The organism is Bacillus cereus group sp. BfR-BA-01316 (assembly GCF_022664195.1).
Classification (GTDB): Bacteria; Bacillota; Bacilli; order Bacillales; family Bacillaceae_G; genus Bacillus_A.
Genome location: NZ_JAKUGX010000002.1, coordinates 229,808 through 271,604 on the forward strand (window position 1 = coordinate 229,808; position 41,797 = coordinate 271,604).

Here is a 41,797-nt window from a genome sequence, read left to right on the forward strand (position 1 = left end):
TTAATAAACCTACTTGATCGTTCATTAATTCGTATGCAGACTTACCAGTTACCGCCTCAATACGACGAGTTCCTGCACCGATACCAGACTCAGCAACGATTTTGAAAATACCGATAGAAGCTGTGTTATCAACGTGACAACCACCGCAAAGCTCTAAGCTGTAATCGCCTACTTGTACAACGCGTACAACATCACCGTATTTTTCACCGAATAATGCCATTGCGCCCATTTCTTTCGCTTCTTCGATTGCTTTTTGAGAAATCGCAACATCAATACTTTCCCAAATTTTTTCGTTTACGATACGCTCAATTTTTTCTAATTCGTCAGCTTGTACTTGACCGAAGTGAGAGAAGTCAAAACGTAAACGTTCAGATGTTACAAGAGAACCCGCTTGGTTAACATGCGTTCCAAGTACATCTTTTAATGCTTGGTGCAGTAAGTGAGTTGCTGTATGGTTTTTCACAACACTACTACGGTTTTTCGTATCGATAAGAGCTTTTACAGCCGCTTCTTTCGTTAACGTACCTTCTTCAACAACAACTTTGTGTAAGTTTTGACCATTTGGTGCTTTTTGTACGTCTTTTACAACAACTTTCACGCCGTCAGCAAGAACATAACCACGGTCTGCAATTTGCCCACCGCTCTCAGCGTAGAATGGCGTTACATCAAGCATTAATTGTCCTTCTTCACCTGCTTGTAAGCTATCTGTGTACTCACCATTTTTTACAAGTGCAACAACGTTACTTTCTGTTGCAACTGTACCGTAACCAACGAATTCGCTCGCTACTTTAACTTCACCAAGTACACCGCCTTGAACTTGCATAGAATCAACGTCTTGACGAGCAGCACGTGCACGCTCACGTTGTTTCTCCATTTCATTCTCAAAGCCCGCTTGATCAACTGTCATACCAGCTTCTTCCGCATATTCTTCTGTTAATTCAATTGGGAAACCGTACGTGTCGTATAGACGGAACGCATCTACGCCAGAAATAACAGTTGTTTTTTCTTCTTTCGCTTTTGCAATTACTTCAGCTAAAATTGATTCACCATCATGAAGTGTTTCATGGAAACGCTCTTCTTCATTCTTCACAACTTTTGCGATGAAATCTTTCTTTTCAAGTACTTCTGGATAGAAGTCTTTCATTACTTCTCCAACAACCGGTACTAATTCAAACATGAATGGACGGTTGATGTTTAATTTCTTAGAATAACGAACAGCACGGCGTAATAAACGACGTAACACATAACCACGGCCTTCGTTAGAAGGAAGTGCTCCATCACCAACCGCAAATGTTACTGTACGAATGTGGTCAGCAATTACTTTAAATGCCATATCTTTTTCTAAGTCACCGTTACGATACTTTTCACCAGAAATTGATTCTGTCGCGCCAATCATCGGCATGAATAGGTCTGTGTCAAAGTTCGTAGGTACATCTTGAACGATAGATGTCATACGCTCTAGACCCATCCCTGTATCGATGTTTTTCTTAGGAAGCGGCGTATATGAACCGTCTGGATTATGGTTAAATTGAGAGAATACAAGGTTCCATACTTCTAAGTAACGCTCGTTTTCTCCGCCCGGATATAATTCTGGGTCACTAAAGTCATTACCGTAAGCTTCACCGCGGTCATAGAAAATTTCTGTATTCGGTCCACTTGGTCCTTCACCGATATCCCAGAAGTTTTCTTCTAAACGGATGATGCGTTCTTTTGGAACACCCATTTTCTCATTCCAAATTGTGAATGCTTCTTCATCTTCCGGATGAATTGTAACAGACAGTAATTCTTTATCGAATCCGATCCATTTGTCGCTCGTTAGAAATTCCCAAGCCCAAGTAATTGCTTCTTCTTTGAAGTAATCACCGATTGAGAAGTTCCCTAACATTTCAAAGAATGTATGGTGACGAGCCGTTTTCCCAACGTTTTCAATATCGTTTGTACGAATTGATTTTTGTGCATTTGTAATACGTGGATTTTGTGGGATTACACGACCATCAAAATATTTCTTTAATGTCGCTACACCACTATTAATCCATAGAAGAGATGGATCCTCATGAGGAACTAGTGATGCACTTGGTTCTACTGCATGTCCTTTTTCTTGGAAAAAGTCTAAAAACATTTGACGAATTTGTGCGCCTGTTAGTTGTTTCATTGTATTTTCCTCCTTAAATATAAAAAACTCCCGCCCCTAATAAAAGGGACGAGAGTTAACTCGCGATACCACCCTAATTATGAATTGATTATTATAACAATCAATTCATCACCTCATGGTGCCGTAACGTGGCAAGACGGCAGTGATTAGCTGCTCTCAGGATTAGCTTTCTGTTACCCTTCATTTAAAGCTTCTTTCAGCCAGGTGGAAGCTTCTCTCTATAAATGGACTGTAACATACTTGTTCCGTCATTGATTTAATGTATTATATGACTAAATATAATAGAATTCTCTTAAGTTTGTCAATGTAGATAATCATTTATATTGTATCAATTACTTATTAATCATAGTTATTCTACTATTCATTCTTAACAGCCTTTCAATATATTATGCGTTTATTACTAAATAGGAATCTCCTCATAAAAAACACTTTATAAAAATTTCTGAATATTACATTTTTTATCATAATTAAATTATTAATAATAAAGGAGCGATTACAATGACAACCTTATTAAATAAAACTAAAAACATATTAACGGCTGACGAAACTATATTGTTTTACGCAGCATTTTCATTAGATATATTTATATATCCCGCATTAACGAGCAGTAAGACTCCCACCTCAAAATCCAGTCAATACGAGGAAGTTAGGTGGGAGATCAACTGCTCGTAAAAGCCCGATTGGTTCAACTAATAATCAGTGGGGGATGGCCCTCCCCACTGATTAAAGTTTCACTTTATCATCCCGTCTCAAGACCAGAACTGTTAATCTTAACAAACAAAAGGCTCTTCTTTTATGGACCAGATGTTAGCAAGAATCTAATATTTGAAGAGTACTCTTTCGCAAAAATTTCTAATCTAAAAGAACAGAAGCGTCTTTTCAGTAATCAAATTGTATTTATGTATGATACTGAATGGAAAAGAATAAAACATATTCAAACAAATGATGTGAGCGGGATTGTTCAGCAAATAAAAGAACAACTCTCTAAATAACCATATTATTAGCCCTCTATCTCTATAGATAGAGGGCTTTCACATTAAATATCTTCTCTTTTCCAAAGAGGCCTCACATGAACGACCACTGTACGAATAACTGCTAAAATTGGAACCGATATTAGCAATCCTACAATCCCGGCTATCTCTCCTCCAACTAGTAATGCAAGCATAATAATAACGGGATGCATACGAAGCGACTTACCAACGATGTAAGGCGATAAAATGTTACTTTCCAAAAATTGTAAAATAACAATCGTAATCCCCGCCTTAATGAGTAAACTCGTTGATACCGTTGCCGCAATCATCAACGTCGGAATCGCCCCTAAAATAGGACCAAAGTACGGGATTATATCCGTTACCCCAATAATAATGCCGAGTAATAACGGATATTTCATACCGATAAACCAAAAAGAAAGAACAGATACCCCCCCTAATACTAAGCAAACAAATAACTGTCCTCGAATATAACTTCCGAGTGACTTATCAATTTCTTTCGCAAGCATTTGACCCGTACTACGCCACTTACTCGGAACTAGTTTCCAAAAAACATGATAAAACTCACCGTAATCTTTTAATATGTAAAATACAATGAACGGAATTAAGAAAATAATGAGCAATGAATCCAGTACACCACGGGCTGTGCTCATAACTTTATTTAAAAGCGTTTGTATCTTCATTTCTACACCAACGAAAATTTGCTTTACCTTTTCATGAATAAATGATGGGAAATTCGCTGTTTGTTCTGTAACTCCATCCATCCAAGAATCGTACATTTTTGTAAACTGCGGAAATTGTTCATTAATTTCTTGTAACTGTTTAATAACAACTGGCGTTCCTTTATAAATTCCATAGCCAATTCCGCCAAAGAAAAGAATATAAATGAGCAAAATAGCAAGTGTGCGTGGCATTCCTTCCTTATGAATTTTTTCAATTAAAGGGTGCAATAAATAAGCAATAAAACAAGCAATAAGAAACGGTGTGATCGCCACTTTAAATACAAAAATAATCGGTGCCCATAGTGGCTTAATTTTTAAAAAGACAAGCAAACAAAGAAAAACGAGTAACAATAACCCTAAACGATATATCCAAATGATTTTAAGATTCTTCACACGAAAAACCTCCTCCACCTTTATTTTGAAAATAAATAGGTTAGGTTATGTGCAAAAGTTTTAAAATCTTTTTATACAGACCATACTGTTTTTTAAAGACGTACATATATTTAACATAATAAGGACAACCACCCCTGAAAATACAAAATGTCAAAATATAATCTGGAGGGCTCATAATGGTCTTATTTATGCTTGCATTATCCGCACTTTTTATGCTTCTTGAATGGCTTTGTATCGGGTTTGGTATTTGGAAAGGCTTCTTTATTCGTTCCTCACGAAAAGAAAGAGCGAAGCACTTATGGCATTATGGAATGCTTGGCGTTGGATGTTACGGTTTATCTTATCTCTTCTCTGAAATCGGACTTTTATATTTGCATACAAGCGCATAAAAAAACTCCCTTACCATGAAGGGAGTTTTTTCCGCCTTATAAATAAGACTTAATCATCTTACGTGCTTTTTTCACATTGCGTTTTGAGAATACATCTTGTTTGCGAGCATATTGATATGCTGCAGCTCCAACACCTAATGCGATTAATGAATTGCGTAGATTCAAAGTAAATCCCCCTTTTCGTTATCCGATCGTTCTTTCATTATCATCAAATAAATCATCAAGAGAGCTTAATGAACCATCTTCCTCTACTTGATGTGTATGGATTTTCCCCTTTGAAACCGATAATTCGATATAACAATTCCAGCAATAAAATTGGTTGACACCTATTTTTCCGATGTCTTTCCCTTTGCAATTTGGACAACTGAACATATGGCTTTCATCTCCTTACAGTCTCCCAGATTCTATTCGCCATTATGTCCAAACTGCATTCATTTATACATCGCTAGAGCCTTTCAACGTTATACGTTTGAAAGTTTCACTATATAATTTCACCTTGTTACATGAAATCATACGGTGAAATGTTTTCCACGTCCATTTCTTCACCATTAACCGTCACCATCTGCACTTCTCCTTGTGATTCTTGCAATCGACCAGCTAAAGTCGTTTGACGCATTGCATCATCAAGGCGATTTACACCGGATTGAAAAGCTGCTTCCTCCCCGCAAATAATAAGGAATTTCTTACTCCTTGTAATACCCGTGTAAATTAAATTACGACGTAACATACGGTAGTAGCTCTTTACAATCGGCATAATAACAATCGGAAATTCACTACCTTGTGATTTATGAATCGAACAGCAATATGCATGTGTAATTTGATTTAAATCTGGCTTTGTATACGTTACTTCAATCCCATCAAATGAAACGATAATCATATCTTGTTGCTCAACGTTTTCTTTCGCATAAAACACCGAAACGATTTCTCCGATATCACCATTAAACACTTGGCTCTCTGGCTGATTAACGAGTTGCAGTACTTTATCACCTCTGCGGTATACAACATCACCGTAAGCAATTTCTTTACTCTTTTCTTTTTTCGGATTAAACACTTCTTGCAATGCTTCATTCAGCACATTAATACCGGCAGGCCCACGGTACATCGGCGCTAATACTTGTACATCTCTTGCACTAAATCCTTTTGTCTTGGCATTTTCACATACTTTTTTTACAACTTCAACAATTTGAGCTCCTGTACAAGAAATAAAGGAACGATCCTTTTTATTTTCGGCTAAATCTGGCGGAAGCGCACCATCTTTTATCGCATGGGCAAGTTGAATAACAGATGACCCTTCCGCTTGACGATAAATTTCTGTAAGCTTGACCGTTGGAACCGCGCCTGCATTCAATAAGTCTTTTAACACTTGTCCAGGTCCTACAGATGGCAACTGATCTTCATCACCTACAACGATAACTTGAATATTTGTCGGAAGTGACTTGAATAGCTGATTTGCAAGCCAAATGTCAACCATTGAAAACTCATCAATAATGAGTAACTTTCCTTGTACTGGATCGGTTTCATTACGCTGAAAAGACCCTTCTGGCGTCCAACCGAGCAGACGATGAATTGTGCACGCCGGAAGCCCCGTCGATTCACTCATTCGCTTCGCTGCTCTTCCAGTTGGAGCCGTTAATAAAATCGGAAATGGATTATCATCACTATATTCATTTGGATTTAATGATACTCCGTGAAGTGATGCATACATTTCAACAATCCCTTTAATAACTGTTGTTTTCCCCGTTCCTGGTCCACCTGTTAATAACATCATCGGCTTATGAAGTGCAGTTCGAACTGCTTCTTGCTGAAGCGGCGCATACTGCACTTTCAACTGTTCTTCAATTTCCCCTAATGTCTTTAACACTTCCGCTTCAGGGAATGAAGGAGTTTCTTCTTGATTCATAAGACGACGAATTGACTTTACAACGCCTTTCTCAGAATAGAATAAAGAAGCTAAATACACTCGCTCTTCTTCTATAATGACTTTCCCTTCACCTTGCATCATTTCAACGCAGCCTACAATATCTTCCTCAGTCACTCTGCCTTCTTGATTATTTAAAAGTGACATTGTTTCTCTCACAAGTTGTCCTTTTTCCATATACACGTGACCCAATTGTAATGAAACGTTCTCTAATGTATAAAAACATCCCGCACGTACACGGTCGTCGTGATTGCCCGTTATTCCTATTGCACGCCCTATATCATCTGCTCTTCCAAATCCAATTCCGTCCACTTCTTCAATAAGCTTATATGGATTATTACGAATCACTTCTAATGTCATCTCTTTATATTGCTGATAAATTTTAATAGAAAGTTTTGTTCCAAAACCGTAGCCATTTAAAAAACTCATCACTTTCTCTAGCCCTTGATGCTCAATAATCGTCTCATATATTTCCTGCGCTTTTTGCTTGTTTACAACACCATTTAACGTATCGGGATCATCCATAATTTTAGAAATCGCATGCTCACCGAGATGATCAACGATTTTTTCGGCTGTACGCTTTCCAATCCCTTTAAATAAATCGCTCGCTAAATATTGCACCATACCTGCTTTTGTTTGTGGTAATTCTTTTTTAAACGTTTCCACTAAATATTGTTTCCCATACTTTGGGTGGTCTTTAAAATGACCTGTTAATGTAAACACTTCATCTTCATGCATACGGGGAAAATGGCCGTTTATCATTACTTTTTTTTCGTCGTATGTTTCATTCGTTTCAATGACTTTCATACTGACAACGGAATAGAGGTTTTCTTCGTTGTGGAAAATGGTATGAAGAACTTGCGCTTTTATAAATTTTTTTTCTTCCTCAAACAAATCCATTGCATGTTGATTTCCCATATTTCCTCTCCTTTCCGAGTTCTTTTCACTTTAATGAGCAGTACATCCCCCACCTCTTTCATACTCTTTAGATGAGGGGTAACTGCGCATTAAACTATAATTTCACTTTATTCAGCTTCTTGCTCTAATAAACGAACACCATTACCAGCTAAAAAGTGGTCTGGACTTATTTCAGTCGCTTTCTTAAATAAAGTAAGAGCTTTCTCGTTATTTTCCTCGAATACGTACGCAACACCTAAATTATAATACGCATCTGCATGCTCTTCATCCATTTCTAATACCTTTTCAAAATAAGGTTTTGCCTCTTGAATATGTTCTAGTCGTGCGAAGCAAAGTCCGCATTGGAAAACAGCTTCTACATCGTCTTCATCTAATTCCGTCGCTCTTTGTAAAAATGGAAGTGCAAGACGATCATTTCCAAGTTGCACATGTGTGATACCTAACATAAATGTTACGTCAGCTGATTGTAATCCCGCTTGCATCGCTTGTTCAAATACAGCCTTCGCCTCTGCAAATTGCTCTTGACCGTAATATACGTTTCCTAAACCATAATAAGCAGCCGCAGATTTATCATCTAATTCTACTGCACGTTTATAAAATAAAATTGCTCGCTCACTATCACCTAATACATCTAATAAATTCGCAAAGTTAATGTATCCAAGCGCTTCTTTCGGATTTTCTTCGATTGCTTCTGTGAAATTTTTAGCTGCTTCTTCCCAGTTTCCTTCTTGCATATATTTAATACCTGTTTCAAGTTTGTTTGACATATCCTTCACCTCTACAACAAATTATAACAAAGAATGTATTTTCCAAGCGAACGAAAATTTTCTTTATGTAAAAGAAACCTCTAACCGCTAATCGGCAGAGGCTTCTCGTGTTATCCTAAATAATCTAATTTCTTACCACTATGATATACTTCATCAATTGTAGCGCCGCCTAAGCACTCATCTCCATCATAGAAAACAACTGCTTGGCCTGGCGTAATCGCACGAATTGGCTCATCACAAAGAATACGAACTGTATTTCCATCAACGATTTGAACCGTTACTTTATTGTCTGCTTGACGATAACGGAATTTCGCTGTACACGTAAATTCTTTTTCCTTCGCTTTATTACTTACCCAGCCTACATTCGTAGCAATAACTTCATCACCATATAGAAGTTCGTTATGGAATCCTTGGTCAACATATAAAATGTTTTCTTTCAAGTTTTTTCCAACAGCAAACCATGGATCACCATTACCACCAATACCAAGACCATGACGTTGTCCAATTGTATAGTACATTAAACCATCATGTTTCCCTTTCACTTCACCAGATAATGTTTGCATCACACCTGGTTGCGCTGGTAAATAGTTACTTAAGAAATCTTTAAAGTTACGCTCACCGATGAAGCAAATACCAGTACTATCTTTCTTCGCCGCTGTCGCTAAACCAGCTTCTGTCGCCATCTCGCGAATTTGTGGTTTCTTTAATTCACCTAATGGGAACATTGTTTTTGATAATTGCTCTTGGCTTAATTGATTTAAGAAATATGTTTGATCTTTATTGTCATCAACGCCGCGAAGCATTTTATATTCGCCGTCCATATAAGCAACGCGTGCATAATGACCTGTTGCTACATAATCAGCACCAAGTGCAATTGCATGCTCTAAAAATGCTTTAAATTTAATTTCTTTGTTACACATTACATCTGGGTTTGGTGTACGACCAGCTCGGTACTCATCTAAAAAGTACGTAAATACTTTATCCCAGTATTGTTTTTCAAAGTTTACTGCATAATACGGAATGCCGATTTGGTTACACACTTCAATTACATCATTATAATCTTCTGTTGCTGTGCAGACACCATTCTCATCTGTATCATCCCAGTTTTTCATAAAAATTCCGATTACATCATAACCCTGCTCTTTTAATAAAAGAGCTGCTACAGATGAATCGACGCCACCGGACATCCCGATGACAACGCGTGTTTCGTGAGGTAGTTTGTTCATCATGTCACCTCCCATGCTAATTTTGTGTTAATCGCTTCACGATTTTCACTGTTTCGTACGCCGCTTTTTCAATTTGCTCTTTCGTATTTCCAAGTCCAAAACTAAAGCGTACGGATGAACGTATTTGATCGGAGTCTTTTCCGAACATCGCCACTAATACATGTGATGGATCAATCGAACCAGCTGTACAAGCAGAACCACTTGATACTGCAATACCAGCTAAGTCTAAGTTTACAAGAAACGGTTCAATATTCATTCCTGTAAAACTTATATTCAACACATGGGGTAAGCGATATTCCAAGTTTCCGTTTACCTCGAAAGTAATGTCTTCATTTTTGAAGACAGATACCATTATATCTTTAAACTCTTCATATTGGGCATTTTTTTGCTCACGAGTTTGTTCCGCTAGCAAGATTGCTTGCTGAAGTCCGGCAATACTAGGTACATTTTCAGTACCAGCACGACGTTTTCTTTCTTGCTCTCCGCCTATTAATAACGGTTCAAACTTCACATTTGCACCAGCATATAGGAACCCGACACCTTTTGGTCCGTTAATCTTGTGAGCTGAAATTGATAATAAATCAATTCCAAATTCTTTCACATCAATCGATAATAAACCGTAGGCTTGTACAGCATCTGTGTGGAAATAAGTTTGATGCGCTTTTAGCAAATTTCCTATTTCCGCAATTGGTTGCATTGTCCCTACTTCATTATTCCCGAACATAATAGATACAAGAATCGTCTCTTCCCTTAGTGCCTTTTGTATGTGAGAAACTTGAACACGCCCTGTTTCATCAACAGGTAAATACGTCACTTCAAATCCTTCACGCGCTAACAATTCACACGTATGCAAAATCGCATGATGTTCAATTTGCGTTGTAATAATGTGGTTACCTTTATGACGATTCGCGCGCGCTACACCTATAAGTGCTAAATTATCAGCTTCTGTACCACCGCTCGTGAATATAATTTCATTTGGACTCGCGTGAATGCTACGTGCACACACACGTCTCGCCTCATCTACCGCATGGCGCGTTTGACGCCCATAAAAGTGAATACTAGACGGGTTTCCAAATGTTTCTGTCATATATGGAATCATCTTTTCGACCACTTCTGGGTGAGTCGGAGATGTCGCAGCATGATCTAAGTAAATGCGTTCCATTAAATCTCCTTCTTTCCAAATCGTTTCACAAGGAATTAAATGTAAAACATATAGCCCCCGTGATTTTCTTCCTCATAACGTACTAAATCTTCTAAAGTTGTACTATCTAATACTTCTTGCACCGCATCACGAACACGCATCCATAATTGGCGTTGTGCTGGTTCTTCTTCTTCTATCATTTCTACAACACTAATTGGACCCTCTAGTACACGGATTACATCTCCAGCTGTAATGTTGACTGGCTGATCAGATAATACATATCCGCCATATGCACCACGCGTACTCTTTACAAGACGAGCGTTACGAAGTGGTGAAATTAATTGCTCTAAATAATGCTCAGATAGGTCATGTGCCTGCGCAATTGATTTTAATGAAATTGGGCCTTCACCAAATTTTTTTGCAAGGTCGATCATAATTGTTAAGCCGTAGCGGCCTTTCGTTGAAATCTTCATCTATTTGCACCTCATTTCAAATTTTCACTTCTATTGGTTATATCTTATTTATAAAAGAACACAATTTAAAATCCTATGAAATTATAGCATAATATAGTATTATAAGAAATTTCAACTTGTGTATCAAAATGATAACATAAAATCACATTGAAAAACTCGGAAATTATTACAATTGAAAGAAAAATGAAAATATTCATATTCATTTTTCCCACAAAACAGCATCCTATTTCAAATTTCATCAAAAAAAATGATACGATAGAATGAGATTATACATTAAGGGAGAGGGTCAAATGAAACAACCACTCGCACATCGAATGCGCCCTACAAATATTCAAGAAATTATTGGACAACAGCATTTAGTTGGTGAAGGCAAGATTTTATGGCGAATGGTCCAAGCAAATCATTTTCAATCAATGATTTTGTATGGTCCTCCAGGCACAGGAAAAACATCAATCGCTAGCGCAATTGCAGGAAGTACTGGAACCCCGTTTCGCCTCTTAAACGCTGTTACTCATAATAAAAAAGATATGGAAGTTGTCGTACAAGAAGCGAAGATGCATCGACACCTCGTTTTAATTTTGGATGAAGTTCATAGGCTAGATAAAGCGAAGCAAGACTTTCTATTACCCCATTTAGAAAGCGGACTTCTTACTTTAATTGGTGCAACGACAAGCAATCCATTCCATGCTATTAATTCTGCTATTCGAAGTCGTTGTCAAATCTTCGAATTACACGCATTAACAGAAGATGATATTTTAATTGGCTTAAAACGAGCGCTTGAAGATAAAGAAAAAGGGCTTGGGGAATATGATGTAACTGTTACGGCTGAAGCATTACATCACTTTGCAAATGCATCAGGCGGTGATATGCGCTCAGCTTATAATGCACTTGAACTAGCTGTTTTATCTAGCTTTACAACTGACTACAAAGCCGCGGAAATTACACTTGAAATTGCTGAAGAATGTTTACAGAAAAAGAGTTTCGTTCACGACAAAGGTGGCGATGCTCACTATGACGTTTTATCTGCTTTTCAAAAATCAGTACGTGGAAGTGATGTGAACGCCGCACTTCATTATTTAGCACGTCTTATTGAAGCAGGTGACTTACAAAGCATCGGTAGACGTCTGCTTATTATGGCATATGAAGATATCGGACTTGCTAGCCCACAAGCTGGACAACGTACACTTGCAGCAATTGAATCAGCTGAACGAGTCGGCTTCCCAGAGGCACGCATACCACTTGCAAATGCTGTTATTGAACTTTGTCTATCACCGAAATCAAATTCGGCCTATAAAGCACTCGATGCCGCACTACACGATTTACGTAATGGTCAAACAGGCGATATTCCAAGTCATTTAAAAGATAGTCACTATAAAGGAGCCGAATCGTTAGGAAGAGGCATCGGATACTTATATCCACACGATCATCCAAACGGGTGGGTACAACAACAATACTTACCTGATAAAATTAAAAACAAGCAATATTATAAACCGAAAACGACAGGAAAATTTGAACAAGCACTTTCTACTGTTTATGAAAGATTACAAAGTTCGCATAAAACGAAGAATAAAGGGTAATATAAGCGAAAACGTCACCATTACGGAGGCTTCGCTTATGAAAACACGTCAAGATGCATGGACAAAAGAAGACGATCTCCTTTTAGCAGAAACTGTTTTACGACATATTCGCAGAGGAAGTACACAAATAAAAGCATTCGATGAAGTTGGTGATACATTAAACCGAACTTCAGCAGCTTGTGGCTTTAGATGGAATGCTGAAGTAAGACCATATTATGAAGATGCGGTGCAAATTGCAAAAAAACAGCGTAAAGAATTAAAGCGTTCGGAAGCTAAAATAGAAAAAGAGCAGTTCGCACAAACTCGGCAACTCGTAATCGATGCCGAGTTTTCAGAAGATATTGCCCCAAATAAACAAGATCTTACAATGCAAAATGTCATCTCATTTTTGCAAAACTTGGAGCACAATAACCCTTCACTCGCAAAGTTACAAACTGAAAATGACGTATTACAAGATCAGCTCACTTCCCTGAAAAAAACGAATAATGAACTTGAAGCAAAATTAGCTGTTCTCACAAAAAAACAACAAGCAATCGAAGAAGATTATGCAATGCTTGTTAGAATTATGGATCGTGCTCGAAAACTTGTTTCGGTCGAAGAACAAGAAGAGCAAATTGCTCCGATTTTCAAAACCGATCAAAATGGAAATTTAGATATTATATATTCTGCAGAAAATTAAAAAACAGGGATGTCACTTGTTCGCCTAAGTGACATCCCTGTTTTTTAATTCGGCGAACAATGCATAGATAAATGAAATTATATCGACGATTTTTCGAATATATCTATCGCAATTCGAAATATATCAACGATTCGACAAGAAATATCGCTTTACCGACAAAAATTCACAATAATAACACTCACGTTAATAGGAGGAAACTCCTGAAATGAATTGGATATTTTTTACTTAAATATTACTATAAACATATACGTTTGAAGGGAGACGGTTGCTATTTCATTAATAGTCTTCAAAATAACACTCGGTGTTCTCGTCCTAACGTTAGGTCTTTTCACCATTCACAGTTTAAAAAAGACGTCTGCCTATAAATCAGACAAATACGATCATTACTTACTAGCTTTACTTACGTTCGAACTAGTAGTATTACAAATATCCATATTTCTTTAAAACATACAAAAAGCATATATCCTAAACGATATATGCTTCCCTTTTATTCTTGCCCTACACGCTTCACTTCTACGTTTTTAATACGTTCACGTACAACGTGACTCGCCATAATTAAGCCCGCCACAGATGGTACGAACGCATTTGAAGAAGGTGGTAATTTCGCTTTACGAATTTTTGCATTTTCGTCTGGTACGATTTCTTTACGTACTTCCTCACGAATTACGATTGGGTTTTCGTCAGAGAAGACAACTTTTACACCTTTTTTAATACCATCTTTACGAAGCTTCGTACGAATTACTTTCGCAATTGGATCTGTATGTGTTTTAGAAATGTCCGCAATACGGAAACGAGTTGGGTCCATTTTATTTGCCGCACCCATACATGAGATAATTTTGATTTTACGACGTAAACATTGTTTAATTAAATGAATTTTGAACGTAATCGTATCGGATGCATCCACTACGAAATCTAAACCGTGTTTAAAGAACTCTTCATATGTTTCATCTGTATAAAACATCTCTAGTCCAATTACTTCACACTCTGGATTAATGTCTGCAATACGCTCTTTCATTAATTCTACTTTTGAACGTCCTACAGTAGATACTAACGCGTGAATTTGACGGTTTACGTTTGTAATATCTACAACATCTTTGTCAACTAATACAAGACGTCCTACGCCAGAACGTGCTAACGCTTCTGCCGAAAATGACCCTACTCCGCCAATCCCTAAAATACCGACTGTACTATTTTTTAATATTTCAAGGCCTTCTTTTCCAAAGGCTAATTCATTACGTGAAAATTGATGTAACATTCAGCTCTACACTCCTATTACAAAAATGGTCTACCATGTATTCTAGCGTTTTTCCGACTATTTGTATAGAAAAAGTTATAGAATTCCTAAAAATACATATTCAAAGAGAAAAAATAAAACATAAGACCACTAGCTGAACCAGACTTTTTTAACTTCCTCTTCAATATACGTTTAAAAAGGAGGATTCAGAGGACCGAGCAGATCGAGGCACTTATGCTAGGAGGAGCACAGTGTAGGCGTACTACTCGAGCACCGGACTAGCATACGTAACGATGAAATGCGAAGGTTATCTAAACCGGACTTTTTAAACAACCTTTCAAAAAAAAGTCTAGATGGGGTTAGTATAACCATCTAGACTCTATTCTTACTTCTCTTCTTTCAAGCTCAATTTTAAGCTTAGCTCTTCAAGCTGAGCTTCTGCAACTGGGCTTGGCGCTTCTGTTAATAAGCAGCTTGCGCTTGCTGTTTTCGGGAATGCAATTGTATCACGAAGGTTCGTACGACCTGCAAGTAACATAACAAGACGGTCTAAACCTAATGCGATTCCGCCGTGTGGTGGTGTACCGTATTCGAATGCTTCTAATAAGAATCCGAATTGTTCTTGTGCTTCTTCTTGTGAGAATCCAAGTGCTTTGAACATTTTTTCTTGTACGTCACGCTCGTAAATACGAAGTGATCCACCACCAAGCTCATAACCGTTTAATACAAGGTCATATGCTTGTGCACGTGCTTTTTCTGGTGCTGTTTCTAATAGTTCAACATCTTCACGGAATGGCATTGTGAACGGATGGTGAGCTGCGAAGTAACGATCTGCATCTTCATCGTACTCAAGAAGTGGCCAATCAGTTACCCATAGGAAATTAAATTTACTTTCGTCAATTAGCTCAAGTTCTTTACCTAGACGTAAACGAAGTGCACCTAAGCTATCTGCAACAACGCTCTTCTTATCTGCTACGAATAGTAATAAGTCACCAGCATCCGCTTCTAATGTACTCATTAACACGTTTGCATCTTCTTCCCCGAAGAATTTCGCAATCGGTCCTTTTAAGCCGTCTTCTTCAACTTTAAGCCAAGCTAGACCTTTTGCACCGTATACTTTTGCGAATTCAGTTAATGCGTCGATGTCTTTACGAGAATATTTGCTCGCTGCACCTTTTGCGTTAATCGCTTTTACTTGTCCGCCGTTTTCTACAGCACTTGTAAATACTTTAAATCCACAACCTACTGCAAATTCAGATAGGTCTTTTAGTTCCATTTCAAAGCGTGTATCTGGCTTATCAGAACCAAAGCGAGCCATTGCATCAGCATATTTCATACGAGGGAATGGTACACTAACTTCTACACCTTTTGCATCCTTCATGACTTTCGTCATCATGCGCTCCATCATTTCTAAAATTTCATCTTGTGTTAAGAATGATGCCTCGATATCGATTTGCGTGAATTCCGGTTGACGGTCCGCACGTAAATCTTCGTCACGGAAACAACGTGCTACTTGATAGTAACGCTCAAATCCACCGACCATAAGAAGCTGTTTAAATAGCTGCGGAGATTGAGGTAATGCATAAAATTCACCATCATGCACACGACTTGGTACTAAATAGTCGCGAGCTCCTTCTGGTGTGCTCTTCGTTAAAATTGGTGTTTCAACTTCTAAGAACTCTTCTGTATCTAAGAAGTTACGAATTGTTTTCGTTACGTCATGACGCATTTTGAATGTGTTGAACATTACAGGACGACGTAAGTCTAAGTAACGATATTTTAAACGCACATCTTCTGATGCATCTGTATCATCAGCAATAATGATTGGCGTTGTTTTCGCTGCATTTAATACGTTTACTTTCGTTGCTTGTACTTCAATACGACCAGTTGCCATATTGTCATTAATTGCGCCTTCACCACGTTCAACAACTGTACCTTCTACGTGTAATACATATTCGCTACGAATCATTTCTGCTACTTCTAACGCTTCTTTTGATGTTTCTGGGTTAAATACAACTTGTACGATACCTGTACGGTCACGTAAGTCGATAAAGATTAATCCACCTAAATCACGGCGTTTTTGTACCCAACCTTTTAATTGAACTGTTTGTCCAACCGCTTCTACTGTTACTTTCCCACATGCATGTGTTCTTTCAGCCACTTTAAGTTCCCCCTATATTAATTTCTCTGCTACATATGAAGCAAATACATCTAACGCTACTTCTTCTTGTCCGCCTGTTTCCATATCTTTCAAGTTAATGATGCCTTTATCTAGCTCATCTTCCCCTAATACAGCTACGTATTTCGCATTTAAACGATCTGCTGATTTAAATTGTGCTTTCATTTTGCGATCTAAATAATCTTTTTCAACTGATAATCCAGCTTTACGAAGATCGAACGCAACTTTTGCAGCACGGTCTTTCGCTTTTTCACCAAGTGCTACAACGTAACAATCAATACTATGTTCAATTGGTAACTCAATATTTTCAGCCTTCAGCGCCATAATTAAACGCTCAATACTCATCGCAAAACCAATACCTGGCATTTCCGGTCCACCGATTTCTTGTACAAGTCCGTTATAACGGCCACCGCCACTTAATGTTGTGATAGCACCGAAACCTTCTGCCTCACTCATAATTTCAAAAACAGTGTGTTGGTAGTAGTCTAAACCACGTACTAAATTCGGATCTTTTTCAAATGGAACATCCATCATCGTTAGTAGTTCTTGTACTTTGTCGTAGTATACTGCTGAATCTTCGTTTAAGTATTCTGTAATAGATGGTGCTGTGCTCATTAATTCATGATTACGGTCCTTCTTACAGTCTAAAATACGAAGAGGGTTCTTTTCTAAACGAGATTGGCAATCAGCACAGAACTCTCCGATGCGCGGCTCAAAGTGAGCAATTAACGCATCACGGTGTGCTTGACGACTCGCTGCATCACCTAAGCTATTTAATACAACTTTAATATTTTTTAAGCCCATGCCGCGATAAAACTCTACAGCAAGTGCAATTACTTCTGCATCAATTGCTGGATCGTTACTACCAATTGCTTCAATACCGAATTGTACGAATTGACGATAGCGACCTGCTTGTGGTCTTTCGTAACGGAACATTTGACCGATATAGTATAATTTCGTTGGTTGTGTTGCATCACCGAACATTTTATTTTCAACGTAAGAACGTACAACAGGTGCAGTACCTTCTGGACGTAATGTTAAACTACGCTCTCCACGGTCTTGGAATGAATACATTTCTTTTTGTACGATATCTGTCGTATCACCAACACCACGTAAAAATAGCTCTGTATGTTCAAAAATTGGTGTGCGAATTTCTTTATAATTGTAACGACGGCAAATTTCGCGCGCTTGCCCTTCGATATACTGCCATAACTCTACATTACCTGGAAGAATATCTTGCGTTCCGCGTGGGATTTGAATAGACATATTCAGTTCCTCCTCAAATTGTTTTAATCTTAATAAAAATAAAAAAACTCCCGCCGCTACTGTTTGAACAGTAGGGACGAGAGTATTATACCCGTGGTGCCACCCTAATTGAAGCACGTATGCTTCCACTTTTTTAATAACGCTTAAATTTGCGTTCATCTCTACTAAGCGTATACGCCTTTCAAGTTGAAACCTACAGAGTGTCATTCAATCAGTCATCATGTAGAAATGTTTTCAGCCTAGGACATTTCTTCTCTTTCCATGTGTATCTCATTTACTCTCCTCTATCAACGGTTATATTCATATGTAAATATAAAATTACTATACGTTTGTTGAGTAGGATTGTCAAGTGCTCTAAGAGCGCTCAATTTGCTTCTTTAGTCGCTTTACATCTTGAAGTGAAATCCCAAACTCCGAAGCAAGCTCCATTGAAGTATTGTTTTGTTCTTTTGAAATAAAATCATGTAAATTTACGTTAAACAGTTGATTTGCACCATTTGTAACAGAATGTCCTTTTTCATTCATACGCATACGTATATCCCTCACATTCAATATGGATGTTTTACTTTTTATTGTTCCATATTGATGGGGTAGTTATACATATCCGAAACAGCTATTGATTCCAAATAAACATAAGAATGCTATTAACAATAATAACCATAGCCAATCCACTCGCAAGCATAGGATGCTTCAAATGACACAACGCCCAATCCAAAAACGATAATTTCTAACAATATATGTAAGGTGCCTTGTACTTCCCACTCTGCGTGTGGTCCTTCAAATAATGCCCATATGACAGCAACAATAATCGGAAGAATAATCGCAAGTGTAATTTTTATAGCCGTTATTGTTCCTATCCGAAATCCCCAGTACCCAACAACCCCAAGAACACATAACTCTAACATGAAACGTAAAGCTATATTGAATTCTTGAAGCATACTACACCTTTTATTCCCCTTTACAATCATCCTATGTTAAATGAACAAAACATAAAACAATGTATAAAAAAGAGAGGATCATATAATCCTCTCTTCTTGGGCAACACTATTTACTTTCTACAATTAAGGTCACCGGACCATCATTGATTAAAGAAACGTCCATCATTGCTCCGAACTGTCCTGTCTCCACATGTAGTCCTTGTTTACGAACTTCTTCATTAAAGAAATCATATAAACGCTCTGCGTAATCAGGTTTCGCAGCATCCATAAAGTTTGGACGTCTTCCTTTACGGCAATCTCCGTATAATGTAAATTGCGAAATTGATAGAACTTGTCCTTCTACATCAAGTACTGAATGGTTCATCTTTCCGCTCTCATCTTCAAAAATACGTAGGTTTGCAATTTTTTCTGCAATATACGTTGCATCTTTTTCTGTATCTTCATGCGTAATGCCAACTAGTAATGTTAAACCGAATGGAATTTGTCCTACAATCTCACCATCTACTGTGACAGACGCTTCCTTTGATCGTTGTAAAACAACTCTCATCTTTTCTACACTCCCTATTAATGCATCATGCGTCGTACGGCATAAATTTCTGGAACACGTTTAATGCGCTCTACTACTTTTTTCAAGTGCTGTAAGTTTCGAATAGAGATCGACATATTAATCGTTGCCATCTTATTACGATCACTTCTACCGGAAACGGCTGAGATATACGTCTTCGTTTCTGTAACAGCTTGTAATACTTCATTTAATAAACCACGACGATCATAGCCTGAAATTTCAATATCAACATTGTATTCAATTTCTTTTTCAGGGCTACCTTCCCAATCTACTTCTAGTAAACGCTCTACCGCTTCTTCTGTATGCACATTGACGCAATCGCAACGGTGAATTGATACGCCTCGACCTTTCGTAATATACCCAACAATATCATCGCCTGGAACTGGGTTACAGCATTTTGATAAACGAATTAACAAATTATCTGCACCACTTACCTTTACACCAGAATCCCATTTTCGAATTTTCATCGGTTTACGAACTTCTTTAACTTCAACGATTTCTTCTTCTTCACGTTGTTTACGGAACTTGTCCGTTAGTCGCGTAACAATTTGTGCAGCTGTAATTCCGTTGTATCCAACTGCTGCAAACATATCTTCTTCATTTGCAAAGTTAAACTTCTCAGCAACACGTTTTAAATTATCAAGTGCTAATACTTCTTTCATCTCATACTCTAAGCCACGCACTTCTTTTTCAACAAGTTCACGGCCTTTTTCAATATTTTCATCTCTACGTTGCTTCTTAAAGAATTGACGTATTTTATTTTTCGCATGAGATGTTTGAGCTAGCTTTACCCAATCTTGACTTGGGCCATACGAATGTTTCGATGTTAAAATTTCAATGATGTCACCAGTTTTCAGCTTATAATCAAGTGTCACCATTTTCCCGTTTACTTTTGCACCAATTGTTTTGTTTCCAATTTCCGAATGGACACGATATGCAAAATCAATTGGGACAGAGCCAAGAGGTAATTCCATTACATCGCCTTTCGGTGTAAAGACAAATACCATATCAGAGAACAAATCAATTTTTAATGATTCCATAAACTCTTCTGCATTAGAAGCTTCATTTTGCCATTCTAATATTTGACGGAACCATGTTAGTTTCTTCTCTAATGTACCCGTTGTTTCAGCCGCTTTACCTTCTTTATACGCCCAATGTGCCGCAATCCCGAATTCTGCAATTTCGTGCATTTCTTTCGTGCGAATTTGCACTTCAAGCGGATCACCTTTCGGCCCAATTACAGTCGTATGAAGAGATTGATATAGGTTTGCTTTCGGCATTGCAATATAATCCTTAAAACGACCCGGCATTGGCTTCCAGCACGTATGAATAATTCCAAGTACCGCATAACAATCTTTAATACTATTTACCACGACACGTACAGCTAATAGATCATAAATTTCATTAAATTGTTTATTTTGCAATGCCATTTTACGATAAATACTGTAAATATGCTTTGGTCTTCCAGAAATCTCAGGTTGAATTGCAACTTCTTTTAATTTCTCACGAATACCAGTCATTACTTCATCTAAATATTCTTCACGCTCTGCACGTTTACGCTTCATTAAATTCACAATACGATAATATTGCTGCGGGTTTAAATAGCGAAGTGACGTATCCTCTAACTCCCATTTAATAGTACTAATTCCGAGTCTATGTGCTAAAGGTGCAAAGATTTCTAACGTTTCATTTGCAATGCGACGCTGCTTCTCTTGAGGCAAATGTTTCAATGTACGCATATTATGAAGACGGTCAGCTAGTTTAATTAAAATAACTCGAATATCTTGAGCCATTGCGATAAACATTTTGCGATGGTTTTCGGCTTGTTGCTGCTCGTGAGATTTATATTTAATCTTTCCAAGCTTTGTAACACCGTCAACAAGCATAGCGATTTCTTTATTAAATTCCCGTTCAATATCTTCTAATGTAATTTCTGTATCTTCCACTACATCATGCAAGAAACCTGCCGATACTGTAGATGGATCCATGTGTAAATCAACTAAAATACCTGCAACTTGAATTGGGTGAATAATATATGGTTCACCCGATTTTCTATATTGTTCGCTATGTGCATCACGCGCATATTCATAGGCACGTGCCACTAGCTCAATATCTTCATCCGCTAAATATTGACTTGCTTTCTCGAGTACCTGTTCAGCTGTTAGTACTTGCTCATTTGCCATCGAATCACCTTTTATTGAAAATTGACTTTATCTTTATTAAGTAGAATAAATTATATTCTATCATTATAACCCAATGATTGTGAATTGTGAAAAGGAAAAGATTTTACTGACATTTCACCATGTTTTTTTGTGTAATTATACAAAAGTACCCGCTCCTCTCCAAGAGATTCACGGGTACTTTTTATCACCGTAGTTTTACCTATATAGTGATTAGTATTTTTCTAATACTAATACATCGTAACCATCTAGCATTTTACGACCATCTAAGTAAGTAAGCTCTACTAAGAATGCAATTCCTGCTACAACTCCGCCAAGTTCTTCAACTAGCTTAATTGTCGCTTCAATTGTTCCGCCTGTAGCTAATAGATCATCTGTAATTAATACGCGTTGACCTGGTTTAATTGCATCTTTATGAATTGTTAAAACATCCGTTCCATATTCTTTACCGTAGTCAACTGTAATTACTTCACGTGGTAATTTCCCTAATTTACGAACTGGTGCAAATCCTACTTCTAATGCATAAGAAACAGGGCAACCGATAATAAAGCCACGTGCTTCTGGCCCTACTACAACGTCGATATCTCTTTTTTTGGCATACTCAACGATTGCATCTGTTGCTGCTTTGTATGCTTTACCGTCGTTCATTAAAGGGGTAATGTCTTTAAACACAATACCTTCTTTTGGATAATCCGGTACAATTGCGATATGTTGCTTGAAATCCATATTTCTGAATCCTCCTCAGATATAAAAGGTTTGTAAATACAAATCCTTTACCCTAACTGTTCTACTTATTTATGATTACGAATCGTTTCAAACCATGTATATAGTTGCTGATATGTGCTATAAACCAATTCTTTCTCTAATTGTAAGTGGTTCATTTTCTCACGATATGTGTTCGATTCAATTAAATCACGCTTTTGTTTTTGTTCTGCCATAAAAATGACACCGTCTTTTATTGTAACAAATTCTAACTCAAAAAACACCTGTGTCATGAAATTTACTGTATCTTTTGACCATCCTTTATGACGACATAGTTGTTCCCCATATTGTCTTAACGAAAATGGTGCTTTTTGACTCAAGAAAGAATAGTACCATTTAAAGTGTTCCCTCGTTGGAACCGTACTAAATAAATGATTATTCTCTTGATAAAATAGCGTGTAAATTCGAGCTGGGAAGCCAGCCTTAAATACATCACCTAATTCATCTGTTCCTTTCGGCAAATCAAGTAGCACAATGTATTGATCATCTAAATGAGTTACCTCTGATGCATGCACAAGCTGTTCTTTGTAGTCTTCTAAAGAAAATTTATTCAATACCTCTTCAGAAAAATACACCATCGTTATTTTTTCTTTCGGAAGTTCCGCTAAATTCGCTTCTGCATTTCGCATACTACGCCAGTCAAACAACTGCCAAGCCTCTACCGCAATATCTTGTACCATTAACTGCGGCTTCTTAAAGTTATTCCATTCATTAATGGATGCTTCTCCTACTACAGAAACTTTTGCAACTGGTGAAATTTCTTTCGCATATGCACCAAATCCAAATCCAATTGTATCTAGCGTTGCTTGTCCGTCCCGAAGAGCCATTTTTAAATGAGATCCGTCTGATCCAATTGCACGAATGCTTTCTAAATCAGCATCTTTCACCGCAATACGCGGTTTCGGATTTCCAACGCCAAACGGCGCTAACTTTTGCATCTCCTCAATTGCTGCAAGTGTTACATCCTCTACTTTACAAAATGCATCCACTGCTGTAATCGGAATAAAATCTTCTTCTGTTAAAATTACATCTGCTTGCTCATTTAACCTGCGTCTTAATTCATCCACATCGTTCATCTGCAGCGTCATTCCCGCCGCCATCGGATGACCTCCGAAATGCGGTAACAATTCACGGCAATCTGAAAGGTTTGCAAATAAATCAAATCCTGCAATACTACGTGCAGACCCTTTTGCTGTTTGCTTATCAGGATCAATACTTAACACAATTGTTGGACGATAATAACGCTCTACCAATTTAGAAGCGACAATTCCAATTACTCCTGGATTCCAACCTTCTTTTGCAAGTACTAGTACTTTATTTTCTTCAGGCGGAAATTTATTTTCGACTTCGGCGATAGCTTCTTCTGTAATTTGCTTTACAATATCTTTTCGAAGTGTGTTAAGCTCATCAATTTCTTCAGCTAGCTCTTTCGCTTCCTCTGGATCTTCTGATAATAGAAGGTGTACAGCAGGTGCTGCATCTTCCAAACGACCAACTGCATTAATACGAGGTGCGAGTAAGAATCCGATGCTTTCTTCAGTAATTTCACTTTGCGAAACGTTAGCAACTTTAAATAACGCCTTTAAACCGATATTTCGCGTCATTCGCATATGCTTCAGTCCACGCTGTACTAACAATCTATTTTCACCGTGAAGCGATACTAAATCGGCTACCGTACCAATTACTGCAATTTCCAATAAATGCTCTGGTACACGGCCCAAAAGTGCATGTGCAACTTTAAATGCAACACCAACACCCGCTAAATAATGAAACGGATAAACACCGCCCTCTAATTTCGGGTGAATAATCGCAAGCGCTTCTGGTAATTCTGGTGGTGGCTCATGGTGATCTGTAATAATAAGATCTATTCCAAGTTCCTTCGCTACCTTCGCTTCATGTACTGCTGCAATACCAGTATCGACAGTAATAATTAGCGAGAATCCTGCACTGTGCGCCCAACGAAACGCTTCTTCATTTGGCCCATAGCCTTCAGTAAAACGATTTGGAATATAAAACTCTACTTCTGCACCTAATTCTTGGAGAGCAAGATATAATACAGTCGTACTACTTACTCCGTCCGCATCATAATCGCCAAATATTAATATTTGTTCTCCATTTCCAATAGCTTTTTTCACACGTTCTACAGTCCGATCCATCCCTTCAAGTAAAAATGGATCGTGAAATTCTTGATCTGCTGTATTTAAAAAGTCTACAATCTTATCTTCTGTATTTAAGCCTCTGCCGAGAAATAATGAAGTCACAAGAGGTGATAGTTGCAATTTATTTGCTAATTCACTCACTAGTTCCTCATTATATTCTTTTTCTTTCCAACGCGTCTTCGGTTGTAACACGAAATCACCCCTTAACCTATCCATTATACAAGACAGATTAAGGGGTGACAATATAATGCAAACTACGATTCGACATCTATATAATTAAATATCCGTTATGTTTAATTTGGAGAATACGGATTAATATGTACAAAAACATTTTGTACGTTATCTTGTTTCATAAGTGTTTCTTTTACATGTTTTCCAATGCGGTGACCTTCTTCTACAGTGATATATGGATCTACAGATATTTTAATATCAACAATAACATAGTGGCCATGTTCCCTTGCATATAAAGAGCCTATCTTTTTCACACCTTCCACTTGAAAAACTGCTTCCCTAAGCGGAACAGCATCTTCTTCATGCAGAACATGATCGAGCGTTGCATGAATAGCTTCTGCTCCAATACTCCACGCCATCTTAGCAACGAGAATTGAAACAAATAATCCCGCAATTGGATCGGCATATACAAGCCAATCTATACCTAACTTACCGCCGATAATAGCTGCACAAATGCCGATTAAAGCTGCAATTGAAGAAAACACATCCGAACGATGTTCATATGCATTTGCAATAATTGCATCACTATTTATCCTCTTCCCTAATCGATATTTATACTGAAACATCCCTTCTTTCACTACAATCGAAAGAATAACTGCAAAAATTGTAATTCCTTTTGGTGGTTCTAAATCTTGTGAAAAAGCTTTTATAGACGAAATCGCTATCTCTATTCCAACAATAAATAATAATACCGCAACAATAATCGCTGAAATCGATTCCGCTTTACCATGACCATACGGATGATCTTCATCAGGCGGTTGCTTTGCTGCTCGTAATCCAAAAAGTACAGCTAACGAGCCAATTACATCTGATCCAGAATGCACCGCATCCGCTAAAAGTGCCTTACTGTTTCCAATATAACCAATTACCGCTTTTACAATCGCTAATATAATATTACCAACGATTCCGACAATAGCACCAAACTCGGCCTGTTTAAAACGTTCATCTTTTTCCATAATTAAAATCCCTTCTTTTCTTAACCTCTCTTTTTATCCCGCTTTAACGAGCAGTAAGACTCCCACTGATTAAAGTTTCACTTTATTGTAACAAAAACAAAGATAACATCACCACTTTCTTCCATTTACCCCCCTTAAAATAGGTGCTACTTTATTGTATCCGCAAACGAAAAAGAGATGCCTCATATAGAGACATCATCTTTTTATATGTTTTATTTTTTATACTTGCGGTTCAGATACTTCTTTCTCAACCTTCTTCTTGTTTTTGCCCTTTTTCAAACGGCGGTTTTCAAGCATTAACCAAATTTGAGAAGCAACGAAAATAGAAGAGTACGTACCTACAACTAATCCAATTAATAATGCAAGTGAGAAGTTACGCAGTGATTCACTACCAAAAATAAGTAGTGCGATTACTGGGAATAACACTGTTAACACTGTATTAATTGAACGACCAATTGTTTGACGAATACTTGCGTTTACGATTTCTTCTAGGTCTTTTATGTCGCGAACTCGTTTTTTCTGTTTGTATAACTCACGGTTTCTATCAAACGTAACGATTGAGTCATTGATAGAGTAACCAATAATCGTTAATACCGCAGCGATAAACGTTAAGTCTACCTCTATCTGGAAAAGACTAAATACAACAACCATAACGAATGCATCATGTAATAATGCGATTACTGCAGATACTGCGTACGTAAGACGGAAACGAATACTTACGTATAAAACGATTACTGCAGAAGCAATTAATACTGCGATAAATGCATTTCGTGCAATCTCTTTACCGATTGTCGGCGAAACTGTACTTACGTTTGGATCTGTACCATATTTATCGTGGAAGAATGTTTTTGTTTTCGCAATTTCATCTTTCGATAGAACACCTAATGTACGAACTGCGAAACCTTTATTATCATTACCAGTCGGTACAATATTTTCTTCTTTCACATCAATCTTCAGTTCGTTGAAGTCTTTATGAACGTCAGACACAGTAAGTGCTTGTTTTGATTGCAAGTCAATACGTGTACCACTTGCAAAGTCAATACCAAGATTCATTTTGAAAATCGGTAATATAATTGCCCCAGCAATTACGACTGCAATTGAGAATAAGAAAAATTTATGACCGATATTTACGAAGTTAATACGATCAAATTTAGTTGGTGGATGTACTACACCTTTTGTTAATGGAATAATATCCTTTTCCTTAACACCAAAGTAAGATGGTTTTTTATCGAAGTAACGACTCTTTACAAGTAAACCTAGTAAGAAACGAGTACCGAATACGTTCGTAATGAAACCGACTAAAATACTTACAATTAAACTTGTTGCGAATCCTTTTACAGAGCTATTACCGTAAGCGAATAAAACACCCGCTGCTGCAATAGTTGTAATGTTCGCATCTAAAATTGTCGATAATGAACGATGGTTACCAGCACGGAATGCTGAAATCATCGACTTACCAATTTTAAGCTCTTCCTTCAATCTCTCGTACGTAATGATATTCGCATCAACTGCGATACCAACCCCGAGCACTAATGCCGCAATACCTGGCAACGTAAGAACTGCATGCATCCAGTTAAAGACAAGTAATGTAACGAAAATGTATAAACCTAACATAACAACCGCTACAATCCCTGGTAAACGGTAGAATACAAGCATGAATAAGAAGATAATAGCAATACCGATCGCACTAGCGAAAATCGTTTGCTCTAATGCTTGTTGACCAAATTTCGCTCCAACAGATGTTGAATACATTTCTTTTAAATCAACAGGAAGTGCACCTGCATTTAATAAAGATGAAAGTTCTTTCGCACTTTCAACTGTAAAGTTTCCACCTACGATAGATACTTCAGCTTGGTTAAATACTTGGCTTACTGTTGCTGCTGATAAATACTTCGGATTCTGTTTTGCATTCTGTTTTGCAGCTTCTGCTTTATACGAATCTTTTCCTTCTTCAAAATCAAGCCAAATTACCATCAAATTCGTTGGTGGTGGCATTTTTGAAATCTTTTCAGTTACTTCACGGAATTTATCAGCACTTTTTAGTGTAAGACCTACGCTCGCACGGCCTTGCTCGTCAAATGTTTGCTTTGCTCCGCCGCCTTTTAAATCCGCTCCATCCATAAGAAGGTTGTCATCCACATCACGGAATGTTAATTTCGCTTGTGTTGATAACATTTCGCGTGCTTTTTGCTGATCTTGTACACCAGCAAGCTGTACACGAATTCGATCTTCTCCTTCGATTTGAATGTTCGGCTCACTTACACCGAGAACATTGACACGATTTTCAAGAGCACCTACTGTACTTACAAGTGCATCACGATCGATTTTATCACCTTTTTTGGCTGGTTTTACTTCATACAGAATTTCAAAACCACCGCGAAGGTCTAGTCCTAGACTAATTCCTTTTGCTATGTCTTTTCCTGCCGCACCAATTACTCCACCAATTAATAAAACGATGAGGAAAAAGGCGGCAATTCTTGTACCACGCTTTGCCATATGTACCCTCTTTCTGCTACTAACACTTTAAATAAATCAATCGATTCACTTACAATAGACAAATTCCACACCTATGCGCCTGTCTAGTTAGTAGACTTCCTTTCTGTAAATTCCAGTGTTTTTTACTAGCTCACTACTAGCCATATAGGTAAACTTTCAGCTCTGTGCTTTATTCGTACAAACACACCCTATATCGGATTACATATTATTATTTTCCCTTTCACTACCTCCTTTACTTAAAATCTCTGACATAATTAATTCCTCTTTATCAATACCTATCATTATACTGCAAAAGGAAGAACAAACCAATTACAGTCGGTTATTTATTTTCATATTCATCAAACGACCAAAGTGGCGCTTGATATGCTTCAACAGTTAAATAATTCATATATTCATTAGTACTTACTCTTAATACATCATTTACTAATTCATATAACCTAACATCACTGTCTATCTTTTTCCACTTTTTCGCCTTGAGAAACTTCCAAATATCATTATCTGTCACTCGGTCGTAACCGAACAACTGAAACTCTTCTACTTTACTTTCTAAAACGACTTGTAACTGTCCGCGGTATGATTCTACCAAAGCCTCTTTATCCAACATATATAAACATCTCCTTCTTATTTCAGCACGAAAAGTCGCTTTTAATCCCGCTCTAATGGACAGTAATAACTTCTTTCAAGAGTACCATTCACACTTTACTCTCTTAAATGCTTGTCATTCTTGTCTCATACGTGCATATAAATTATTGTAAATCATTCCATTGATTTTGAGAAGGTAGGAGAAGAGTATGACGAGACAAAGCTTTTTAAAAGGTGCATTTATTTTAATGATAGCTGGCTTTATTACAAAAATCCTTGGATTTATTAACCGCATTGTAATGGCACGTATTTTAGGCGAAGAAGGCGTTGGCCTTTATATGATGGCTGTCCCCACCTTCATTTTAGCAATTACGCTAACACAAATTGGCCTGCCTGTTGCAATCGCAAAATTTGTAGCAGAAGCGGAAGCGGTGAACGATAAACAAAGAGTTAAAAAAATATTAACTGTCTCGCTAGCCGTTACATCCATTATTAGTATCATTTTAACAATTGGGATTATGCTACTCACACCTATTTTAGCAAAAACATTATTAACAGATGAAAGAACTTACTATCCATTAATGGCTATTTTACCTGTCGTCCCTGTTATTGCAGTTTCTTCCGTTTTACGTGGTTATTTCCAAGGGAAACAAAATATGAAGCCGAGCGCTTATGCTCAAGTCATAGAACAAGTTGTCCGCATTACAATTATCGCTGTATGCATTCGGTTATTTTTACCTTACGGCGTAGAATATGCCGCAGCCGGTGCCATGCTATCAGCTGTTCTTGGCGAAGTTGCATCTTTATTATTTTTACTTACTTTATTCCAACGCGAAAAACATTTATCTATACGCTCTGGATTTTTCACTACTGTCAAGGAGAGCAAAAATACATTTTATTCCCTTATGGACATTGCTTTACCAACTACAGGAAGCCGTTTAATTGGTTCCGTTTCTTATTTCTTTGAACCTATCGTCGTTATGCAAAGCTTAGCGATCGCCGGAGTTGCTGCTTCTGTCGCAACTCAGCAATACGGTATATTAAACGGATATGCGTTCCCGCTTCTATCACTGCCAGCCTTTATTACATATGCTCTTTCTACAGCACTCGTCCCATCAATTAGCGAGGCAATGGCAAAGAGACAACACAAATTAGTGGAACACCGATTACAACAAGCACTTCGAATTTCCTTAATAACCGGCGGATGGTCAGTCGTTATATTATATGTATTTGCTTCTCCAGTTTTAACTCTCATGTACGGCTCAGACAACGCGACAGCGTTCATTCAGCTTCTTGCACCTTGCTTTTTATTTCATTATTTCCAAAGTCCCCTTACATCTGTGTTGCAAGCTTTAAACTTAGCACGCGCTGCTATGATGAACACCTTTATTGGCGCCATCGTAAAATTAATCGTTATTTTCGCACTCGCTTCACGCCCAGAGTTCCAAATGATGGGCGTTGCCCTCGCCATCGCAGCAAATATAGTAACCGTAACATTCCTTCACTACGCCACTGTTTTAAAGAAAATTGCATTTACCATTTACGCAAAAGACTATATTTTCGGTGGAATTACTATCGGGATTGCTGGTACCTTCGGTTTTTATCTTCATAAGCATATCGTTTTTTCTCATTCACTTGGCGTACAAACATTATGGGAAATCACCTTAACAACAATCGTTTATATTGTTCTCCTCTTCGTTTTCAAACTCATTCGAAAAGAAGAATTAAGTCGTCTCCCTATCATTCGAAAACTTTCATTTTTGAAGTAAACTGGCTTGCCATTCAAAATGGTAAGCCTCTACTTTTCTTTCAAATCAACAAAAAATTGCCCATTTTGAAAACTACAATATAAAATCTGTTTCACATCTTTATAACCTAAGTTATTCAGTTTCTCAACGAGCCATTCATCTGTATGTTCGATCATTTGCAAATGATTGTATTGAATTTCTCCATCAATAATTAGTGGGAGTGTAAAAATTGGTGTATCATTTTTACTCTTTTTACTCTTTTTACTTTTTTGTTTTTGAAAGACAGATAACTTTCCAGATGCTTCTAAAATAGCGTATTCTACATCACGCACATCTCCGATTCCTTGCTCACGTAGTTGCATCAATAGATCATCCATGTTATATCGCTGCTTCCGCATCTTTTTTTCATCAATTTTACCTGCATTCACAAGAATCGCAGGCTCCCCTTCTATTAAATGCCGAAAACGCTGAAACTTTAAAGAAATGACCGACAAAACGATTTGTATACACATAAGAAAAGTCATTGGAACTAATTGATGCCAAAGTGATTTATCTGTATTTTCAATTGCCACTACAGCCATTTCACCGAGCATAATGAATACAACCAAATCTAATACACTTAATTCTCCAATTTCACGTTTACCCATAAGACGAAAAATAATTAAAATGATTGTATACAAAAGCATTGTTCGTCCGATTATTGATACCCATTCCATTTCTACATCCCCTTTTTTTACTTATAGGCTCCCCTACAAAAAAGAAACTAGTCTAACTTAAACAAAATGAAAATATGCTTGTATTAAAAAGGGGGAATGCATAATGGATGGAACGAAAAAATTATCGAGCGCAATCGGCTTCGGTATTATTACCCTATTAATCCTCGCATCTATTACAAGTATGATCATGGCTCTTTTATTAAAATTCACGAATATTAATGAAGGGACATTAGTAATTACTATTTTTATACTAGCACTTCTATCTATGCTTATGTCTGGATTTATTGCTGGTAAAAAGGCACAAGGAAAAGGTTGGTTAGTAGGTTTCACTACAGGACTCACATTCACTCTTCTCGTCTTTCTCGTTAACTATTTAGGCTTCTCTCAAACTTTATCGAACTCACAGTTACTCTACCAATTAGCATTAATGGGTGCGAGTACACTCGGAGGTATTTTCGGTGTAAATATGTCAAAACAAAATAAGTGAACTACCCGCCACTTAGTATCTCTTACGAGCTTACTTGAAGTGGGGGCTTCTCGGTTCATCGTTACTTTTGATAGCTAACGAATTTGTCTTAAGACAGCCGAGCTAACTCCCTTGTTCCAAAGGTTTGTTGCTATTTATGCCAACGCTAATAAGCGTATGGCTTCTTTTTTGATATTGATAGCTGCATTATAATCACGACTTATTGTTAGTCCACACGAGCACTCATATGTTCTTTCAGATAGTGACATTTCTTTTTTGTTTCCACAACAACTACACATCTTTGTAGAAGGAAACCATTTATCTATTTTTACAAGCTGTTTTCCTTGATCTTGTAGCTTATATGCTAAAAATGTCGTGAACATCCTCCAACCGTTGTCCGCAACACTTTTACCAAAGCGAAGTGCTCGTGACATTCCTTTCATATGTAAGTCTTCTATGGCTACAACGTCAAAATGAGTAGCCAATTCTTTAGACTTGTGATGAAGGAAATTTTTACGTTGATTGGCGACCTTTTCATGCAATTTAGCTACAAGGATGCGTTGTTTATTCCAACGCGCTGAATCTTTCACACGTTTTGCTAATACTCGTTGCGCCTTTGCTAATCGGTCTAACATCTGACGATAAAAGCGAGGATAACCGGCTTTCTCATCTTCGCTACTCACGTACAATTCAGCCATTGCAAAGTCTAATCCAACTACACTTTCTACTTCTTTTTGAATGATTTCCTTTTCATATTCAGTCAAAACAGACACATAATACTTACCGGTTGGTGTCATCGAAATCGTGCATGATTTAATGATATGGTTTTGCGGAATCTCCCTATGTTGCTTTAGTCGCACTAATTTCAGTTTCGGTAATTTGATATAACCATGAAATAACATAATATTCCCGTTGACTCTATTCGTTGTATAAGATTTTCTACTTTTTCTACTTTTGAATGTAGGAAAATCACTTTGCCCACTAAAAAAATTCTTATAGGCAGTTTGCAAGTTTAGTTGAGCATTTGCCAACGCTAATGAATCGACTTCTTTCAACCATTCATACTCCACTTTGTATTTTGCAGGAGTAGGGAATTTTTGTTTCTTCAGTTCTTCCTTGTTCTCTTTGTACTTTTCGTATACTTCTTTCCGTTCAGTCAGCATTTTGTTATACACAAAGCGTACACACCCGAAAGTTTTACGTATCAAATTTGCTTGTTCTTCTGTTGGATACAGACGAAATTTGTACGCCTTATTATGCTTTGTCATATCCGTTCATCTCACCTTTCGCCTTCATTTCCCATAAACGGTTCTACTTTATCTATGGCGGTGATAACACAACATGAACACTGCATGATTATCTACTTTCATTGTTATACCAAACTTTACCTCTTATAAGGCTGATTATAGCAGAGGCGAAATAAATAGGAAAACCAATTTTTTGGCTACGCCAAACCGAAATTCATCTCCCACCTACCGTTGGACTATCGTCCTTCACACGCTTGAGGAAGGAGACTTATTTCGGATAATGCGTAAAAAAAGGCCCTGCACATTTCATGCAGGGCCTTCATCATTAGTTTTTCACAACTTCACGAATCGCATTGCGATCGAAAGTTAAGTGTGAACCACCAGATTTAACAACGATTGAAGTTTCATCTACTGATTCGATTGTACCGTGTAAGCCACCGATTGTTACGATAGCATCACCTTTTTTGATTTCATTTTGCATTTGAGCAACTGCTTTTTGACGCTTTTGCTGCGGGCGAATTAATAAGAAATAGAAAATCGCAAACATCGCAACAATCATAACGATATTCATCATACCTGGATTCATCTTGTGTTCCTCCTTTTAAATTATGTATTAGAAGTTTTTAGCATTCGGTTTATTAAAGCCATACTGTTCAAAGAACTCTTCGCGGAAATCGCCAAGACGGTCTTCACGAATAGCTTGTCTCACCTGCTCCATTAAGTTTAACAGAAAATGAAGGTTGTGATAAGACGTTAAACGAATTCCGAACGTTTCATCACATTTCATTAAGTGACGAATATACGCACGAGAGTAATTTTTACATGTGTAACAATCACAGTTTGGATCAAGCGGACCGAAGTCTCTAGCAAATTTCGCATTTTTCACAACTAAACGACCTTCACTTGTCATACATGTACCATTTCGAGCGATACGAGTTGGAAGTACACAGTCAAACATATCAACACCGCGAATTGCACCATCAATTAACGAGTCAGGAGAACCTACTCCCATTAAGTAACGGGGTTTATTATCTGGAAGAAGTGGTGTTGTAAACTCAAGAACACGATTCATAATATCCTTCGGCTCACCAACAGATAGACCGCCTATAGCATAGCCAGGGAAGTCCATTGAAACAAGATCTTTCGCACTTTGGCGACGAAGCTCTTCAAACTCCCCGCCCTGCACAATACCGAATAAACCTTGGTCTTGTGGACGTTCATGCGCCTTTAGGCAACGCTCTGCCCAGCGGCTTGTACGCTCTACAGACTTCTTCATGTATTCAAAAGTAGCAGGGAACGGTGGACACTCATCAAATGCCATCATGATATCTGAACCTAATGCATTTTGAATTTCCATCGCTTTTTCTGGTGATAAGAATAATTTATCTCCATTTAAGTGGTTACGGAAATGAACACCTTCTTCTTCAATACGGCGGAAGTCACTTAAGCTAAATACTTGGAAACCACCAGAATCCGTTAAGATTGCACGATCCCAGTTCATAAACTTATGCAAGCCACCTGCTTCACGAATAATTTCGTGGCCTGGACGTAGCCATAAATGATACGTATTGCTTAAAATAATGCCAGAATCCATCGCTTTTAATTCTTCTGGTGACATCGTTTTAACTGTTGCAAGTGTACCAACTGGCATAAATGTTGGTGTATCAAATGAACCGTGTGGCGTATGCACTCGACCTAAACGCGCACCCGTTTGTTTACAAGTTTTAATAAATTCATACCGAATTGCTGTCATAATTTACTCCTTTTATTTGTTTCTCATTTTAGCGTGAGATGCAACGAACATCGCATCACCAAAGCTAAAGAAACGATATTTTTCTTTTACTGCTTCATTATAAGCATGAAGTACATTATCTCTATTTGAAAATGCACTTACAAGCATAATTAATGTTGATTTCGGCAAATGGAAGTTTGTAATTAAACCATCAATTGCTTTAAACTCATATCCTGGGTACATAAAAATATCTGTCCAGCCAGAAGCGGCGCAAAGCTTACCACTATGATCTGTCGCAATCGTTTCTAACGTACGAGTTGATGTCGTACCTACAGTAATAATACGTCCGCCATTCTCTTTCACACGATTTAATAGGGCAGCAGTCTCTTCAGACATATGGTAATACTCTGCGTGCATATGATGCTCTTCAATCGTATCTGCAGAAACTGGTCTAAATGTTCCAAGTCCTACATGGAGTGTAATGAATGCTAATTGAACGCCTTTTTGCTTCAATTTCTCGAGTAACTCTTCTGTAAAGTGAAGTCCAGCCGTTGGTGCTGCTGCTGAACCGATCTCCTTCGCATATACCGTTTGATAACGATCGCGATCTTCTAGCGTCTCTTTAATATATGGAGGAAGTGGCATTTCTCCAAGTTCGTCTAAAATTTCATAAAAGATGCCGTCATATGAAAACTCAAGTTGACGCCCACCTTGATCTGCTGTTCCAATGCAAGTTGCTTTTAACTTTCCTTCACCAAAAGAGATGACAGTTCCCTCTTTTATACGCTTCGCTGGCTTTACAAGCGTTTCCCACTTATCGCCTTCTTCTTGTTTCAAAAGAAGTACTTCAATGTGTGCACCTGTATCTTCTTTCACACCGTGCAAGCGAGCAGGCATAACTTTCGTTTCATTTAAAACTAAGCAATCCCCCTCATGTAAGTAAGAAAGAATGTCCGTAAAATGTTTATGCTCAATATCTCCTGTTTCACGGTCTAACATCATCAATCTTGATGTTTCACGCTCTTCAAGCGGAATTTGTGCAATGAGCTCTTCTGGTAAATGAAAATCAAACAGATTAATATCCATAACTGTATCCACCTATTTCTTATTTGAATCGATTTATTATATACATAATAAAAGATAATGCAATACTTAACACAATACAGGTAATGATAGGAAAATAAAAGGTAACGTTTCCTTTTTTCACAAAAATATCGCCTGGAAGCCTTCCAATGAACTTCCAAGCTAATCCAACAACAATGAGTAAAATACCCGCTGTAATAAGCAGCTTTGGCATCTCCGTCATACTTTTGGCATCTCCATTCCGAAATGCTCATATGCGAGCGGTGTTACGATCCGGCCTCTTGGCGTTCTTTGTAAAAAGCCAATTTGTAATAAATACGGCTCATACACATCTTCAATCGTATGCGATTCTTCTCCAATCGTTGCTGAAACGGTTTCTAATCCAACTGGACCACCGCGGAACTTTTCAATAATACCAAGCAGTAATTTATGATCGATATGATCAAGTCCTAATTTATCTACTTGTAATAGTTCTAACGCCATTTGTGTAATTTCCATCGCAATCGTTCCGTCACTGCGAACTTGCGCGAAGTCACGTACACGTCGTAATAGACGATTCGCAATACGAGGTGTACCACGGGCACGTCTTGCAATTTCTAATGCAGCTAACGAATCTATTTCAACTTCAAACACTTCCGCTGTACGTTCTACAATCGCAGAAAGCTGATCTACTGTATAGTACTCTAATCGTGAAAGTACACCAAAACGGTCACGAAGTGGTGCTGATAATGCACCTGCACGCGTCGTTGCCCCAACTAGCGTAAATGGAGGTAAGTCTAGACGTACAGAGCGAGCTGACGGTCCTTTCCCAATAACGATATCAAGGCAAAAGTCTTCCATCGCTGGGTATAACACTTCTTCAATAGATCTATGCAAACGATGAATTTCATCAATAAATAATACATCCCCAGGCTGAAGTGCTGTTAATACAGCCGCTAAATCTCCTGGTCTTTCAATTGCGGGACCTGACGTTGTTCGAATGTTAACACCCATTTCATTGGCAATAATATTCGCAAGCGTCGTTTTACCAAGTCCAGGTGGTCCATATAAAAGTACGTGATCTAACGTTTCTTCACGCATTTTCGCCGCTTCAATAAACACTTCTAAATTATGTTTCGCTTTATCTTGGCCAATATACTGACGGAGCGTCTGTGGCCGTAATGAATACTCTAAATCCGCATCTTCGTATCCAGATTCCCCTGAAAGGAGACGTTCGTCCATTATACTCACCTCTTACCATTTAGTAACAGACTAAGTGCCTTTTTAATATACTGATCCGTTGTAAGTGATTCTTTTAATAATTCTGGTACAACGCGAGAAACTTCTCTCTCCGCGTAACCAAGTGCTCTTAGTGCTTCAAGCGCCTCATCAAGCTCAGTTGATGAACCTTTCTTCTGATCAAAACTTTCGACATCTGAGAATAGATCAACAAATGCATCTGGTACGACATCTGCCAGTTTTCCTTTTAAGTCTAAAATCATTTGGCGTGCCGTTTTCTTTCCGACACCTGGGAATTTCACTAAAAACTTCTCATCTTCATGTTCAATCGCTTGAACAACCTGTCCTGTTTGACCAGAAGCTAAAATTGCAAGAGCGCCTTTCGGTCCAATGCCCGATACACCTAACAATTTTGTAAATAATGAACGCTCTTCACGTGTTTTAAATCCGTAAAGTGCCATAATATCTTCTCTCACATAATGATATGTATAGACACGAATTTCTTGCTTACTTCTTTGAAATACATACGGATTTGGTGTGAAAATTTGATAACCAATTCCATTATGATCAATTACGACATATTCCGGTCCTACATACTCCACGTAACCTGTAACATATTCAAACAAAATACGATCTCTCCCTCTCAAATCATGTATTCCATTTTAACATATTTAACAAGAGAAAAGCGAGACTACCCCAACAAACGTTCCCTATTTGGAATTTCCGTTTTTTTCTATTGACATAAAGACAGAAAGAACATTACTATACAGAAGTCGATAATGATTATCAATACTAATTAAAGGGGTTACATCGGGATGAAACGCAAATTATCTATTTTATTTACTATCATGCTAGTTGTTCTTTCTATTGTTGGCTGTTCTTCTCAAAAAGAAGAATCAAAAACAAAAGAACAACCGAAAACGAAAGTTGTAAAACACGCTAAAGGGGAAGCAACAATTCCAGTTAATCCAAAGAGAATTGTTGACTTATCTGGATCAACAGAGGAATTATTAATCCTTGGACATAAACCTGTTGGCACAGCAAACACATATAAAGATAAAATCCAAAATCACTTAACAGACAAGCTAGACGGAGTAAAAGCAGTCGGCTGGTACTGGGCACCTAAAGTTGACCTAGAGGCTGTTACTGCTTTAAAACCAGACTTAATTATTTTAAACAATCGTCAATTGAAAATTTATGATCAACTAGAAAAAGTTGCACCGACAGTTGTTCTAGAAACAAATCTAGAAGACTGGCGCGGTAAGTTTAAAGAAGTAGGTAAACTATTTGACGAAGAAAAGAAAGCAGACAAATGGATTGCAGACTACGATAAAAAAGCAGATTCTTTATCTAAAAAAATTATAGAGAAAACAAAAGATGAGAACTTTATGTTCGTTGCAGTTACACCACAAAACTTCCGTGTATACGGTAGCTTCGGATACGGTGACATCATCTTTAACGACTTAAAACTTCCAGCAACAAAAGGTACAGATTTAAAACAAACGATGGCACAAGTATCACTAGAAGGGCTTGTTGCATTCCAGCCTGATCAAATGTTCATTGTAAACTTCGGCGGCGAAGCTGATAAAGCGTACGAAGACTATAAGAACAGCGCTGTTTGGAAAGATAATAAAGCAGTAAAAAACAATCACGTATATGAAGTATCAAACGAAGTCTTCAATACGAAAGCATTCAATCCAATCGGAAAAGACATGCTAATTGATGAAATCGCAAAACAAATTTTAGCTAAGAATAAATAAGAAAAAAAGCAGCTCACCCTGAGCTGCTTTTTTTCTTATTTTGCACTGCGTACTGCTTCATTTTTTCGATTGTCTTTACAAAACCTTCTTTTGATTTTATGCGAATACCACGTTTCAATTTCGCACGCTCATAACTTTCAAGCTTTTTCATATCAATTTGAAAGAAGGAATGGATCGCGTTATCACTTTTCGGTACCCCTTTGAAAATTTGCAATATCCCTTCCTCTGAAACACCAAAATAACCGCTCGTTTTCAGTAAAGGAGAAATATCATCAACTTTCTTTTGTAATACGATTTGCACATCATCACGATCAACAAGTTGCCACTCTTTATATTGCTGTAAAAACTTTTCTAAATCCGCTACTTTTTCTGTAAATATTTCTTCACTTACTTCGCCATCAACATACATACGCTCTAATAAAATTGTAACTTGAGGTTCTTTTTCCGTTACTTCTGCCCTCACATCGGATCCATAAGCTAAGCAAAACATCATAACGAAAGCTTGCAATGCAATTAGTATCCATTTCATTTCCGTTCACCTCTTCTAGGCAAAATCATACTTTCATTTGTAGCTTTTCCGGAAATGGGGGTTTTATCCATATAAACAATAGCATTAAATTTCTAAGGAAAATAAAAAATGCAGATAAGGGTTAATCCTCATCTGCATGTATCATTTACTTTTATATAAAATGAAAGACGCCTGCAAAGCAGGCGTCTTGATGCGTTTACGGCGAGAAACCAGGCGACCACATTCGCGTGTTTAGCACTTAAGCATATCTCTCGACTTACGTAAATTAGCTCATCGCTTTGCTAATATAACATTAATAAGATAGAAGCGCAACATGTTTCTAAACATATTTTTCTTCCTCTTTTCATCCAATCGAAATTTATGTAAATTATAAATTGATTAGTGTAATATATACATTACAATTAATGCTATAAATATAAACAGGAGATGGATATTGTGAAAAAAATAAAGGATGAACGTCTCATTCTTCAAACATTAAAAAATATACGTATTGTCTTTATTTTTCAATACATTGGCGTAATTGGAATTTTAGGCTATATCGGATTCACTGAAGGAATTGATCAAATTACGAAATCTCCATTGTGGCTATTATTTATGCTTACGAGTATTTTACTTGCTTATTTACAGTTAAGCGTTTCAATTGATGTGGAAGAAGGCAAAAAGGAAATAAAATTAACTCCTTATTACAAGCTTGTCTTACGCTCTCTTATTGTAGGAACTATTATGATTATTATTTATATCATTTTCAGTCCAGAAAGACCTCTGTTTGAAGCACTTCTAACAGGTAGTGTTTTCTTCATATGCTTTTTAGTTTCTTATTCCATTAGTTATTTCATCAAAAAACGTCGTTTACAAGATGAAGAAGAATAAAGAGGAAGGGCTAAGCCCCTCCTCTTTTGTTTTGCTATCGCACTGTACCAGTTAATCCATAACGAATATCTCGGAACATATTTGTTATGTCACGATTAAAATCGTTTGTAACTGTGCCGTTACGTAGACGTGTACTCATTGCATCCACACGAGTAAACATGTCATTTCTTACAGAAACATAAACATTTCTATTTCCAACTTCATTCGCAACAGCTTGACGAATTTCGTTTGCCATTGCTGTTTCATCTGTCGCTGAATTACGTGGCTTTACCGCAATCGCTACATCGTTTCCATATACAACTGTAGAAACTCGATCTACGTTATTCATACGTTTTACACGATTCGTAATTTTCTCCGCAGTTTTACCATCATTGTTAATGTATGAATTGTTCATTGTAATATTACGAGTTGGGTGCGGATTAGCAATTTGCCCATTATAATTTACATCACGATAATAGTTGGATCCTGCGTCATTACGACCGTTTCTATATGTTACATAATCTGTAGAACGATCGTTACGCGTTACATTATCATTATATCGGTGTGTATCATTATAAGATGTACGCTCGTAATTATAGTTACGTCCATCCATCGCATTATTATCTTTTGGTGTACCACATGCAGCTAATGCACTGGTAACTAACAAAGAAGCAGCAATAACTTTTACTTTCGTATTCAATACAAAACCCCCCCTTGTTAGAATGAACTTCTCTTTCGAAAAGCTCCCCCTTATGATGAGTAACAGAGAGGTTTTTTACACTGTTAATATTTCACTAGGAATTTTCTAGCACTTAATGTAAATTCACCATATTCCTGACTATCACGAATACAAAAAAGGCGGGAATAACCCCACCTTTTTTAAACTTCCTCTTCATCCTCTTCTTCTGAAACTGGTTCTCCAAATACATTTGGTGGATCTGGCTGATAATACATCGTTCCTGGCTGCGGTGCATATGCTGGCTGAGTCGGTTGATAATATAAAGGATTGGCGTATTGTGGTCCACCCGGTTGCGGACTATATAACCTACTCTCTCCTCCGCATCCACAATCTTCTTCCCCTTGCACGAGTGGTGGCATATTATTATCCATTGGCATCATATTTGGATTTGGCATAGAAGTATATTGTGGCGGCATTTGATTGTATGGATTTTGTTGCTGATAATGCGGATATGGCGGCATCATTGGCTGTTGATACGGCATTTGATATGGCATCATATTCGGTGGTTGGTTGTTATCCATTATTGGCATCATGTTCGGCATTTGATTGTTATCCATTATTGGCATCATGTTCGGCATTTGATTGTTATCCATTATCGGCATCATGTTCGGCATTTGATTGTTATCCATTATCGGCATCATGTTTGGCATTTGATTGTTATCCATTATCGGCATCATGTTCGGCATTTGATTGTTATCCATTATTGGCATTATGTTCGGTATTTGATTGTTATCCGTTATCGGCATCATGTTTGGCATTTGATTGTTATCCATTATCGGCATCATGTTTGGCATTTGATTGTTATCCATTATCGGCAT

The 41,797-nt window shown here is 37.5% G+C and carries 37 protein-coding genes, 3 pseudogenes and 2 other annotated features (1 of these 42 only partly in view); of the genes and pseudogenes, 8 read left to right on the forward strand and 32 right to left on the reverse strand.

The window, feature by feature from the left end; translation table 11 throughout:
• Window positions 1-2,152: the 5' portion of an alanine--tRNA ligase gene (gene alaS, locus MR071_RS02915; RefSeq protein WP_242234811.1), read on the reverse strand. It extends 491 nt beyond the left edge of the window; 2,152 of the gene's 2,643 nt are visible here — the first part of the coding sequence; its start codon is at window positions 2,150-2,152; its stop codon lies beyond the left edge, outside the window.
• A gap of 41 nt (window positions 2,153-2,193) precedes the next feature.
• Window positions 2,194-2,413, reverse strand: a binding site (T-box leader).
• A 237-nt stretch (window positions 2,414-2,650) separates the two neighbouring features.
• Between alaS and MR071_RS25730 the strand changes: the two are divergent.
• A pseudogene (locus MR071_RS25730) lies at window positions 2,651-3,144 on the forward strand (PH domain-containing protein).
• Window positions 3,145-3,188: 44 nt separating this feature from the next.
• Here the strand turns inward: MR071_RS25730 and MR071_RS02925 are convergent.
• A complete protein-coding gene (locus MR071_RS02925) occupies window positions 3,189-4,256 on the reverse strand; it encodes an AI-2E family transporter (RefSeq protein WP_105584411.1) in 1,068 nt (355 codons plus the stop codon).
• A gap of 176 nt (window positions 4,257-4,432) precedes the next feature.
• Between MR071_RS02925 and MR071_RS02930 the strand changes: the two genes are divergently transcribed.
• Window positions 4,433-4,645: a hypothetical protein gene (locus tag MR071_RS02930; RefSeq protein WP_105584410.1), complete on the forward strand. Its 213-nt coding sequence runs from the start codon at window positions 4,433-4,435 to the stop codon at window positions 4,643-4,645.
• Window positions 4,646-4,681: 36 nt separating this feature from the next.
• Here the strand turns inward: MR071_RS02930 and MR071_RS02935 are convergent, their stop codons facing one another.
• The 7 genes from MR071_RS02935 to cymR all read right to left on the reverse strand — a co-directional run bounded on the left by MR071_RS02935 (window position 4,682) and on the right by cymR (window position 11,088).
• The gene (locus MR071_RS02935) at window positions 4,682-4,810 is read right to left on the reverse strand and encodes a YrzQ family protein (protein ID WP_002015286.1); all 129 of its coding nucleotides are present in this window, start codon (window positions 4,808-4,810) and stop codon (window positions 4,682-4,684) included.
• A gap of 18 nt (window positions 4,811-4,828) precedes the next feature.
• Window positions 4,829-5,017 (reverse strand): hypothetical protein, encoded by a 189-nt coding sequence (locus MR071_RS02940; protein WP_002015288.1) that lies wholly within the window; start codon window positions 5,015-5,017, stop codon window positions 4,829-4,831.
• A 127-nt stretch (window positions 5,018-5,144) separates the two neighbouring features.
• On the reverse strand, window positions 5,145-7,481 hold the full coding sequence (gene recD2 / locus MR071_RS02945; RefSeq protein ID WP_242234812.1) for an SF1B family DNA helicase RecD2: 2,337 nt from the start codon (window positions 7,479-7,481) through the stop codon (window positions 5,145-5,147).
• Window positions 7,482-7,588: 107 nt separating this feature from the next.
• Window positions 7,589-8,248, reverse strand: a complete 660-nt coding sequence (locus MR071_RS02950) for a tetratricopeptide repeat protein (RefSeq protein WP_105584408.1) — start codon at window positions 8,246-8,248, stop codon at window positions 7,589-7,591.
• Window positions 8,249-8,358: 110 nt separating this feature from the next.
• Complete coding sequence (mnmA, locus tag MR071_RS02955; RefSeq protein WP_105584407.1) at window positions 8,359-9,474, reverse strand: tRNA 2-thiouridine(34) synthase MnmA; 1,116 nt, start codon at window positions 9,472-9,474, stop codon at window positions 8,359-8,361.
• Between the two features lie 16 nt (window positions 9,475-9,490).
• Complete coding sequence (locus MR071_RS02960) at window positions 9,491-10,636, reverse strand: cysteine desulfurase family protein (protein WP_105584406.1); 1,146 nt, start codon at window positions 10,634-10,636, stop codon at window positions 9,491-9,493.
• 35 nt (window positions 10,637-10,671) lie between these two features.
• Entirely contained in the window at window positions 10,672-11,088 is a 417-nt protein-coding gene (gene cymR, locus MR071_RS02965) for a cysteine metabolism transcriptional regulator CymR (protein WP_000704117.1), read from the reverse strand.
• A 290-nt stretch (window positions 11,089-11,378) separates the two neighbouring features.
• Here cymR and MR071_RS02970 point away from each other — a divergent pair, with 290 nt between their 5' ends.
• Both MR071_RS02970 and MR071_RS02975 read left to right on the forward strand, forming a co-directional pair.
• Window positions 11,379-12,665 carry a replication-associated recombination protein A gene (locus MR071_RS02970; protein ID WP_242234814.1) on the forward strand — a complete coding sequence of 429 codons (1,287 nt, stop codon included), beginning with the start codon at window positions 11,379-11,381 and terminating at the stop codon, window positions 12,663-12,665.
• 37 nt (window positions 12,666-12,702) lie between these two features.
• Window positions 12,703-13,344 (forward strand): RsfA family transcriptional regulator, encoded by a 642-nt coding sequence (locus MR071_RS02975; protein ID WP_105584404.1) that lies wholly within the window; start codon window positions 12,703-12,705, stop codon window positions 13,342-13,344.
• Between the two features lie 487 nt (window positions 13,345-13,831).
• On the opposite strand, the gene MR071_RS02980 is transcribed toward MR071_RS02975, so the two are convergent.
• The 12 genes and pseudogenes from MR071_RS02980 to MR071_RS03035 form a co-directional block, all read right to left on the reverse strand.
• On the reverse strand, window positions 13,832-14,599 hold the full coding sequence (locus MR071_RS02980; RefSeq protein WP_000903181.1) for a tRNA threonylcarbamoyladenosine dehydratase: 768 nt from the start codon (window positions 14,597-14,599) through the stop codon (window positions 13,832-13,834).
• Between the two features lie 364 nt (window positions 14,600-14,963).
• Window positions 14,964-16,739 (reverse strand): aspartate--tRNA ligase, encoded by a 1,776-nt coding sequence (aspS, locus tag MR071_RS02985; protein ID WP_105584403.1) that lies wholly within the window; start codon window positions 16,737-16,739, stop codon window positions 14,964-14,966.
• A 12-nt stretch (window positions 16,740-16,751) separates the two neighbouring features.
• Complete coding sequence (hisS, locus tag MR071_RS02990) at window positions 16,752-18,023, reverse strand: histidine--tRNA ligase (RefSeq protein ID WP_105584756.1); 1,272 nt, start codon at window positions 18,021-18,023, stop codon at window positions 16,752-16,754.
• Between the two features lie 69 nt (window positions 18,024-18,092).
• Window positions 18,093-18,323: a binding site (T-box leader), on the reverse strand.
• Window positions 18,324-18,377: 54 nt separating this feature from the next.
• Window positions 18,378-18,554, reverse strand: coding sequence for a hypothetical protein (locus tag MR071_RS02995; RefSeq protein WP_002015300.1), 177 nt, complete (start codon window positions 18,552-18,554; stop codon window positions 18,378-18,380).
• A gap of 82 nt (window positions 18,555-18,636) precedes the next feature.
• Window positions 18,637-18,961 (reverse strand): annotated as a pseudogene (locus MR071_RS03000) (YrdB family protein).
• A gap of 106 nt (window positions 18,962-19,067) precedes the next feature.
• Entirely contained in the window at window positions 19,068-19,508 is a 441-nt protein-coding gene (locus MR071_RS03005) for a D-tyrosyl-tRNA(Tyr) deacylase (RefSeq protein ID WP_098777243.1), read from the reverse strand.
• A 17-nt stretch (window positions 19,509-19,525) separates the two neighbouring features.
• A complete protein-coding gene (gene relA / locus MR071_RS03010) occupies window positions 19,526-21,709 on the reverse strand; it encodes a GTP diphosphokinase (RefSeq protein ID WP_105584402.1) in 2,184 nt (727 codons plus the stop codon).
• A 210-nt stretch (window positions 21,710-21,919) separates the two neighbouring features.
• Window positions 21,920-22,432, reverse strand: a complete 513-nt coding sequence (locus tag MR071_RS03015) for an adenine phosphoribosyltransferase (protein ID WP_000346222.1) — start codon at window positions 22,430-22,432, stop codon at window positions 21,920-21,922.
• A 65-nt stretch (window positions 22,433-22,497) separates the two neighbouring features.
• Complete coding sequence (gene recJ, locus MR071_RS03020) at window positions 22,498-24,819, reverse strand: single-stranded-DNA-specific exonuclease RecJ (RefSeq protein ID WP_242234816.1); 2,322 nt, start codon at window positions 24,817-24,819, stop codon at window positions 22,498-22,500.
• Window positions 24,820-24,920: 101 nt separating this feature from the next.
• Window positions 24,921-25,814, reverse strand: coding sequence for a cation diffusion facilitator family transporter (locus tag MR071_RS03025; protein ID WP_002160383.1), 894 nt, complete (start codon window positions 25,812-25,814; stop codon window positions 24,921-24,923).
• A 219-nt stretch (window positions 25,815-26,033) separates the two neighbouring features.
• On the reverse strand, window positions 26,034-28,310 hold the full coding sequence (secDF, locus tag MR071_RS03030; protein ID WP_242234818.1) for a protein translocase subunit SecDF: 2,277 nt from the start codon (window positions 28,308-28,310) through the stop codon (window positions 26,034-26,036).
• Window positions 28,311-28,629: 319 nt separating this feature from the next.
• Window positions 28,630-28,914: a post-transcriptional regulator gene (locus MR071_RS03035; protein ID WP_002015311.1), complete on the reverse strand. Its 285-nt coding sequence runs from the start codon at window positions 28,912-28,914 to the stop codon at window positions 28,630-28,632.
• A gap of 187 nt (window positions 28,915-29,101) precedes the next feature.
• On the opposite strand from MR071_RS03035, the gene spoVB reads away from it, so the two are divergent.
• On the forward strand, window positions 29,102-30,661 hold the full coding sequence (spoVB, locus tag MR071_RS03040) for a stage V sporulation protein B (RefSeq protein ID WP_105584399.1): 1,560 nt from the start codon (window positions 29,102-29,104) through the stop codon (window positions 30,659-30,661).
• Window positions 30,662-30,690: 29 nt separating this feature from the next.
• Here spoVB and MR071_RS03045 read toward each other — a convergent pair whose 3' ends face one another.
• On the reverse strand, window positions 30,691-31,356 hold the full coding sequence (locus MR071_RS03045) for a DUF421 domain-containing protein (RefSeq protein WP_242234820.1): 666 nt from the start codon (window positions 31,354-31,356) through the stop codon (window positions 30,691-30,693).
• A gap of 103 nt (window positions 31,357-31,459) precedes the next feature.
• On the opposite strand from MR071_RS03045, the gene MR071_RS03050 reads away from it, so the two are divergent.
• Window positions 31,460-31,843, forward strand: a complete 384-nt coding sequence (locus tag MR071_RS03050; protein ID WP_105584397.1) for a TIGR04086 family membrane protein — start codon at window positions 31,460-31,462, stop codon at window positions 31,841-31,843.
• A gap of 134 nt (window positions 31,844-31,977) precedes the next feature.
• On the opposite strand, the gene MR071_RS03055 is transcribed toward MR071_RS03050, so the two are convergent.
• The 7 genes from MR071_RS03055 to ruvA form a co-directional block, all read right to left on the reverse strand.
• On the reverse strand, window positions 31,978-33,090 hold the full coding sequence (locus MR071_RS03055) for a transposase (protein WP_242234822.1): 1,113 nt from the start codon (window positions 33,088-33,090) through the stop codon (window positions 31,978-31,980).
• A 304-nt stretch (window positions 33,091-33,394) separates the two neighbouring features.
• Window positions 33,395-33,655 carry a preprotein translocase subunit YajC gene (gene yajC, locus MR071_RS03060; RefSeq protein ID WP_087982119.1) on the reverse strand — a complete coding sequence of 87 codons (261 nt, stop codon included), beginning with the start codon at window positions 33,653-33,655 and terminating at the stop codon, window positions 33,395-33,397.
• 27 nt (window positions 33,656-33,682) lie between these two features.
• Entirely contained in the window at window positions 33,683-34,822 is a 1,140-nt protein-coding gene (gene tgt, locus MR071_RS03065) for a tRNA guanosine(34) transglycosylase Tgt (RefSeq protein ID WP_000125359.1), read from the reverse strand.
• A 12-nt stretch (window positions 34,823-34,834) separates the two neighbouring features.
• The gene (gene queA, locus MR071_RS03070) at window positions 34,835-35,887 is read right to left on the reverse strand and encodes a tRNA preQ1(34) S-adenosylmethionine ribosyltransferase-isomerase QueA (protein WP_105584395.1); all 1,053 of its coding nucleotides are present in this window, start codon (window positions 35,885-35,887) and stop codon (window positions 34,835-34,837) included.
• 19 nt (window positions 35,888-35,906) lie between these two features.
• Window positions 35,907-36,107 (reverse strand): DUF2905 domain-containing protein, encoded by a 201-nt coding sequence (locus tag MR071_RS03075; protein WP_000138161.1) that lies wholly within the window; start codon window positions 36,105-36,107, stop codon window positions 35,907-35,909.
• Window positions 36,104-37,105 carry a Holliday junction branch migration DNA helicase RuvB gene (ruvB, locus tag MR071_RS03080; protein ID WP_000344470.1) on the reverse strand — a complete coding sequence of 334 codons (1,002 nt, stop codon included), beginning with the start codon at window positions 37,103-37,105 and terminating at the stop codon, window positions 36,104-36,106. The genes MR071_RS03075 and ruvB overlap by 4 nt, the downstream gene beginning before the upstream one ends.
• A 5-nt stretch (window positions 37,106-37,110) precedes the next feature.
• The gene (gene ruvA / locus MR071_RS03085) at window positions 37,111-37,728 is read right to left on the reverse strand and encodes a Holliday junction DNA helicase RuvA (protein ID WP_105584393.1); all 618 of its coding nucleotides are present in this window, start codon (window positions 37,726-37,728) and stop codon (window positions 37,111-37,113) included.
• A gap of 189 nt (window positions 37,729-37,917) precedes the next feature.
• On the opposite strand from ruvA, the gene MR071_RS03090 reads away from it, so the two are divergent.
• A complete protein-coding gene (locus MR071_RS03090; RefSeq protein WP_105584392.1) occupies window positions 37,918-38,862 on the forward strand; it encodes an iron-hydroxamate ABC transporter substrate-binding protein in 945 nt (314 codons plus the stop codon).
• Between the two features lie 13 nt (window positions 38,863-38,875).
• Here MR071_RS03090 and MR071_RS03095 read toward each other — a convergent pair whose 3' ends face one another.
• Window positions 38,876-39,391 (reverse strand): BofC C-terminal domain-containing protein, encoded by a 516-nt coding sequence (locus MR071_RS03095; protein ID WP_242234825.1) that lies wholly within the window; start codon window positions 39,389-39,391, stop codon window positions 38,876-38,878.
• A 426-nt stretch (window positions 39,392-39,817) separates the two neighbouring features.
• Here MR071_RS03095 and MR071_RS03100 point away from each other — a divergent pair, with 426 nt between their 5' ends.
• Window positions 39,818-40,261, forward strand: coding sequence for a branched-chain amino acid ABC transporter substrate-binding protein (locus MR071_RS03100; protein WP_105584390.1), 444 nt, complete (start codon window positions 39,818-39,820; stop codon window positions 40,259-40,261).
• A gap of 34 nt (window positions 40,262-40,295) precedes the next feature.
• Here MR071_RS03100 and MR071_RS03105 read toward each other — a convergent pair whose 3' ends face one another.
• Window positions 40,296-40,940, reverse strand: coding sequence for a YhcN/YlaJ family sporulation lipoprotein (locus MR071_RS03105; RefSeq protein ID WP_016106224.1), 645 nt, complete (start codon window positions 40,938-40,940; stop codon window positions 40,296-40,298).
• A 179-nt stretch (window positions 40,941-41,119) separates the two neighbouring features.
• Window positions 41,120-41,797, reverse strand: a pseudogene (gene exsA / locus MR071_RS03110) (spore coat assembly protein ExsA); the annotation flags it as partial.

Coding starts and splice junctions, on each gene's coding strand:
- MR071_RS02930 (WP_105584410.1), top strand. CDS start 4,433: ATGGTCTTATTTATGCTTGCATTATCCGCACTTTTTATGCTTCTTGAA.
- MR071_RS02940 (WP_002015288.1), bottom strand. CDS start 5,017: ATGTTCAGTTGTCCAAATTGCAAAGGGAAAGACATCGGAAAAATAGGT.
- recD2 (WP_242234812.1), bottom strand. CDS start 7,481: ATGGGAAATCAACATGCAATGGATTTGTTTGAGGAAGAAAAAAAATTT.
- MR071_RS02950 (WP_105584408.1), bottom strand. CDS start 8,248: ATGTCAAACAAACTTGAAACAGGTATTAAATATATGCAAGAAGGAAAC.
- mnmA (WP_105584407.1), bottom strand. CDS start 9,474: ATGAACAAACTACCTCACGAAACACGCGTTGTCATCGGGATGTCCGGT.
- MR071_RS02960 (WP_105584406.1), bottom strand. CDS start 10,636: ATGGAACGCATTTACTTAGATCATGCTGCGACATCTCCGACTCACCCA.
- cymR (WP_000704117.1), bottom strand. CDS start 11,088: ATGAAGATTTCAACGAAAGGCCGCTACGGCTTAACAATTATGATCGAC.
- MR071_RS02970 (WP_242234814.1), top strand. CDS start 11,379: ATGAAACAACCACTCGCACATCGAATGCGCCCTACAAATATTCAAGAA.
- MR071_RS02975 (WP_105584404.1), top strand. CDS start 12,703: ATGAAAACACGTCAAGATGCATGGACAAAAGAAGACGATCTCCTTTTA.
- MR071_RS02980 (WP_000903181.1), bottom strand. CDS start 14,599: ATGTTACATCAATTTTCACGTAATGAATTAGCCTTTGGAAAAGAAGGC.
- hisS (WP_105584756.1), bottom strand. CDS start 18,023: ATGTCTATTCAAATCCCACGCGGAACGCAAGATATTCTTCCAGGTAAT.
- MR071_RS02995 (WP_002015300.1), bottom strand. CDS start 18,554: ATGCGTATGAATGAAAAAGGACATTCTGTTACAAATGGTGCAAATCAA.
- MR071_RS03005 (WP_098777243.1), bottom strand. CDS start 19,508: ATGAGAGTTGTTTTACAACGATCAAAGGAAGCGTCTGTCACAGTAGAT.
- relA (WP_105584402.1), bottom strand. CDS start 21,709: ATGGCAAATGAGCAAGTACTAACAGCTGAACAGGTACTCGAGAAAGCA.
- MR071_RS03015 (WP_000346222.1), bottom strand. CDS start 22,432: ATGGATTTCAAGCAACATATCGCAATTGTACCGGATTATCCAAAAGAA.
- MR071_RS03025 (WP_002160383.1), bottom strand. CDS start 25,814: ATGGAAAAAGATGAACGTTTTAAACAGGCCGAGTTTGGTGCTATTGTC.
- secDF (WP_242234818.1), bottom strand. CDS start 28,310: ATGGCAAAGCGTGGTACAAGAATTGCCGCCTTTTTCCTCATCGTTTTA.
- MR071_RS03035 (WP_002015311.1), bottom strand. CDS start 28,914: ATGTTGGATAAAGAGGCTTTGGTAGAATCATACCGCGGACAGTTACAA.
- spoVB (WP_105584399.1), top strand. CDS start 29,102: ATGACGAGACAAAGCTTTTTAAAAGGTGCATTTATTTTAATGATAGCT.
- MR071_RS03045 (WP_242234820.1), bottom strand. CDS start 31,356: ATGGAATGGGTATCAATAATCGGACGAACAATGCTTTTGTATACAATC.
- MR071_RS03050 (WP_105584397.1), top strand. CDS start 31,460: ATGGATGGAACGAAAAAATTATCGAGCGCAATCGGCTTCGGTATTATT.
- MR071_RS03055 (WP_242234822.1), bottom strand. CDS start 33,090: ATGACAAAGCATAATAAGGCGTACAAATTTCGTCTGTATCCAACAGAA.
- yajC (WP_087982119.1), bottom strand. CDS start 33,655: ATGAATCCAGGTATGATGAATATCGTTATGATTGTTGCGATGTTTGCG.
- tgt (WP_000125359.1), bottom strand. CDS start 34,822: ATGACAGCAATTCGGTATGAATTTATTAAAACTTGTAAACAAACGGGT.
- queA (WP_105584395.1), bottom strand. CDS start 35,887: ATGGATATTAATCTGTTTGATTTTCATTTACCAGAAGAGCTCATTGCA.
- MR071_RS03075 (WP_000138161.1), bottom strand. CDS start 36,107: ATGACGGAGATGCCAAAGCTGCTTATTACAGCGGGTATTTTACTCATT.
- ruvB (WP_000344470.1), bottom strand. CDS start 37,105: ATGGACGAACGTCTCCTTTCAGGGGAATCTGGATACGAAGATGCGGAT.
- MR071_RS03090 (WP_105584392.1), top strand. CDS start 37,918: ATGAAACGCAAATTATCTATTTTATTTACTATCATGCTAGTTGTTCTT.
- MR071_RS03095 (WP_242234825.1), bottom strand. CDS start 39,391: ATGAAATGGATACTAATTGCATTGCAAGCTTTCGTTATGATGTTTTGC.
- MR071_RS03100 (WP_105584390.1), top strand. CDS start 39,818: ATGGATATTGTGAAAAAAATAAAGGATGAACGTCTCATTCTTCAAACA.